We start from the raw sequence: 55,260 nt of genomic DNA, 5'->3' as shown, positions 1-55,260 counted from the left end.
AGGTCGCTCAGCTACACCGAGGCCGCGAGCCTTCCCTTGGCGGGCCTCACCGCGTTGCAGGCACTGCGCGACGAGCTCGAGATCAAGCCCGGGACCAAGCTGTTCATTTCCGGGGGCGCGGGCGGAGTGGGAACCCTTGCCATCCAGTTGGCCAAGTACTTTGGCGCCGAGGTGACCACCACTGCGTCTCCCCGTGGGGAAGAGTTGGTGCGGCGGCTCGGGGCGGACGCCGTCGTCGACTATACGAAGGAGAACCTGGCCGAAGTGCTTCATGGCTTCGACGCCGCGCTGGATCTCGTGGGCGGCGAAACGCTGGACCAGACGTTCAAGATCCTCAAGCCGGGCGCGAAGGTGGTCAGCATCGCGGGGATGCCCGAACCGCAGACGGCCCTGAAGGACCTTGGGGCCCCGGCCTGGATGACCGTGCTGTTCTGGGCGGTCAGCCTCGGAATCCGGAGCCGCGCCCGTGAAGCCAACGTCCGGTACCGCTACCTTTTCATGCACCCCAGTGGCGAAGACTTGAAGTTCCTGTCACGCCTCGTTTCCGACGGAAAACTGAAACCGGTGGTGGATAGCAGCTATCCGCTCGAAAAGATCGCCGACGCTTTCGCCGCGCTGGAGCAGGGACGCGCCAAGGGCAAGATCGTGGTGACCATGGACACTCGCGGCAGTTAGGGGGCGCGGAAGGTGGGCCCATTCTGCCGGGTTCCCTGGCCGAGCTAGCGAGGTTAGTGGGCGGAAGGTGGGCCCATTCTGCCGGGTTCCCTGGCCGAGCTAGCGAGGTTAGGGGGCTGAAGGGATTAGGCTGTCCGGGTGGATGCACAGACGATTGCCCCTGGATTCGAACCGGTAGCCGAACTCTTTGGCCGTTTCCTCAGCGAGGACCCGGAATATTCAGCCCAGCTTGCGGCCTACCACCGCGGCGTCAAGGTATTGGACATCAGCGGCGGCCCGCACCGCCGCCCGGATTCGGTAACCGGTGTTTTCTCCTGTTCCAAGGGAGTGTCCGGGCTGGTCATCGCGCTTTTGGTCCAGGACGGCTTCCTGGACCTTGACGCTGAAGTGGTCAAGTACTGGCCGGAATTCGGCGCCGAAGGAAAGGCCACCGTTACCGTGGCCCAGTTGTTCTCCCACCAGGCCGGTCTTCTGGGAGTCGAAGGCGGACTCACCCTCGAGGAATACAACAACTCCGAGCTGGCCGCCGCCAAGCTCGCGCAGATGCGGCCGCTCTGGAAGCCCGGGACCGCATTCGGGTACCACGCCCTGACCATCGGCGTCTTCATGGAGGAGCTTTGCCGAAGGATCACCGGGTCCACCCTCCAGGAAATCTACGAACAACGCATCCGTTCGGTCACGGGCGCCCACTTCTTCCTGGGACTGCCTGAGTCCGAGGAGCCCCGCTATGCCACCCTCCGTTGGGCCGAGGACCCCTCCCAGCCGTGGATTGATCCCGCGAGCCATTTCGGACTTTCGGCCAACTCGGCGGTGGGGGACATCCTTGACCTGCCCAACATCCGCGAGGTGCGCGCCGCCGGCCTGAGTTCCGCCGCCGGGGTCGCCAGCGCCGAAGGCATGGCCCGCGTCTACGCTGCGGCACTCACCGGACTTGCCGCCGACGGCGACCGGCCCGCCGTCGCGCCCCTCCTCAGCGAAGAGACCATCCAGGCTGTCTCGGCCGAGCAGGTTTTCGGCATCGACCGCGTGTTCGGCGAGACCAGCTGCTTTGGGACCGTGTTCATGAAATCGCATGCACGCTCGCCATACGGGAGCTACCGGGCGTTCGGGCACGACGGCGCCAGCGCATCTTTGGGATTCGCTGACCCCGTGTATGAACTCGCTTTCGGGTACGTGCCGCAACAGGCCGAACCCGGCGGAGCCGGATGCCGCAACCTCGAACTGAGCGCCGCCGTGCGGAAGGCAGTCACCGAACTGGCTCAGTAGGATGAAGCCATGACCGAACCGAGATTCACCGTTGAAACAGCCATGGTCCTTGCCGAAGTGGCGCACAATCGCCAGAAGGACAAGCTGAAGCGGCCTTATCGCGAGCACGTGCTGGCTGTAGGGGATGCGCTCGCCGATTTCGACGACGACATCCGGATCGCTGGCTACCTGCACGACATCGCCAAGGACACACCGATTACCAAGCAGGCGCTGCTCGACATGGGCGTTTCCGAACGTGCCGTGGGCATCATCGAACGCGTAACCCGCCGCTTCCAAGATGACTCGGACAACGATGAAGCCGTGGTCCTGCACATCGCACAGGACCACGATGCCACCCTGGTCAAGATCGCCTGCAACGCCCACAACTCCGTGCCGGAGCGCGTGCGGGCTCTCGCCGAGAAATGGCCGGACAAGGCGCCCACCACTCGCTACGCAGACGCCCGGGAAGTGCTTTACAGGGCTGTGCCCCGTGGCGAAATCCACTTGGTCCTGCAGCGCATCAACCCGGATCTCCTGTCCGAAATGGACCGATTGGCCGACTAGCGGTCCGACTCGGCAGTTCCCCCCTACCTAAGGTTTGGTCGGGTCATCCTGTATCGGGCTGGCTGCGGACGCCGAGCTGCTGGTGGATGCGGTGACTTCCGCCAAGACCCGCTGGTGGATCTGGGCGGTGAGCTCGTGAATCGCACGCGTGAGGTCGGTGTTCTCTTCGAGCAGATGCTCCTGGGCATTGTAGTCATGGTCCGCCTTCACCTGTTGGAAAGCCGCTTGGCGGTTCTGTCCGATCATGACGAAGGTCGAGAGGAAGATCGCTTCGAGCGAGACGATCAGAGTCAACGTCGGCCACGGACTCTGCTCGAACACGAGCATCCACACAGCGAAAAGCAGAATGTGCAGGTAGACGAAATTCATCGATCCGGCGAAGGCCGTAATTGCATCCGCGACTCGAAGCTGAATGCTTGCGGCCCGGCGCTCGGCCTCCGCCAGGACCGATGGGTGGAGCTTTTCCCGCTCGCTTTGAGAGAGCAACCGTGTAGGTCTCAGATACGAGCGTGAATGCGGAAGAGTGCCCGTGGTGGATGTCGATTGGTGTCCGGCCTGCTGTGCCATACGTTCAATCCCTTGGCTCGCGGCGAGCCCATCTCGCCTCTGAGAGCGAGCCTAGCGTCGCCATGCGCTTGAACCTAGGACCGAACGCCCGGTACTTAGGCGCGGGATCTTCCCCGGAGGAAGTGGAAGATCAGGACGATCACGGCAATGACCAAAAGCAGGTGAATGAACCCGCCGCCGATATTGCCGATAAAGCCGAGAAGCCAGAGAACAGCGATAATGATGGCTATCCAAAGCAACATGAGGGTCTCCCTTTTGTGTACGAATGGAAATGCTGACTCCGCGCTCCGCTGGTCTGCGGGCCGCGCAGATACCGTTTGGTGCCCTTACTTTATGCCACGATCGGGTTGGTGTTAACGGGTACGCAATAAGCGATAGTTCGACTGCCGCTTTGACGCCCGGTGCAGGGAAATCTACCCGCCCATCAACCTTCGCCGATGCTTTAGCTCCTTGATCCAGTCCCTCGTCTGCAGCGGCCCGAAAGGCGAGGCGCCGGCGTCGAGCTCTGCGATGAGCGGGCCCGAGGCCGTGAGCGCGAGTCCCAAAATTCCTTCCGCTGCGCGCTCCGTCAGGCCGAGCTTCGCGGCCCAGGCAAGGAAGTGCTTACGGGAGATTCCACTCTTCTTGCCGCCGATGCCCAGAGCGAGCGTCTTGTCCCCGTAGACCACTGTGGAGGGGATGTCGTAGACCGGGGCAACGGTGTATTCGCCCTGCGGCGACTGAAGCATGGACACGTTCTTCGCATGCAGGTCGCCGTTGCCGCTCAGCCAGGCGAAAGCCAGCTGGAGGCCGAGGTTCCGCAAGGCAGGGAGTGGTGCGGAACAGTGTGCCGCCAGCGCCGCGCAAACCTCGCCGAACGGCACGCTGTACTTGTCCGCGGGGTACAGGCCCAGCACTTGGGCTCCGTCCTCGACGGCGAGGCGCACGGGAGCGCCGTCGGCTCCGGTGAGGCGATCGAAACGCTCGACGAGCAGCCCCGCCCGCCCGCCGACGTCGTGCACCAACTGCACGCTGCTCAACGGTATCCGGAGCTTGCGGGCAAAACGGAACATGAGGAACTCGTTTTCCACCACGAACGGGAACTCGGGAGCATTGAGCTTGAGGATGAAGCGCTTGCCAGCTTGCGCTACCGGGAGCGAAATCATCCCGGCCGATAACTTGTCCTGCACCCCCGCCAGCGCCACTGGGTCGATGAGGCCCGAATCGCCGAGCAGCGCATCGAAGTCGAGCGGCAGCTTCGAGTCGAGCACGACGGCGGAGCCTCCTTCCGTGGGCGGCTCGCCGTGGGGGACCGTCTGGACATCGCCCACGGCGTCCCCGCCCGCGCCCATGAGGAGCGCGAGTTCGTCGTCGGCGCTGGCCTTGACCGCCCGGCGCAGGGAATTCAGGCGGCGGCCTTCCGGGAGGAGGCCCGTGAAATAGGGCGGAACCGCGCCGCTCGGGGTGAACACTGCTTCACGCGTCAGCGGGAGCGTCGTGGCAACGGCCGGACCGCCTGAGTCGAGGTACCGCGGCAAGTAGCTGAACTTGGTGCCGCCTTCATGCCGCTCGATGCGCGCGGCCAGGACGCCTTGCTTGTAGACGTCGGCGATGCGGTGGAAGGTCATGGCAGCTTGGATTGCTTGCCCGCGGGTTGCACCTTGAGCTCAAGGCCCAGAGTGCCGAGGACCGCAAGGAGTGGTTCCAATTGGACCGTGGTCTTCCCCTGCTCCACGAACCGGACGAATCGCTCCGAGACTCCTGCGAGGTCTGCGAGGTCGGACTGGCTCAGGCTCAGGGAGCCGCGGCGGGCACGGACCTTGGCGCCAAGGGACTCGGTGAATTCCCTGGAGGACATGTCCATCCTTCCTCGCCTTTTTGTGGGCATGCGCGTTGTCCGCGCTCCGGTACGTTCGTGCCGGTTTCACCATTTTCCGCCTCCATGGGAAGCGAATCAAGGGTCGATCGCTGGGAATCGGTACGTTCGTGCCGATGTGCCGCGCCGCGGCATCGTGGGTGCAGGCCGTTCGCTGCGTTCCGGTACGGCGGTTTGGGGCCAGGACCCACGATTTCGCCTAGGTGGCCGGGTGTGCCCCCAGCCTTTCCAGCGCAGCTTCCCGGCGTGCCGCCCCGCGCCTTTCGTCGATCACGATCGAGAGGGCCAGAGCCGCCACAATGACCATCATGCAGACAGGAACAGAGACGTCCAGGGGGGCCAGGCCCACACTGCCGCAAAGCAACACGACCACGAGGGCCGTGACCCCGAGGAGCGCGCGGTCGAAACCCAGCAGGTAGCCGTAGAGCGAACTCAGGGCTACCTTGAACAGGGCCACCGGGACGGCGATGGTGGCCACTACAACGGTGGCGCTGATGAGGGCAGCATGATCAATGAAGAGCGCGGCCACATGAAGTCCGCCACCAGTAGCGGCGATTGACCCAAAGATGAACATGTGGCCGTATCCGAAGGCGAATGCCCGGTGCCGTTGGTGATGCAGGGCGTGGCCAGCCGGGAGGATGAAGTAGATCCACCACATTCCAAAGGCCAGCCCGGTCCCGCCGAGACCCACGAGGGCTGCGTCAACAGACCAGCCATGAAGGGCCACGATTGCCCGAAGGGATTCGATGGCTCCGATCAGGCACTCGCCCAAGGCGATGATCGCCAGGAGTCCGTAGCGTTCCGCGATGTGGTGCGCGTGCCACGGTGTCTTGGCTTTGCGCTCGGCGATGGTCGGCGTCGCCATTTCCAGCAGGAAGAGCGGGGCAGCCATGAGGAAATTCGTCAGGATGTCGGCGTGGACAATCAGCACCACCACCCAGCCGATCTGTGCCACCACCAGGAACTTCGCGTAGGTGAGGCAAGCGCTTCTGCGCTCCGGATCCTGCTTCGCCGCGCGTAGCCACTGAAAAACCAACGCCAAGCGCATGATGATGTAACCCAGCACCATGGTCGAGTTGTCCACGCGGTGGCCTTCGTCGAGCGATTGGAACATCGGCTCGATGCCCATGGCAAGGATGAGCACACCCACCATCTGCACCATGGTGACAACCCGGAAGACCCAGTCGTCAGTGTCGTAGGCGCTGGCAAACCACGAGAAATTGATCCAGGCCCACATGACGGCGAACATCGCGAAGGTGAAGCCGATCAACCCGGAGCCGAAACGGGCCTCGGCCAGCTCATGAGCGAACTGGCTGCCGGCCACCCCGAAGGCGATGACAAAAGTGAGGTCAAAGAAGAGTTCCAGGGGTGTGGCGGTGCGATTCAGCTCCTGGGGATCGCGCCCGCCCATGCGCGACAATGCATGGCGCAATGGATTCATGGACATGGTTCAGGGTACCGCCGGGAGGCCCCCGGAGTCCCGATCCCTGGAGAGGGCGCCGGGGTTCCTCTTGGCCCACAACAGCAGCCCGATGTACGTCAGGTCGAAAATGCTGCACAGGACGCCAATGCCCAGGATGAACAGTGAATTCTCGAGCACCCCGAAGCTGATCGTTGGCGCGAGGGTTCCGATCCACTTGGCCACAGCGATCACCAGGGACTGGCCCCGCAAGCTGCGTCGGGCAGCGAACATCGCAATAAACAGGCCGGACATCAGGAGATTCTGCAGGAATGCCGCGTACCGGGAGGCCGGATCCCAATCGAACTCGGTGATGAACAGCCACTGCACCGCGAACGACGCCAAGCCCAAGAGAGCCGCCCACCCGATGAACAGCGGCCGTGTGACAAATCCGGGAAGTTCCCGCCTGCCGAACGCGAAGAACGTGTACACAATCGCGACGTCGGCCAACGCCCAGGCAATGTTGATGACGCCCTGCACGGAGAGCCATGTGCTGAGCGAATGCACCGAGTAGATGACTTCCCACGCGAAGTTCAAACCCAGTGCCGCCGCCGGGATCGCGTACGTCTTATCGCGAAACCCGATCCGGATCGCGCAAATGTAAACCGTAGTCCAAGCGACCCCGCTCAGGATGGTCAGAAACAGGTTCACGGTTCCTCCTTCTCCAACGCGGGGTCACTTACGGCCCATCCGGGGCCCCAACATGGGCCGTAAGTGACCCCGCGTTGCTCTAAACCCGGGCGAGAGAGTCGATGTCCTCGAGGAAGTCTTGGTGGACTTCGTCGCTGACGGTGGTGCGGGTGTCGGCGATCGCGTCGAGATAGTCCTGCGTGACTGGTCCCTTGCGGGCGTTCGACGCCGGTGCGGGGCCCCCGGAGGAGGCGCCTTCACCGGGAGCGTCGGCTGTGTAGACGGCTTTTTCCAGGGCACGCTGGGAGGCGCTGCGTGCCGCGTACTCTATGTCCGCGGGGGAGAAGCCCTCCGTCCGCGACACCAGCAAGGCCACGTCCACCGAGTCCACCACGCTGGCCGGGATGAATCGCTGCCACATGGCCTCGCGGGCATGGACGTCCGGCAGCCCGATGGGGATGACGTAGTCGAAGCGGCCGTGGCGCAGGAAGGCGGTGTCCAGTGCGCGGATGAAGTTGGTGGCGCACACCAGGAGGCGGCCCGGCTGTTCGCGGAAGGCCGGGATGATCTTGAGGAGTTCATTGGTGACGCCCTGCAACGGCGACGGCGGCTCACCGGACCGCTGGGACGCGATCTCCTCCACCTCGTCGATGAACACAACCGCGTGCTCCAGTTCGGCGATTTCCAGGAACGTCTCCCGAAGCGCGCCGGCCAGTCCCTTGGGATCGGAGGCCAGGCGGGAGGGGAAGACCTCCACGAACGGCCATTCGAGCCGGGACGCGATCGCTTTCGCAAAGGTCGTCTTGCCGGTCCCGGGAGGGCCGAAGAGCACGACGGCGCGCGGCGGCACCACGCCGAATTGGTCGGCGAGGTCAGCCTCGGCAAGGGGTAGGACCAGACGGCGTTCCAGCAGCTCCTTTTCGCGGCGCATTCCGGCGACGTTTTCCCACAGGTCCCGGGCCAGGATCCGGCCGCCGAGCTGGCTCAACGGCTCGAGTTCCTGGCGCTGCACCGGGATGGTCCGCTCAAAATAGTGCAGGTTTTGCTTGAGCAGGAAGCCGCGGCCCAGGAACGCCTCGACTCGGGTTTCGGACTCGGGCATGAGCGCCGAGAGCTTGTTGAGCCCGTGCGGAGTCATCCGGTTCTCGACGGCGGCCAGCAGCGAAGTGCCGATCCCGCGTCCACGGAATTCGGGCAGCGTGGCCAGGAAAACGATCCAGCCCTGGTCATGGGCCGCACGTCCGACGGCGGCACCAACCACCTGCTCGCCCTGCACCGCCACCACCGCGTGGTCCTTCTCGCATGAAGCAAGGACCTCGGAGAGCGCATAGACAGGGTCCACGTTGTCGGCTTTGAGCGACTCCCAAAGGTGCAGTATCCCGTCCATGTCCGAGGAATGGAAGTCCCTGATGCGCCAATTGCTCATGCCTGCTCCTTGGTGGATCGCCATCGATTGCCTGGTGTTGAGCATAGGCGAACCGGTGGTGGAGAGGGGTTGCGCGGGCGTTGCGTTACGTAGCTATCCCACCGGGCGCAACCGCAGCCCCTGCATGCCGCCGTCGATCGCCAGGGACGTGCCCGACGTCGAGCCGGACAGCGGGCTTGCGAGGTAGGCGACGGCGCCGGCCACCTCGGCGGCCTCCACGAGACGGCCGTGTGGCTGTCGGGCGTTGAGGGCAGTGCGTTCGGCGGCGGGATCGGCGGAGGATTCGAGCAGCCTGCCTACCCATGGCGTGTCCACCGTGCCGGGGTTGACGCAGTTGACGCGGATCCCTTCGCGGACGTGGTCGGCCGCCATGGCCAGCGTGAGGGACAAGACTGCGCCCTTCGACGCCGAATACAAGGCCCGCTGCGGCAGCCCTGCCGTCGCGGCGATGGAGCACGTGTTCACGATCGCGGCCGCGGGCGATTCGCGCAGGTACGGCAGAGCCGCACGGCTGACGCGGGCGATGCCCACCACGTTGATGTCGAGTACGCGGTGCCATTCGGCGTCGTCGTTTGCAGAGATGTCCCCTTGTGCGCCGATCCCTGCGTTGTTGACCACCACGTCGAGCCGGCCGAACTTCCGGACGACGGCGTCGACGGCGGAGCGCACCGAGGCGTCGTCGGCCACGTTGCATTCGACGCCGAAATGCGGGGTCCCGGAGGGGTTGAGGTCGAGCACGGCGACCTGCGCCCCGCCGTCGGCGAGCCGGTCCGCGATCGCCGCGCCGATGCCGGACGCCCCGCCGGTGACCAGCGCTACGAGTCCCTCGAACTCGGTGCTCACCGCGTTGCCTCGTCAGTGCCTACTGAAGCAAGCGAAGCTGCGTGGGCTCTGTAGAACTCCTGGCGCTGGCGGCCGAGCCCTTCCACTTCAAGCTCCACCACGTCGCCGGGCTGGATGTACGGGAAGCGACCAGAGAGCGCCACGCCTTCCGGAGTGCCGGTGAGGATGACGTCGCCGGGCTCCAGGACCATGTACTGGCTGAGGTGGTGGACCACGGTCAGCGCGTCGAAGATCATGTCCGAAGTGTCCGACGATTGGCGGATCTCGCCATTGACCCAGGTGCGCAACGCGAGGTGTCCGGCGTCGAGCCCATCCGCGGGAACCAACCAGGGGCCGAGGGGAGTGGACTGCGGAAGGGACTTGCCCTTGGTCCACTGGCCCGCGGCGCCGGGCAGTTGGTAATCGCGCTCGGAGAGATCATTGGCGACGACGTAGCCCGCGATGCAGTCCGCGGCCTCGTCCGTGCTGGAAAGGTATGACGCTTCGCGACCGATCACGATTCCGAGTTCCACCTCCCAGTCGTACTTTTCCGACGACGGCGGGATGGGCGCGGCGTCGAACGGGCCACTGACCGTGTTGCTTGGCTTCAGGAACACCACGGGTGATTCCGGGGGCGTTGCTCCGGATTCGGCCGCGTGGGCCGTGTAATTGAGGCCGATGCAGACGACGTTGCCGGGCCGGGCGATGGGTGAACCGATCCGGAGTCCTTCGGCAGAAATCTCGGGAAGATTGCCGGCATCAAGGGCTTCGCGGGTGCGTGCGATGCCGTCCGTGGCGAGGAACTCTCCGTTGATGTCCTTCGTCAGCGGGTCAAGGCTGAAGTACTTTTCGGTGCCGTTGGCGTTTTGGGCGATGACAACCGGCTTTTCATTTCCGGCAGTGCCCAGCCGGGCGAATTTCATGTTCATGTATTCCTCCGTGCTCTGGCTCTAACATCCGAGCTCTAGTCTGCTGTTGCTCTCCATAATACGGAAATGTGACCCATTGACAATGCAGACATCGGATGTTTACGCTCTTCCCAGCAAACTACCTGCTGCCAAGCAAGGAGCACAATGAGCGTCATCACCGCGGTGGACACCTTCGATATCCGTTTTCCCACCTCCCTGGAACTGGACGGATCGGATGCCATGAATCCGGATCCGGACTATTCGGCGGCATACCTGGTGATCCGCACCGACGCCGGCGACGGTCACGAGGGCCACGGTTTCGTCTTCACCATCGGGCGCGGCAACGAGGTGGAGGCAGTGGCTATCGAGGCACTCCGCCACCACATCCTGGGCCGCAACGTCGAGGAACTGCTCGGCGACATGGGCGGCACCTGGAAGCTCCTGGTCCACGATTCCCAACTCCGTTGGCTTGGCCCCGAAAAGGGCGTGATGCACATGGCGATCGGCGCCGTCGTCAACGCCCTGTGGGACCTCAAAGCCAAGCGGGCCGGACTGCCTCTCTGGGAGCTGCTTTCCCGGATGAGTCCGGAGGAGATTGTGGCGCTCGTGGACTTCCGGTACCTCAGCGATGCGCTCACGCCGGAGGACGCGCTGGGGATAGTGCGGACGGCGGAGCCGGGGCGCGCCGCCCGCAGGGCAGCACTTCTCGCGGAAGGATACCCCGCATACACCACGACGCCGGGCTGGTTGGGTTACAGCGACGACAAACTTGTGCGGCTGGCCAAGGAAGCCGTTGCAGACGGTTTCGGCCAGATCAAGCTCAAGGTGGGGGCCTCGCTGGAAGACGACATCCGGCGCGTCCGCACGGCCCGCAACGCTGTGGGGCCTGGTATCAAGATCGCCGTGGACGCGAACCAACGCTGGGACGTCCAGGAAGCGATTGACTGGATGGCGCATTTGGCTCCCTATGACATTGCCTGGATTGAGGAACCCACCAGTCCGGATGATGTCCTCGGCCATGCCGCGATTGCCCGGGGCGTGGCGCCGATCCCCGTGGCCACGGGTGAGCATGTCCAAAATCGCGTGATGTTCAAGCAGATGCTGCAGGCCGGATCCTTGCAGGTCTTGCAACTGGATGCGGCGAGGGTGGCGGGAGTGAACGAGAACATCGCCATCCTCCTGCTCGCGGCGAAGTTCGGCGTCCGCGTCTGCCCACATGCAGGTGGAGTCGGCCTCTGCGAGGCCGTCCAGCACTTGTCGATGTTCGATTTCGTGGCGGTATCCGCCGACAAGGATGGTCGGATGATTGAGTTCGTCGACCATCTGCACGAGCACTTTGTCACTCCGGTGGATGTCCACGACGGCTCGTACTGGCCGCCGTCGGCACCCGGTGCCGGCAGTGAAATGGTCGGCGGCACGTTGGCCGGCTACAGCTTTCCCGATGGCCCTGTGTGGGCCGCGGGATCCCCTCCTTTGACTCCCCAGCAATAACCTTTATCGAAATTCCTCGAAAGCACAGTTCCCTACTGAAAGCACGTGGTGAAAGATATGCGCAAAGAAGCGTTGGTGGCAGGTGCCTTGGCACTGGGCCTCATTGGACTCACAGGCTGCGGGGGCAGCTCGTCCGGCAGTACCGCAGACGGCAAGACCGCCATGACGTGGGCCATGTGGGTCGGCGGCACGGAAGACCAGAAGAACTGGGAGAAAGTTGCCGATGACGTCAGCAACACGTTGGGCGATGTGAAGATCACCCTGCAGGGTTCTACCTTCCAGGACTACTTCACCAAGATGAGCACCCAGCTCAGCTCGAACACAGCCCCGTGCCTGGTGGCGGTCCAGAGCCTGCGGACAGCGCAGCTCAAGGATGGCATGCTGCCGCTCGATGACCTGGTGAAAAAGAACAACCTGGATTTGAGCGCCTTCGACTCCTCCATGATCAAGGGGCTCAGCGCCGACAACAATCTGTACGCCCTGCCGTATGACGTGGGCCCCGTGATGATGTTCTACAACAAGGACATGTTCGACGCCGCGGGCGTGCCGGTCCCGAAGGCGGGCTGGACGGCCGACGAGTTCGTGGCAGCCGCGAAGAAGCTGACGGCCAACGGCAAACATGCGATCGCACCGAACACGGCCGATCTCTTCGTTGAATCGCAAGTCCTCGCCTACAACGGCGGACGCGTCTTGAAGGAAGACGGCACCATGGACGCGAGCGATCCGACCTTCGCCAAGGGACTCCAGTGGGTTTCCGACCTGACAAGCAAGGAGAAGGTCTCCCCCGAACTGCCCGGCGGCGACACGGCATTCAGCGCCAATGAATTCATGGCCGGCAATACCGCGATGAGTATCGACGGTCCGTGGTCCCTGCTGGACGTCAAGGCCAAAGCCAAGTTCAAAGTCGGCGTCACCACCCTTCCCGCGGGCCCTGGCGGCGGGAAGACGTTCAGCGCCGGCTCCGGCTGGGGCATCTCCAAGCAATGCGCTACTCCGGACAAGGCCTTTGCCGCCCTCAAGGAAATGACCGGCGACAAGGTCCTGGGGAATCTGGCGGCAGCCGGGCGCGCACTGGCCGCACGCACCGCCCAGCAGACAAAGTGGATTGACAACGCGGGCATTCCCGGAGTCGCGGAGACCCTTAAGAGCGCCGAGGCCACGGCAGTGCCGATGCCAAGCAACACCAACAGCGACCAACTGGGCCAGCTTTTCAACCAGTACCTCGTCAAATCCATCAATGGACAGCAGAGCGCAGCGGATGTCATGAAAGACATTGCGGCCCAGCTGCCCCGATGATCAGTGTGATGCCTGCCTGGCAGTGCCCGACTAACAGCCGGGCAGGCACGCACTCTTCGCAAAGGAATGAGAAATGACACTACTCAAGCCCGCAAAGGCGCCGCTTCCTGAAGCAACGGCTGCCACCGTCAGTGGGAAGGCGAAGGCCGAACCGGATGCCCAGCTCGGCCGGAGGACAATGTGGGGACCGGCCTTTGCCCTGCCGCATGGCCTCGGTCTCGCGATCTTCACGCTGCTGCCGATCGTTGTTTCCCTCGTCATCAGCTTCTTCCGCTGGCCGCTCCTGGGAACCCCGAGTTTCCTCGGCCTGGGCAACTACGAGAAGCTGTTCAGCGATCCGATCTTCGGGCAGGTTGTCGGGAACACCGTGTTGTTCGTGGTCCTCTATGTGCCCCTGAACCTGGTTGTTTCCCTCGGCCTTGCCGCGTGGTTGACTCCGCGCATCAAGGGGCGCCACATCTTCCGGGTCATCTTCTTCATTCCTTCTATCACCCCGGTGGTGGCCAACGTCGTCGTCTGGAGGATGCTGTACCAACCCGGTGGATTCATTGACGGCACCCTGCAAAGCGCCACGGGAATTTCAGCGCCGAACTTCCTCGGAGACGAACACTGGGCAATGATGGCCATTGTCGTCATGAGCGTGTGGCAGGGGTTCGGCTACAACATGCTGGTGTTCTCCGCCGCCTTGGACGCAGTTCCTGAGAACCTCACCGAAGCGGCCGCAATCGATGGCGCCAACGCCTGGACCATCTTCTGGCGCATCAAGCTCAAGCTCATTTCGCCGTCCATCTTCTTTGGCACGATGATGACCCTCATTACCTCGTTGCAGGTCTTCGCCCAGCCGTTCATCCTCACCAAGGGAGGGCCGGGTTCGGCCACCTCGACGATCGTCCTCTATATCTACAACCAGGGTTTCCAGTTCCACCAGCTCGGCCTGGCATCCGCGGCTGCTTGGATCCTGTTCGTCATCATCCTCGGCGTGACGGCAGTCCAGTTCCTCGGACAAAAGAAGTGGGTCCACTACGATGCTTGAGACAACCAGCCGGATACGCCCCCTCACCGCCCGTCCCCGTGGCTCCGGAGAGCCCGGAAGACGATGGACCACGAGGATCCGGCCCGCCATCGGATACGTGATCCTTTGCCTTATCGCGCTGCTCTTCCTGTCGCCGCTCATCTACATGTTTGCGACATCGTTCAAACCCCCTGCTGAGATCTTCAGCGTCCCGCCGAAGTTGTTCGGCTCGGAATTCCGGTGGCAGAACTACCAGGAGGCCCTGAACTACATGCCGTTCCTGCGCTTCATGGGCAACGGACTCTTGGTTTCGGCCGCTGGAACGGCACTCACCCTGGTGGTTTCCGCTTTCTCCGGCTACGCCTTCTCCCGGCAGCGCTGGCGGGGACGGAACCTGGTTTTCATGGTGTTCCTCGCAACGCTGATGATCCCCCAAGAAGTCCTGATTGTCCCGATGTTCGTCATGATGCAGAAGGTGGGCTGGGTGAACACCTTCCAGGCGCTCATTGTGCCCTGGGCGTTCACGGCATTCGGTGCCTTCCTGCTCCGGCAGTTCTTCCTTGGCGTACCCCAAGAACTCGACGACGCGGCCAGGGTGGACGGCGCGGGAACCCTGAGGACCTTCCTGTTGGTCATGCTTCCACTGGCTAGGCCCACCATGGCCGTCCTGGCGGTCTTCAGCTTCATCAGCTACTGGAACTCGTTCCTCTGGCCATTGGTAGTGATCAACGACGTCAACAACCTCGGCACCATCCCGTTGGGGCTCCAGATGTTCTTCGGCCAACAGGGCAATCAGTGGCACCTGGTCATGGCCGCCTCCGTGATCTCAATGGCTCCCACCCTTCTGCTGCTGATCCTCCTGCAGAAACACCTCGTCAAAGGCATCGTCACGAGCGGCTTTGGCGGACGCTGACGCGTTACCTCCAGGGCCGCACAACACTCAACAACCCAAAGACCCGCAACAACCTTGAAGGAGTAACCACCCATGATCGCCCAAGCACCTTGGTTCACGGAGTCCCGGTTCGGTATGTTCGTCCACTGGGGCTTGTACGCCCTGCCGGCCCGGCACGAGTGGGTCATGAATCGCGAACGTATTCCTGCCGAGGAATATGAGAAGTACTTCCAGCACTTCAACCCGGATCTCTACGATCCGCGGGAATGGGCCCGCGCGGCGAAAGACGCCGGCATGAAATACGTGGTGCTGACCACCAAGCACCACGAAGGCTTCTGCCTCTGGGATTCCGCACTCACCGACTACAAATCCACCAAGACTCCGTCCGGGCAGGACCTCGTGGCCCAGTACGTCGAAGCGTTGCGGGAATTCGGCCTGAAGGTCGGTTTCTACCACTCCCTCATTGACTGGCACCACCCGGATTTCACCATCGACGGGTTCCACCCCGAACGCGACAACCCCGAGGCCGAAAAGCTCAACGAGGGCCGCGACATGGCCCGCTACCGCGAATACCTCCATGGCCAGGTGCGCGAGCTGCTGAGCAACTACGGCCAGATCGACTACCTCTTCTTCGACTTTTCCTACACGAGCGAGGACCACAAGCACATCTGGGGCGGAAAGGGCCGCGACGCGTGGGGGTCCGTGGAACTCTTGAAGATGGTCGGGGAACTTCAACCCGGCATCATCGTCAACGACCGCCTGGACATTCCTGGCGACTTCGCCACGCCGGAGCAGTACCAGCCTTCCGGGCCCATGGTGGTGGACGGCGTCGAAGTGCCGTGGGAAGCATGCCAAACCCTCAACGGCAGCTGGGGCTATGACCGGGACAACTTGGACTACAAGTCCGTGGACTTGCTGGTGCGCATGCTTGTGGATGGGGTGTCCAAGGACGGCAACCTGCTCCTCAACGTTGGCCCCACGGCCCGCGGCAATTTCGATCCCCGGGCCGTGGAGTCCCTCCGCGGCATCGGCGACTGGATGAAGCTGCATTCCCGGGCCATCTACGGAGCTGGACCCGCTGCGTGGACCGCGCCTGCCGACGCCCGGTACACACGCCGCGGTGACCGGCTTTACGTCCACTTGTTTGCGTGGCCGTTCGAATACGTCCATCTCCCCGAACTCGCCGGCAAAGTGGAATACGCCCAACTGCTCAACGACGCCTCCGAAGTCGCGATGCTGGAGATCGCACCGGACCGGGCGGCAATCAACACCACTCCTGGCGGACAACCAGCGGGTACCCTGACACTGAAGCTGCCCGTCCAGCGACCGGACGTGGCGGTGCCCGTCGTCGAACTCTTCCTGAAGCCCGGGGTGTAGTGTGCCGGAAACCATTGCCCTGCACACCCGGCTCAAGCCGGGTGCCGAGCAGGACTACGCGGAAGCTCATGCGGGGATCCCCGCCGAACTCGTCGCCGCCTTGAAAGAGGCCGGAGTGGGCAATTGGCGGATCTGGCGCAGCGGCCAGGAGCTCTTCCACCTTGTTGAGGTGGAGGACTACCAAGCCATGCGCCGGGCGCTCGCGGACCATCCGGCGAATGTCCCGTGGCAGGCCCGCATGGCGGAGATGCTGGAAGTCCAGGACGACTATTCCGGCAATGACTCCGGCATCCCCTTGGTATGGGAGCTGGTATGAGCGGCACGTCGTGGGATGGCGCGCTGGGCAAGCTCGGCTTCGGCGCCGCCGGTATCGGCAACCTGTACCGTGCCATGCCGGACGCCCAGGCCGCCGCCACCGTCAAGGCGGCCTGGGACTCGGGGGTCCGCTACTTCGACACCGCGCCGCACTACGGCTTGGGGCTCTCCGAGCGCAGGCTTGGTGCGGTGCTCAGGGAGAAACCACGCGGTGAGTTCACTGTGTCAACCAAGGTGGGCCGGCTGCTGGTGCCGAACGCCGTGGGATTCAGCGCGAAGGACGACGAAGGCTTCGACGTCGCAGCAACGAGCAAACGCCAATGGGACTTCTCAGAAGCGGGGATCCGCCGGAGCATCGAGGAATCGCTCGAACGGCTCGGCCTGGACCACGTGGACATCGCCTACCTGCACGATCCTGATGTCCACGACCTCGCCAAGGGAATCGACGAAGCGCTGCCTGCCTTGGAAAAGCTGCGCGCGGACGGCGTGGTGAAGGCGATCGGCGTCGGGACCAACTCGGCGGAAGCTGCGCTCGAATGCGTCGAAGCGGCCGATCTGGACCTGCTGATGCTCGCCGGCCGATATACCTTGCTAGAGCAGCCCGGCGTTCCGCTCCTGGACCGCTGTGTGGCGCGCGGCACCGGCGTCGTGAACGTGGGCGTCTTCAATTCCGGCCTGCTGGCGAGGCCGGACGTACCCGAGGACTCGCATTACAACTATGCGCGTGCCCCGCGCGCACTGGTGGAGCGCGCACGGGCGCTCGCCGGCTTGTGCCGCGGGTTCGGGGTGGAGCTCCCGACGGCGGCACTCCAGTTCAGCCTGCGACACCCGGCCGTTGTGAACGTGACGGTGGGGGCCAGCAGTCCGGAGCAAGTGTCAGCAAACGCGGCCCGGATGAATGAGGATGTGCCGGAAGAACTGTGGGCGGCTTTGGCGGGTGTGCCGGGTGATTGATTCGCACCTGCACCTGTGGGACCTCGGGCCGGATCCAGCCGGCGGTGGTCCGAGTCCGTACGCGTGGCTTGGGCCGCAGCACGGCGGACTCTTCCGTAGCTACGGCGAGGCTGAGGCACGGAAAACCCTGGATGGCGCTGGCGTCGATGGAGCGGTGCTCGTCCAGGCTGACGACACCGTTTTGGATACTGAGTCCATGCTCGCCGTCGCCGACCGCAACGCTTGGGTACTCGGCGTCGTGGGCTGGATTCCCCTCGATAAGCCGGCCGAAGCGGAGCAGGAGCTGGAACGGTTCCTCCGGAACCCCGCGTTCCGGGGCGTGCGGCACTTGGTCCACGACGATCCGCGGGACGATTTCCTCGAATTGCCCGCGGTCCGCGATTCCTTGCGCATGCTCGCCGGCCACGGATTGGCGTTCGACGTCCCGGACGCCTTTCCGAGGCACCTCGGTAGTGCGGTCCACCTCGCCCGGGAGCTGCCGGAGCTGACCATGGTGCTGGATCATCTCGGGAAGCCGCCGATGGCCGATCCTGCGGCGATGGACGTGTGGCGAGCGGATTTCCGCGCCTTGGCTGAGCTGCCCAACACGGTGGCCAAGGTGTCCGGCCTGCACTTGCCGGGCGTCCCGTACACGGCGGAGGCCTTGCGTCCGCTGTGGGATGAAGCGCTCGAAGCTTTCGGTCCTGGACGGCTCATGGTCGGCGGCGATTGGCCCGTCAGTACCTTGGGTGCGCCGTACGGACGAACCCTCGGAGTTCTTCTGGAACTCGCCGAGGAGCTCACTTCGGGTGAGCGGGCGGAGTTTCTTGAGGGAACCGCCGTGCGGACGTATGGGCTTCAAAAGCGAAGCATCGCGAACTAAAGCGCCTGGCGCAACCAGCTCTCGACGCCGCTGATGTGGACGGTCACAAGTGCCCGGACCAGCTCGGCGTCGCCACGTTCCAAGGCGTCCGCGATGGCCTTGTGCTCCGCAAGGGTGTGCGCCACGGCTTTTTCCTGGGTCAAGCCGCGCCAGATGCGCGCCCGGACGGTGCTGCTGGAGAGGGCTTCGAGTAGGCCGGCGAGGTAGTCGTTTCCGGCGGCCTGGGTGATGATGCCGTGGAATTCGAGGTCGTGGGCCACGAGTTCTTCGACGTCGGTGTTCTCGTCGATCCCGTCCATCGTGGCGCGCAACGCCGTGAGTGCCGTGGGAGTGATCTTGCCTGTGGCGATGAATGCGGTGGCGGGCTCCAGGATTCGTCGGACCTCAAAGAGTTCCAGGATGGAACGGTCCTGGTGGAGATCGACGACGAATGCCACTGCTTCATTGAGCAACTTGGCGTCGAGGCTGGTGACGTAGGTGCCGTCCCCACGCCGCACGTCGAGGACACGGATGAGTTCGAGCGCTTTGACGGCCTCGCGCAGGGAGCTTCGCGAGAGGCCGAGCCGCTCGCTCAGTTCCTTCTCCGGCGGAAGGCGGTCCCCGGCCTTGAGTTCGCCGCGGATCAGCATGTCCTTGATCTTGCCGATCGCTTCATCTGTGACAGCCATGGCTACATCCTAACGGCGAATGATCCGATGTCTGGCACCCAACTACCTCGCAGTTGTTGCCGTTATGAGGCTCCAAAATGACAACAAATGCGTGGGCCCACGCCGCCAGGGTTCCCTGGCCGTGGGGCCACACCGGCGAGGGCCCCGGCCTGAGCTTGCGAAGGCTGGGAGCCGGTGGGGACTTGCGAGGCGAGGGTGGCGGTGGGGATCAGTTGGGGGGGCACGACGGCGGCACCCGGGTTCCGCGCGAACGGAACCGCGGGTGCCGCCGTCGGGCACTCAGTACTGGGGGCTAGATCCTGTCCTCGGCACCGGCAACCGGCAGGTTGGCGATGACCGGCGAGCTGCCCGTGAAGCCGTCCCGGGCTGCGGCGATCTCGTGGATTTGCTTGCGGCACATGTACCAACCAACCACAATGAGCGCGCAGGCGATGGCCGTAACCAGCATGGTGAGCGGAGAGTCGATGAACACCATCACCAGCACGCCCACCAGGAACAGCAGCGAAAGGTAGCCAGTGTAGGGGGCGCCGAACATCCGGAAAGACGGACGCTTCAGCCAGCCCTTGTCGGCCCAGCGCTTGAGCTGCATCTGGCACAAGACGATGGTGGCCCACGTGACGATGATGCCCACGGAGGCGACGTTGAGGACGATCTCGAAGGCGTCGGACGGTACGAGGTAGTTCAGCGGAACACCGAGCAGGGAGACGCCGGCCGTGATGGCGATGCCGCCGTAGGGGACGCCGGCTTTGTTCATGCGCTGGGCGAACTTGGGAGCGGAACCGGCCACGGACATGGAGCGCAGGATGCGGCCCGTGGAGTACAACCCGGCATTCAGGGAGGACAGGGCGGCGGTCAGGACCACGAGGTTCATGATCACGTCCACGCCTTGTACGCCGATGTGGCCGAAGAAGGTCACAAACGGGCTGACACCCTTGACGTAGGAGGTGTACGGCAGCAGCAACGCCAGCAGGATGACGGAACCGACGTAGAAGACGGCGATGCGGAAGACCACTGAGTTGATGGCCTTGGGCATGATCTTCTCGGGGTTCTCTGTTTCGCCCGCTGCCGTGCCCACAAGCTCAATCGAGGCGTAGGCGAACAGAACGCCCTGCATGAGCATGATCATGGGCAGCATGCCGGTGGGGAAGATACCGCCGTGGTCCGTGAGGAGGCTGAAGCCCACTTCCTGGCCCGGTACCGGCGTGCCGAAGATGACGAAGTACGTGCCGATCACCAGGAACGCCGCCAGCGCGGCCACCTTGATCAGGGCGAAGTAGAACTCCATTTCGCCGAAGACCTTGACCGAGACCAAGTTCAGGCAAAGCACCACCAGAAGCGCGATCAGTGCCCAGGCCCACTGCGGGACGACTCCGATCCAAGGGACGTATTTGCCGAAGAAGTTCATGTAGAGGGCCGCGGCCGTGGTGTCCACGATGGTGGTGGTTGCCCAGTTGATCCAGTAGAACCAGCCGGACACAAACGCAGCCTTCTCGCCGAAGAACTCGCGGGCGTAGGAGACGAAGGAGCCCGAGGACGGGCGGTGCAGCACGAGTTCGCCAAGCGCGCGCAGGATCAGGAAGGCAAAGAAGCCGCAGACCGCGTACGCGATGACAAGGGAAGGGCCCGCAGCGTTGAGGCGGCCGCCGGCACCCAGGAACAGGCCGGTGCCGATGGCGCCGCCGATTGCGATCATCTGGATCTGACGCGGCTTCAAGCTCTTGTGATAGCCCTTGTCCTCGGCGTGGAGGAGCTTTTCAGTGGAGTGCGCCTGCGGAGGGACCGTGTGGTCCGTGATGGGTGCATTGGTCATGGGAATCCTTAGGGGGTGTCCTGTTGGGGGTCCGGATCTTGCCGTCCGGCCTGTTTCTTCGCGTGTTCAGGCCCGACGGCGGCTGGTGAGTGGCGCCGTCGTCGGACGCTCTGCGCGGCTCAGCCTAGTTGCTGAGGTTGGCCAGGCGTTCGGGGCGGAGGAGCTCATCGAGCTGCTCCGAGGTCAGCAAGCCGTGTTCGAGAACGAGCTCGGCGACGCCCTTGCCGCTTGCCAGCGCTTCCTGGGCGATGGCGGTGGCGGAGGCGTAGCCGATGTGCGGATTGAGTGCCGTGACGAGTCCGATCGACTGCTCTACGGTGAGGCGCAGGTGTTCGGTATTCGCGGTGATGCCCCGAATGCAGCGCGACGTGAGTGTGCGGCACGCGGCTTCCAGGTGGGAGATGCTCTTGTGGAGGCTGTGGACGATAATCGGTTCGAAGGCGTTCAGCTGGAGCTGTCCGGCTTCGGCTGCCATGGTGACTGTGACATCGTTGCCGATGACTTCATACGCCACTTGGCTGACCACTTCCGGGATCACCGGATTGATCTTGCCTGGCATGATGGACGATCCCGACTGCACAGCCGGGAGGTTGATCTCGCCCAGTCCCGCACGCGGTCCGGAGGACAGCAAGCGGAGATCGTTGCAAATCTTGGAAAGCTTGACGGCGACGCGCTTGAGCACACCGGAGAGGTGGACGAACGCGCCTACGTCCTGGGTGGCCTCGATGAGGTCCACCGAGGTGACCAGCGGCAGGCCGGTGATCTCGGCCAAGTGCCTGCAGGCCGCTGCGGCGTATCCAACGGGAGCGTTCAGGCCGGTCCCGATGGCGGTTGCGCCGAGGTTGATCTCGTGGATGAGCAGCTGGGACTCGGCCAGTCGAGCCCGGTCCTCGCCCACGGTCACTGCGTAGCCGCCGAATTCCTGGCCGAGGGTCATGGGGACGGCGTCCTGCAACTGCGTGCGGCCCATCTTGACCACCGTGCGGAATTCCTGGCCCTTCTCCGCGAAGGCGACCTGGAGTTCCTGAAGAGCCTCGAGAAGGCCCTGGACCGAGAAAATGGTGGCCAGGTTGACGGCGGTGGGGTAGACGTCGTTGGTGGACTGGCTCAGGTTGACGTGGTCGTTCGGGTGCAGCCTGGCGTACTCGCCTTTGGGGTGGCCAAGTATTTCAAGGGCCCGGTTGGCAATGACCTCGTTGGCGTTCATGTTGGAGCTGGTGCCGGCACCGCCTTGGATAACGTCCACCATGAACTGCTCGTGGAGCTTGCCGTCCAGGATGTCCTGGCAGGCTTGTTCGATGGCGTCGGCCCGTTCGTCGTCGAGGAGACCGAGTTCGCGGTTGGTGCGGGCAGCGGCGAGCTTGACCGCGGCGAGGCCCTTGACGAGGTTGGCGTTGCTGGCCAAGGGGTGGCCGGTGATGGGGAAGTTCTCGATGGCACGCAGCGTGTGCACGCCCCAGTAGGCATCAGCAGGGACGTCGCGGTCACCGAGGAGATCGTGTTCCGAGCGGAACCCTGGAATTGTCGTGGTGGGCACGGCAGAAGTCATTGCTGTCCTTTGGTCTTTGTGCTTGTTTGGCTGCGTCAGTTGGATGCAAGGAAGTTCGCGGCACGGAGCACGCCAACAGGGTGGCCGCCGCCCAACACAGGCGGGCTGGCGAGCGTGGCGAGCTGGCCGCCGTCGAGCCCTAGTTCCTCAAGGACGCGGACGGTGACGGGCATGCGGGCGCGGTCGGCGCCGTCGGAAATCTTGATGGCGATGCCTGTGCCGTTCCGCAGGCCGATGAGCTGGAGGCCTTCGAAGCCGTCCTTGGCGAGCAACCCGGGTACTGTACGCATGATCGCTGTGACGTCGCGCCCCTCGCCGGCCACCATCTCCGGGAAGGCGCGCATCGCGTGGGCTACTTGGCCTTCCGCTTCCGTGCTGTCCGCCGCCGCCATGCGGCCATAGGCCCGGGCCATGCCGTGCAGGCTGTGGGCGAAGAGCGGGGTGCCGCAACCGTCGGTGCTGACTGCCAACGCGTCTTCCCCCGTGAGTTCGGTGATGGTGTCCTTCACGAGCACTTGGAGGGGATGCTCGGGGTGCAGGTAACCCTGGACCGGCCAGCCGTTGATGACGCACGTGGCGGCCATGGATGCGTGCTTGCCGGAACAGTTCTGTGCGAGCTGGGTGGGCTCGCCGCCGCTGCGGAGCCATGCTTCGCGCTCGGCGATGCCGTAGGGAAGGTCGGTGCTGTTTTCCAACGCGCTTTTGTCCAGGCCGTGCATTTCGAGGATGCGTGCGGCACCGTCGAGGTGCATCGCGGCGCCGGAGTGGCTTGCGGCGGTGAGGGCGAGGAGGTTCTCCGGAAGCTTGAGTCCCGCACGGACCATGGCGACCGCCTGCAGCGGTTTGAGGGAGGACCGCGGGTAGAACGCGGCGTCGGGATCGCCCGCTTGGAGGAGTGTTTCACCGTCAGGCCCTACTGCGATCAGGGAGCCGTAGTGGACGCTCTCGACCAGGCCGTCGCGGGTCTGTTCCGCGAGGGGGACGTGGCGCGGGGTTGGCGGAATCGTCCCTGCCGGGGTGGTTGCGGGCATAGCGGTGCGCGTTGCATGCGGGGTGGGCATGACTTCCTTCAGTTGGTGGATCATTTGCTGAGGATGGTGTCCAACGCAACGCTGACGGCGCTGAGATGGTCGGCCATGGCGGCTTCGGCGGCTGGGGAGTCGCCGGCTTCAATGGCTTCGACGATGCGGAGGTGTTCATCGTCTGAAACATGCTGGCGGTCGGCCACCATGTTCAAGGTTTCGGATTGATGGGCTAGGGCTTCGCGGATGTCTGCGACAACGCTTTCGAAGACCTTGTTGCCGCTTGCGCGGGCGATGGCAGAATGGAAACTGGCGTCGAGGCTGACCCAGGTCTCAGGGTCGGTCTCGGCTGCCATTGAATCGACAATTTCCTTGAGGTGCTCAAGTTCTTCCGGGCTGCGGCGTTTCGCAGCCAGGCCGGCTGCCGGTACTTCGATATGGGGGCGGGCCTCGTTGAGGTCCCGTGCCGAGTACTGGCCGAGTGTGAGGTCGTTGGCCACCCTGTCCGCGACGACGAACGTGCCTCTGCCGGTCTTGGTGACCGTCAGTCCCAGCGCAGTGCAGGAGCGGAGCGCCTCACGGATGACCGAGCGGCTCACCCCGTATTGCGTTGCCAGGGTGGCTTCGGAGCTGAGTTTGGCCCCCACTTGCACGGCTCCGTTTTCAATGTCCTGGCGGATGGCGCTGAACACAGCTTCCGCTGCACTGAAGCGGGCGAGGGGCCGGGGGCTGGCTGGCTGGGCCCCTTGGGCTCCTTGGGCCGGCCGGGGGACGGCGCCGCTTGTGGCGGTGCGCTGGCCAGCTGCAGCTTTCTGGCTGACAGCTGGCTGTCCAGTGGCGGCCTGTCCGGCTGTCCGGCTGTCTGACAGGTTCACTCTACGAATATGGCACGGGTCACAGGGCGGTGTCAATGTTGGGAGCATAATTACTCCCATGGCCAACCGTCCGCGCGGGGGATGGGATTCAACGACACAGACAGCACCGCCCATCACAGTGGAGGTGCCGGTCCTCGGTGTCGGGGCAGGGCCTGCGGACTATGAGGAGTTGTCGCGGTACGTGTTTGCCTTGCGCAGGCAGCGGGGATTGCACATGACGCTATTGCACTTGGGCGTCCTGGATGACTTCTGCCGGGACGTGGCTGATTGGACCAAAGGCAACACCCGCGCCGATTCGGCCATGCTCAGGACCGTCGCGTGGCTTGAGGCACTGCCCGTACTGGAGGCCTTCTCCGGCAGCGCCGAAAGCCTGATCGTCCTGGGCAGCGGCGGAGTGTGCGGACTGGAAGTAGATGTGCCCGCCTCGGTGCATGACTTTCAGGTCTCCCTTGTACACGCGCTTCATGAACTCCTGGATGAACTGCTTGTCGACAACATCGACGACTTCATCCTCAGCTCCCCTGCCCTTGGATTCCGCTCGCCTCGATGGGTACCCCATGTGGCTGTGGGCAGGCCATTGCACAGGGGCCGCGGACCGTGGGAGATTGGCCAGGTGGGAGTTGACTTCGGCGAATCGCGGATCAGGAACCGCCAGCATTTCCCTCAATTGCCGTAGTGGTACCTGTAAGCGGCGATAAGCACTTCGACGCCATCGTCAGTTTCGACGAACTTGTACACCAGGCGATGTTCGTCCGTGATGCGCCGTGACCAATACCCGTGGAAACCATGTTTCAGGGGTTCAGGCTTGCCGATGCCCTCATTGCCGTGCCGGGCTATGTCCTGTAGCAACCCGTTGATTCTCTTTAGCGTCTTGCGATCTTGGGATTGCCACCAAACGTAGTCGTCCCACGCCGCTGAGGACCAGATCAGCCTCATTCAACGATATCCCGGGTCACGCCTCGGCCAGCTTCCAGTTCCTCGATGGACGATAGGATCCTTTGCGCGTTGGCTGGACTGCGCAGTAAGTAAGCGGTCTCACGGAGGGACTCGTAGTCATCACGCGAAACCATGACGACGTCTTCCTTGCCTGGCCGGGTAATGATTACTTCTTCGCGGTCATTCGTGACGGCGTCGAGAGTTTCCTTGTAGTGGGCTCGAGATTCCGAGTAGCTGAGTGTGCGCATGGTGATCTCCCTGAGTTGCGTACAGAATATTGTACGCCGCATCTTTGTCGGCGCCCACGGCGGATTCTTATCCGTGACTTCTCAGCCGGATCGTGCGGGCCTGGTGGATGGCGGCCAGGGCAACCGCGCTGGCCGTGAGCCTGAGGGCGTGGACCCTGTACCAGCGCTTCAACAGGGGCCTGCGGCGAGTCTCTTCGAGCGGATAGGGGCTGAAGAAAAGCTTGGGGTTGACTGACCGAAGCAGGTACGCCGTAGCTGCTGCCCCCGTGGCGGAGCTGGCTGCGCCCACCATCAGCCAAGCCCGATTGTCGGAATGCTTCCACCCCGCGACGAGGGCAGCGACGGCGGCAGGGGCGCTGAGAGGCGCGATCGGCGCGTAGTAGCGCCCGGGGCTTCCCGCTCCAAAGGGGGTTCGGGGGAGTTCGCTGCTCGCTGCCGAGGCCGCGACCCGGTCCGGGATTTTGACGATGGCCTCATAGAGGTTGCCGAAGAACCAGTGTGCGTGGGTGAACTCCGCGACACTCAAGATCCAATCAGCGAACACGTCCCGGCGGTCTGAAGAAGTCTGTCCCATGCCCACAATCTACCGCCGATGCCCCGCGCCGGATGTGCAGTTCACCTACCACACCACCCGCCCGGGTTATATGGTCAGCACCATGGTCTGAGGACTGCGAGGCCAAACAACCGGCTCTATGGAGGGGAGTAGCCCTTGGTCAAGATCCGCATGATTTTGCCCGCGAATGTGCGCCATCGTTCCGGGGGAAACATCTACAACGCGAAGCTGGCTGAAGCCCTCCGGGGCCTGGGCACGGAGGTCTCGGTCTGCACGCTCGACGGCGGCTGGCCTTTGGGGAGTGCAGCAGACCGGAACCGCTTTGCAGCTGCACTTACCGGAGGGGAACAGGCCATCTACATTGTCGACGGCCTGATTGCCTCGGGTGCACCCGCGGAAATTGAGAGCGCAGCCGCTGCCGGGCGCCGTGTCTGGGTGCTGCTCCACATGCCCCCTTCCGGGGAGAATCCAGTAGAAACGAGCGCGCTGCGCGCTGCAACAGGTCTTCTCTGCACTGGTTCCCGGACTGCCGAAACGGCCAGAACCCTAGGCCTGGGCAACGTGCACTTGGCGATCCCCGGGGTAGATCTCCCATCGAAAACACGCCCGAGTTCGCGAGACGCTGGGGCGGCACCGCATTTCATCATGGTGGGCGTGCTGCTCCCCAATAAGGACCAGATCCTATTCGTCGACGCGTTGGCACGGATCAAGGACCTGGCGTGGACAGCGGCGCTTGTTGGCTCCACAAAAGCAGACCCTTCGTACGCCGCAGCCGTGCAGGAACGCATCCTCCGGAATGGACTGGAAAAACGGGTGGAAACAACAGGCGAGCTCTCCGGCCCGGCCCTGGAGGACCAGTGGAACCGGGCTGACCTCAGTCTGTTGATCTCACACTCGGAGTCCTTCGGCATGGTGGTCCAGGAGTCCCTGGCGCACGGCATACCGGTAGTGGTCCGAAAGGGAACCGGAGCCGTCGGAGCGCTCGGAGCCCAGGGTGCCGGTGGAGCCATCGATCTCACCGCGGGAATCGGATCGTTGGAGAACATCCTTCGGAGATGGCTGGGCGACGCTGCCCTACGGAAGCGATGGCAGTCAGCGGCCGAGGCAGCCAGCGGGGAGTTGCCGCGATGGGAAGATACCGCAGGGGAAGTCCTTCGCGCCGTCGTGGGGTCCTAAGCGCTTCCCTACAGGTGCTGGATGCCCGCCCTCTGCATGGCGTCCCGGTAGGTTTCGATGTTCTTTGCCAGGAGTTCCTGCTGCTTCGCCTCGGACAAGGCAAACGCCCGTCCACCGAGCGCGCTTGCCTTGTAGACCTTGATCCCGTGCTGCCGGAGCGGCGAGTGGTACGTCTTCTCGAACAGTGCCAGGAAAGCGGCGGCCTCCGCGCCGTGAGCGACGACGGCGGAGACTCTCTTGTTGATCTTGAGGAACTGGCGGAACGGACGGAGACCGTCGGTCTTCTCCTGTGCGCTCAGTGCCGGCGGCAGTTCGGGGTCGCGGACCCAGGGGTAGCAGTTCCACGGCATGACGTAGCGGACGTCCAAGTCGGCCGAGTCATAGATCAGCTGCGCACGTCGGGCGGCGTCGTCGTCGTTGAGGTGCGATACGAAACCCGAGGTGGGGGCCCGCCCGGGGCTGGTCTGGAGGGTGACGATCCGGCACTCATCTTCGTCATGCACCGGATCGATGTAAGGCACGGTGGAACCGGGCCGTTTGGCCATCAGTTCGTCGCACAGCTGCGTCACGGCAGCAATGTTGGGCTCCTGTAGCAAGGCCCGTTTTTCGTCCCAGTCAATGGTCACGTTCTCTCCTTCGGCAGCGCGGCGTCCAGAATCGGCGTCCCTTGCCACTTTACGCCGTCGCTTTACGCGGCGCTCACGCTCCTGCAGAGCCGAGGGACAAAACTGCCCGACGCCGGTCCGAGCGGCGAGCTTCCCGACCCGCCTTTGGCCCGGTCTTCTACTGACCTTTGAGCTTCTGCATGTCGCGCCGGTCCTTCTTGGTGGGCCGTCCCGCGCCGCGATCGCGCTGCGGCAGCCCGAGGGCGGGCGCGGCGGGACGCTCCGGTGTGTGGTCGGTGAAGCAATGGGACGCTGCTTCGGCCCCTACCCTTTTCGCAATGAGCCTGCGGACCTCAAGGATGCGCTCGAAGCCGGGCTGCCGTACGCGGATTGTGTCGCCGATAATCACGGACTGTGAAGCCTTGACCGGGTTCCCGTTGATTCGCACATGCCCCGCCCGGCAAGCGGTTGTGGCAGCGGAACGGGTCTTGTAAGCGCGGATCGCCCAGAGCCAGGCATCAATGCGCACATTGCCGGTTTTTGATGTTTGGGCGGAAGTCGGAAGGCTAGTCATGATTGCGAACGAGTATAGTCGGCGCGCGAACCGGCGGCTCCAACGCGAAGCCGGTTACCGGCGTCGAAGTTCCGCATATTCAAGGTGGGGGACAACGGTACCTGCGTCGCGCTCCAGGAAGTTGGTACCGGGCGCCACGATCTCGTCTATGGCATCCAGCACGGCTTCGTTGAGGACAACATCCGCGGCCTTGAGGTAGTCGACCAGATGGTCCTCCGTGCGCGGACCGATAACCACGCTGCTGACGGCCGGATGGTTCAGGGCAAAGCCGACAGCAAGCTGGATGAGGGTGAGCCCATGCCGTTCGGCGACACGGCCCAAGGCATCGGCCGCCAGGAGTTTGTTCCTGTTGAAAGGTGCCGAGACGTCGAAGCGCCCGGGAACGGCCGACGCGCGGGAGCTTGCGGGCTGGGGGACTCCCACGCGGTAGTTCCCGGAGAGCCAGCCGCCGTCGAGCGGTCCATAGCTGAGCACGCCAAGGTTGTACTGCTGCGTGATTGCAAAGACGTCGCGCTCATTCGCGCGGACCAACAAGGAATAGGGCACCTGATCCACCACTGGCGGTATGAGGTGGTTGGTGGTGGCGATCCACTGTGCCTCCACAAGCTGCGACGGCGTGAACACCGACGTTCCGTAGTAGAGAATCTTGCCCTGCCGGATGAGGTCGTTGAGGGCCGTGATGGTTTCCAGGACGTCGGTGTTGTAGTCCGGACGGTGTGCCTGGTAAAGGTCGATCCTGTCCGTCTGCAAGCGGTGCAGGCTGCCTTCCACGGCCTTCATGATCCAGCGCCGGGAATTGCCTGCATGCGCGGGATTCGGCCCCATTTGTCCGTGGAACTTGGTGGAAAGGAAAACATCATCCCGCCTGCCGTGGAGGGCCCGGCCCACAATGGCTTCCGCCTCGCCCTGCGAATAGATGTCCGCGGTATCGACGCTGGTGATGCCGGCGTCGAGGGCCGAATGGATGATGCGGACGCTTTCCTCTGCGCCCGTGGGCGCCGAACCCGTCCCAAGGTTGAGGGTTCCCAGGGTAAGGGGGCTGATCAGGGCACCCGTGCGTCCCAGGGTTCGAAGCTCGCTGAGGCTCATCTCCGGCTTCCTCCGTGAAGAATCAAGGCTGTGCAATGGATTGACACGACGCTACACATGTCGTGCCCCGGGGCACTCGAAAAACGTACAAATTCTTCGCTTTTCGTATTGCGGGGTAATGAAACAAGGAATGACGAATTATGAATTGACTTCATTCGACACGCGAATACACAAATATTGCCGTTATCGGCCCCGAGTGAATTAGTAGAAAGGCAGGCACGAAACTACAGAGAAAGGAACCCGCCATGACCCAGGCAACGGTGGATGGAGCCGCATCGATCAAGCAGGCGTTCGCGCAATTTCCCTCAGGCGTGGCGGCCTTCAGTGCCATGGTCGGATTCGTGCCGGAGGCCCTGGTGGCATCGAGTTTCACAGTGGGAGTCTCGCTCGAACCACCGCTGGTCATGTTCGCGGTGCAGAACTCCTCCACCACATGGCCCAAGCTCCGGCGCGCCCCGCGACTGGGTGTTTCCATCTTGGCCCAGGGCCAGGAAGCCGTGTGCCTGCAGCTCTCCTCGCGGACCCAGGACCGATTCGCTGGCCTGGCGACCTCAACGAGCGACGCCGGGGCGGTGTTGATCGACGGCGCAGCGCTGGTGCTTGAATGCGAAGTGGTCTCAGAAACCCCGGCGGGTGACCACGCGATCGTCGTCCTCGAAGTGAAGTCCGTGGAGATCAACCACGACGCCGAGCCCCTCATCTACCACGGGGCCGGGTTCAGGCAATTGGCCGCGTGAGCTTGGTCGCGGCCCCAACTGACCCGCAGTTGTTGTCGTTATGAGCCTCCAAAACGACAACAAATGCTAGTCAGTTGGGTCGGCCGGGCACTGAGGATTGGGTCAGGCGGGCACTGCGGGGCGCTAGGCCCGGGGGCGGGACCCTGCTGAGGCCGTCACACGGCCGGAAGATACGGGTTTGCCGCCATGTGGTTCTCCCCGGTGTTCGCGGACCGGCGTGCCAGTCCCCGACGATTCCGCCACGTTCGCTTCAGCGGGTTCCCCGGAAGCCGGCGGTTCCGGGTCCGAAGCTGACGCTTCCCCGGCCCGTTCAGCGTCGCGTGCCGCAGCCCGGGCATCGGCCTCGGCGACGGCGGCAGCCCACTGGCTGTTCAGGACCGGAGGATCCTGCTTTATCGCGACCACAAAAGGATGTTCCTTCGCCTGGGTTGTGGCTGTGGCTGCGATACCGTCCTTGATCTGGGCAGGCTTGGGCCACGTCCGTGGGTTGACCAGCGACTTCCAAGGGACGTTCCGGACGGCTGACCACGACGCCGACCACAGTAGCTTGGTGGTCCCAGCAAACCCAGGACGCGGCTTCCGGGGAACGGACGGCCCTGCGCCCAGCAAGCCGTCGTCCGCCGAGGTCGGTTCCTCGGAATCCGACGGCGGGACGGGGGCACGTCGAGGCCTTGGTGGCAAGTGCACAACCGGTACGGCATCGCGTTTCGGGAAGATCCCGACCATCGCGAGCAGGATGATCCAAACCAGCTTCGCGACGCCGGCCAGCACCAAAGTGACAACCATCAGGAAGCCCAAACCAATGGACATCAACAAAGCCAGCCCGAGCGTTCCAAAAAAAGTCAGATTGAGGCCAAGTGTTGTTGGATCCTCCACGTAGCCTCCTCGAGCCAGAGTTGTGGGGTGGACGCCGCAACCGAAGGTCTGCGGGCATGTCATCTAGCCTAAGGGCGAAATCTTAAGGAATCATCCGCCAAACTCCGGCTCGCCGAGGTTGTTTCGAAGCTGTTATCTGCTGTGACAGAATTTGTTGCCTAGCTCTCACCTTCTCTTCAAGATAGGGCTTCAATGCCACTCGATCCGGCCCGCCTACGACTAGGCGCTTGCCCCTGTTTGTCCGGAGAGCAGTACACCGAGTGCTGCGGACGCTTCCATCGCGGAGACGCTGACGCGCCCACGGCGGAACAGCTCATGCGTTCGCGCTACTCCGCCTTTGTTGTCCTTGACACCGATTACCTTTTGCGCACGTGGCACCCGGACACCAGGCCTGCCGCGCTGGACCTGGACCCGGACATTGAATGGCGCAGGCTGGACATCCTGGCCACGCGCCAAGGCGGCCCCTTGGACACCGAAGGGACGGTCGAGTTCGCAGCACATTACCGTTCCGACGGCGAACGCGGAGTCCAGCGCGAGAACAGCCGCTTCCTGCGGATCGACCGGCGCTGGTACTACCTCGACGGCGACGTCGGCTAGCCGCGTCGATCGGCAGCAGGCCTCAGCGGTACTTCCGGTGCAGGCTCTCCTTCGACGAGGCGCCCGGGGTGGCATCGGCGATCCACGGACCCGTTCCTTCGGATTGGTCAAGGATTCCGGCCTCAAGCCATGCATAGTCGCCGGCGAGGACGTTCGAGGACAACTCATGATCGACGTCGTCGGTGTTCCGCCACAACTGATCGAAGTATCCGTCCACGCGAATCCGGGCCTGCTCGCAGTAGGCCTCGGCGAGCTCGTACGCCGCCGCGCCTTGCTCCGGTGCGGTCTGCAGCAGCATCTCGGCCCGTGAGCAGCACGCTGCCATGGCAAACAACTCGGCCCCGATATCCACGATCCTGCCGAGGAACGCTTGTTTGTATTCGAGCCTTGCCTGCCAGCGGCCCATGCCGTAGAAAGTCTGCCGGGCGAGCCGGCGCGAAGCCCGTTCCACATACCTCAGTTGCTTCGCGAGGCGCCCGAACTCGCTGTAGGACCGGGGGTCCATGCCGGCTCCGGCCACCAGCTTAGGGAGCCATTTGGCGTAGAAACCTGAGGCGCCGACGGCGGCACGCGCCTTCTCCTGCAGGGTTGCGTCCGCGGAGGCGAGCTCGCCCGCGGCCGAAAGGTGGGCATCGACGGCTTCGCGGGCGATGAGCAGGCGCATGATTTCGGACGAGCCTTCGAAGATCCGGTTGATGCGCATGTCCCTCAGCAACTGCTCGGCGGCCACCGCGCGTTCTCCACGGGCCTCCAGGGAATCTGCCGTCTCAAACCCGCGGCCACCCCGGATTTGGACCAACTCATCAGCCACCGTGTAGCTCAGTTCAGTGGACCAAAGTTTGGCCAGCGCAGCCTCGATCCGCACATCCTTCTGGCCGGCGTCGGCCATCTCGGCGGACAGTTCGAAAACGGCTTCAAGGGCAAAGGTGGTGGCGGCGATGAACGCGATCTTCTTGCCGACGGCCTCATGTTTTCCGACCGGACGGCCCCATTGGGTGCGGGCGTTGGACCATTCGCGGGCGATCTTCAACGACCACTTACCCGCCGCCACGCAAAGGCCGGGGATGGAAAGCCGGCCAGTGTTGAGTGTGGTGAGCGCGATCTTGAGTCCCTGGCCTTCGCGGCCCAGCCGGTTGGCTGCAGGTACGCGGACTTGGTGGAACCGTGTCACGCCGTTCTCGATGCCGCGCAGGCCCATGAAGGCGTTGCGGTTCTCCACCGTGATGCCGGGTGAGTCCATTTCCACGACGAACGCCGTGATCCCGCCTTTGAGTGCCGTCCCGTCGGGGGCTGTGCGGGCAGGGACAACCGCCATGACCACTACCAATTCGGCGATCACGCCGTTGGTGGTCCAAAGTTTGACGCCGTCCAAAAGGTAGGACTCGCCGTCGTCGCTTGGCACTGCGGTGCAGCCCATCCGGGCGGGGTCGCTGCCGACGTCGGGCTCGGTCAGCAGGAACGCCGTGATGGCGCCAGCGGCGCAACGCGGCAAGTACTCCTGTTTTTGTTCGGGCGTGCCGAAGACTTTGACCGGCTCCGGGACGCCGATGGACTGGTGGGCCGAGAGCAACGCGCCGAGGCTCGGATGGACTGATCCCAACAGCGCCAACGCCCTGCCGTAGTAGACCAGCGAGAGGCCCAAGCCGCCGTACTCGCGCGGAATCTTCATGCCGAAAACGCCCAACCCGATGAGGCCAGCGAGGTATTCGTCCGGGATCTTGGCATCGCGTTCGATGGCTCGGCCGGACATGGTGCCGCAGAACTCCGTCAGCTTCGCCATGAACTCTTCGCCGCGCTCGACGTCGTCGGCTCTTGCCTGGGGCCAAGGATGGATCAGCCCCAGATCGAAGTCTCCCAAATACAGCCCCTTGGCGAAACTGGGGCGGTTCCATTCGGTGTCGCGGGCGGCCTCGGCGACTGCGCGGGCTTCTGCGGCCGTGACGCCGTTGCTCTTGTTGTCAGTGGCGGAGGTCATGGGAGGACTCCTCTTGCCGGTTGTGCCGGTTTCGAGCCCAGGATCCGCCTCGGGTGGTGGACCCTTCAGCTGTCCCTCAATGCTACTCGCGGGTAGGTACCTGTGCTAGGGGCGGTCTGGGACGGGAATTCCACTGGCAGTTCCACTTTTCCGGCCTGGTGGACCAGCTGGTCCCACGCAAAATTGATGCCGTGGACCAGCCCGCCCAGCACGTTCTTCACGGTGTACCAGGCGAGGCTTCCGGCGCCGAGCAACGCAAGTGCGGCCATTGCGGCTACCGCGATGAAGGCTGCCAGAACCAGGCCAAGGATTAGTGTTCCCGCGAAGACATAAGTGCTGGTGTCTAAGGTCGTCAAGTCGAACTGCATTGGGTCCCCTCCGCAACGCTGCCAAAGCCGACGTCGGAGCGTCGACGTCGTTGGTGTCGACATTAGGGGCGGCGTCATCGGTTCAGCTAGCAACGACACCGGCGTCGGGACTGTTGATACGCGATCGAAACCCTACCGGGAGGTAGATCACGGAAGGGTTGCGGCGCACCCTGCGTTAACCTTGTACGGGGCAGTTTTCGGGATTTCCGCTGCCAGAAGGTTCCGCGGCAGCTGAAGGAGAGTAAGTGTCCCGCTCAGCAATGTCCTCAGCCGACGCCATCAGTGCGCGGCTCAGGGATCTCGAACTCCTGACCAAAGGCCCCGCCTGGGCCCTCACGCGCTCGGCGCCCTGGGTCATCGCGGTGCTCCAGGCATCCTTCACCCGAACGAAACCGCAGCTGCCGCTCGAAGAGTTCCATGCCGACGTCGACGCTTTCCTCGAGCAGCTCCGCAGGCAGGATCCCGGGCTGGGCGGCCAGGGGAGCGGCAAGGCCTTTGCGGACGAATGGACCCGAAAGCAGTTCCTGACCCGACGCAGCCAGTCCGGCCAGATCGTCTACGAAATCACCGAGGCCGCCGCAAGAGTCCTGGCATTCCTGGACAGCCTCTCCAGCGAACGTTCCACGCTCAACGGTTCCAGGCTCGGGACGTTGCTGGGCGACGTCGAAAAGCTCGCCAACGAGACGAACCCGGACCAGAGCGCCCGTTTGGAATCCCTTGAAGAGGAGATCCAGGAGCGGCAGCAGCTGATCGAAGACATCAGTTCCGGCGACTTCGACGGTCTTTTGGATGATGAGGAAGCCGTCGAAGCAGCCGGGAACATCCTGGACCTTGCGGCAAGCCTGCCTGCCGATTACAAGAAGATGCGTGACCGCATCGAAGAACTGGTAGGCGAGCTCCGCAACCAGATCATCGAGGAGTCGCTCAGCAAGGGTGCAACGATGGCGCAGGTCCTGGAGGCGGACAAACGCTTGCGGCAGAGCCCCGAAGGCCGTACCTTCCGTTCCTTCACGGCGTTCCTTGAGGACCCGCAGCAACAGTTGCGCTTCCGTTCGGCGATCGGCGACGTGCTGAGCCGCCAATTCGCGGATGACCTCAGCCATGAGGACAGGGAAACCCTCAAGAACCTCGTGGCGGAACTGCGCACGCAGCACAGCCAGATCCAGCGCATCTACGGCCGGCTTTCGGAGAGCCTCAACAACTACATCCAGAGCGACGATATCCGCCAGTCCGTCCGGCTCCGGCAGGTCTTGCGCGAAGCCGAACAGGCTATCCGCTCGATGCCGTACGAGCGCGACCGTCCCGGCCTGGTCCGCGGCCCGGTGTTGTTCAATGCGGGATTCGAATCCCTCGCCATGGTCAAGCTCTTTGACCCGGATGAGTTCGCGGCGCCGCCAAAGCTCGCCGACCCCATCGCCTTCAGCGATTCGGACCGCGTGCGTTCACTTCGCTCCGCGAAGGCAAGGCCCGACGTCGTCCGCTCCGCCATGGCGGGCGCAGCCACACTGGCAGAGGCCTGGGCGAACCTCCCGGAGGGTGAACGGCACATCAACACCGTCCGGGCCCTCCTGTCCGAAGCGCTGCACGGTGGTGCGGCGTTCGACCGGGCCGCCTGGGAAAACATCGACTTCGAACAAATCGATGGCAGCACACGCACCGCGTACCTGCCGCTCGTGACCCTGACTAAGGATTCCGATGACTGACGCCCACCCCACCGAGCATGCCCCCTCTTCGGAACAAAGAGTGGACATAGCGCAGCATGTCCACTCCGATCCCTTCCGCGTCACGCCGCGCGACACATTCGTAGACGGCGCGGCGTTGTTCCCGGGCGACACCGGCGTGCTGCCTATGAAGGTCCGCCAGGCTCTCGTGCGGCTGCTCAAGGGTCCGTATGTCGACGGCGGCCGCGACGAAAAGCTCTGGACCACCCTTCTGGACAACCAAGTGATCCTCCGCAGCCGGCTTTCCGAGCTTTTCCTGAACCTGCAACTGGACCACGAACGCAAGATCGCGGTGCTCCGTCCCGTCGATCCAGAAGCCATCGGAGGAAGCACCCGCTCGAGCATCCTTCGTCAGCAACGTGCGTTGAGCCGGGTCGAAACCATCGTGCTTCTGCGCCTGAGGCTCCTTCTCGACCGCCACGTCACTGCCCAGACCGAGCCTGTGATCACCCGCGAAGAAATCGCCGAACTCGTGGCGCACTACCAGCCATCCGGCCAACAAGACGCCCTCCGCGACACCGACGTCGTGAACCGCACCATCACGAAGCTCCTGGCCCGCCAACTCCTCCTGCCCACGGGCATCGAGGACACGTTCGCGATCTCCAAGGCCCTCCCCCTGGCGCTCCCCTTCGAAAACATCGGCGACATCCCGGCCCAAATCGAAGCACTGATCGCGGTAGCAGCCGACGAATCAGGCACTGAACCCCTCATCGAACTAACGGAAACGGACGACCCCAACTCCAACGACGACGCTGAGTCCGACACCGGGGAAGAGGACGACGTGGTGACCGACAGCAGTGGTGACGCATCCACCGCGGAGGCAAAGGCGACCACAACTGACGCAACGACACTTGACGCAACTGACGAAACCAAGGAGGCAGCCAAGTGACCATTGCGACGATGCTTCCGATCGGCGAACTCACCAACCCGGGCCAGATGCGCCTCGCCTTGGTCCAGGTGGTCAACTGGGGCACGTTCCACGGCGCCCACACGATGCACGTGGACCGCAACGGCACCCTGCTCACAGGCAACTCAGGCGTCGGCAAGTCCACGTTGTTCGATGCCATGCTGCGTGTCTTCGATGCCCGTCCGCGCTCCAATGAGGCTGCGGCGCAGCGGGCCGGCGGGGCTGTGGAGGACAAGAGGACCACGTTCACGTACATGCGTGGAAAAGTGGGCGACAAGGCCGTGGGCGAGGGTTCGGCGAGTGCCTTCCAGCGCCCCGGTGCCACGTGGTCCGCCGTCGCGCTGACGTTCGACAACGCTGCCGGCACCCAGGTGACGATCTCGGCCCTCTTCGACCTGCCCAAGAACGGCACGGAGTCCAGCGTCGGCCGGTTCTATGTGATTGACAACAAGCCCCTGGATCTCGGCGCGATTGAGGGCATCGCGGAGAAGCGCTTCACCAAGGGCGCGCTGGAGACAATCTTCCCGGACGCCCAGATCTTCGATGTGCACAAGGCCTTTGCGGAGCGTTTCCGGCGGCTTCTCGGCATCAACTCGGACCAGGCGCTTCCGCTTTTGCGGGTGATCCAGGCCGGCAAGGGGCTCGGCGGCAGCGTCAACACGTTCTTCCGCGACCAGGTGCTCGACGCGCCCGCGACGCTCACTGCTGCGGACGACGTCGTCGAGGAATTCAGCAACCTCATGTCCATCAGGCAGCGGCTGGAGGACGTGCGCCAGCAGCGCGACCAGCTCGCCCCCGTCCCTGGGATGAACAAGGAGTATGCCCAGTCGTTGCTGGAAGCCAACCGGCTCCGGGAGCTCAGCGGCGAGGAATTCGACGCCTACAAGCAGCAGCTCTCGGTCACGGTCCATGTCAAGACTTTGGCCCGTTTCAAGGACCTTGCCCAGGCGAAAGCCAAGGAGCTCAGCGCCGAGCGGGGCGTCCGGGACGCGCTCGCCAAGGAGCTTCGCCAGCTCGAGTCGGATTACAACAACCAGGGCGGTAACGCGATTTCGGCGATCGAGCAGTCGCTCGAAAATGCCCGGGTCGGCCTCAAGCTTCGCCAGCAGGTGGAGGAGGCGGCACGCCAAGCATTGGCCGACGCCGGACTCAACCTTGAGTGGACGGCTGAGGGTTGGGAGCAGGCCCACGAGCAGGCAGCGAGCCGCTCCGCCGAACTCAAGGACGATTCGGAAGCGCTGCGGGAACTCCGCTTCGAAGCTTTCGACGGCCACGCCACCAAGAAACGCGAACTCGCCGCAGCCCAGCAGGAGCTCGTCTCGTTGAAGACGCGCAAGTCCCTCCTGCCGCCGTCGAGCATTGAAAACCGCGCCGCAATCGCGGCAGCCACTGGCGTTCCCGAGGACCGGATGCCCTTTGGAGGCGAGCTGATAGACCTCGCCGAGGGGGAGGAACAGTGGCGGCCCGCGGCCGAGCGTGCTTTACGGAACCTCGCCACGACGCTGCTTGTTCCCGGAGAGCACTTCGCCGCCGTCACGCGCTACCTGAACGACAACACGGTCCGCGGCGCGCTGCGGGCAGTGGACGTCTCCAAACCGCTCGCGGGCGGGGCCTTGGCTGTGGAGGACGTGTCCGACGGCGATTTGCTCACGAAGCTGAACATCCTCACCTTGGGGGCGAACGCCGACGCCGGAGAGTGGATCCGCGAGCGGATCGCCCTCGATTTCGCGTACCCGTGCGTGGAAGACCCGGACGAGCTAGCGAAGTTGGACAAAGGCCTGAGCCTGGGCGGAGTGGTCAAGCGCAACAGGCACACGGTGGAGAAGGACGATCGCTTCACGAGCCGGCAAGACTATGTTCTCGGTTTCGACAACGCTTCCAAGCTGGAGCTCGTGGCCGCGAAGGTCGGCGAGCTCGAAAACGAGCTTCTGAAGGCCGCCGAACTCGCCCAAAGCCGCGAGGATTCGCACCAAGGCATGACCCGCCAGCTCGATGCCTTGCGTCGCATCGCCGACGACGAGCGTGGCTGGGAACAGGTCTCTGCAGCGGTGGCGGCCGAGGAACTCGCGAAGATCGAGCAGCGGCTCAAGGATGCCTTGGCCGCGCAGGCCGACTTGGAGCCCTTGCGGGCAAACATCGAGGCCGTGCGCGAAAAGCACCAGTCCTCCACAGGGTCGGCGGCGGTGTTGCAGAGCGAATACAAGACGCTCGACCAGCAGATGACCACGGCTGACGCCCTCCTGGATGCCGCACGCAACCGCCTGGACCAGGCGCCGCCGTCGGGCACTACCGTTGCCGCCCTCGAGCCGTACTTCAGCGCATTCGGCGAGGTGGGCGAGCTCCATGAACTCGACACCCTGGCTGCCGAAGTCCGGAGCAAGCTCTTGGCGGAACTGCATGCCACTGAGTCGCGCGGGCAGGCGTTGGCCGAGCGGCTGACGCGCATGTTCGAAGGATTCGTGCGCGAATGGGGTACCGCCATTTCCGCGGACCACGGGACCTCGATCGGCGCCGCGGGGGAGTTCGAGTCCCGCTACCACCAGATCGTCAGCGAAGGGTTGCCCGCGCAGGAGGCCGAATTCCGGCAGTTCTTCAACCAGCGCACGCACGAATCGTTCAGCACGCTTCTCCACCTGCTAGACGAGGAACGCCGTGCCATCACGAGCCGCATCCTTCCCCTCAACGGCATCCTGTCCGAGGTCAACTTCCACGAGGGCAGCTTCCTGGAACTCGATATCAAACAGACGCTGCCCGCCACTGCGAAGCAGTTCAAGGACGCCATCCACAACGCGTTGAAGACGCGCCACTCGCGGCCGTCCCGCGCGGCCGGCGCCGCTTCGGGGGCCGCGGGCTCACCCGAGGCGGACGACGACGTCGAACTCACCAACCGTTACAAGTCGCTCGAAACCCTGGTCAAGCGGCTCGGTTCGCAGACCCCCGAGGACCGGCGCTGGCGAGCCGAGGTGCTGGATGTCCGCGGGCACCTCTTCATCCAGTGCAAGGAGCACCGCTCCGTCCAAGGCCCGCGGGGTGGCAAGAAGACCGAGGTGTACATGCACGCAGACACCGGATCGATGTCCGGTGGCGAGCGGCAGCGATTCACTGCGTTCATCATGGCGGCGGCCCTGAGCTACCAATTGGGCATCGCCGAGCAGGGTTTCACAACGTACGGAACGGTGATGATGGACGAGGCGTTCGTCCTCGCGTCGGAGGAGTTCGCCGGCGCAGGCATCAAGGCCCTGCACGAGTTCGGCTTCCAGTTGTTGCTGGCCGCCCCCGAAAACGTCATCGACCTGTCCCGGCATCTTGGTTCGGTCACGGAAATCCTGCGCGACAAGCGGACCAACCGCTCCGGCGTGCTCACGGCCCCCGTCATCGGCGCCCCGGGCGCGCCCGGCGAATGGCGTTCCGAAGCCAACCCCGTGGACATCGTGCTCCGCTAGCCCCGACGCTCGCTCACGTATGTGGCACTTTCTGCGGACGCTCGCTCACGTATGTCGGGTTTCCGGCGGACGCTCGCTCACTTATGTCGGGTTTCCGGCGGACGCTCGCTCACTAGAGATAGAGCGAGCGTCCGCCGCAGGCGGCTACTTCCCTTGGACCCGCCCCAGGAACTGGGCGGTCCGGGACTGCAGCCCGGCGATTTGGCGAACGACGACGTCGGCCGGGTCCGGATTGATCTCATTCGCCGGGGGTTCCTTCCGGACGTTGGCGCAGCAGCCGAATTCTGCGCAGATCAACGTCCCCACAGTGTTGCCGTCGCGGCCCGATTGGCCCGCGCGTTTGGCAACCCAAAGATACACATCGTCCTTGGAAAACACGTCGCGGCACAGTTCGCAAAGGACCGAACGCTTCTTGCCGGAGCCTCCCTCGGGCGCGCGCAGCATGATGCCGGTAAGGGAACCGTCGTTCGGGAGAACGAGGTAGCCTCGCATCGGCATCTTCTCGTCGCGCCAGCCAAGGAATTCGAGGTTGTCCCAGTCGAGGGAATCGAAGTCCTTCGGGAGGTTGAGTTTGGCGGCCTCCGAGCGGCTCGCGTTGATGAATGAGGAACGGATTTGTTGGGCGGTGATTTTCTGCACGGCAAAGTTCTTTCAGATCGATTGGGCTCCGAAGAGGAAGGACGCATGGCGTCTGGCGATCCGAGGGCACCGCAAAGGAACCTTAGAGTGCTTCTAGTGCAGGGGCGGTGGGTTTAGTTTCCCTGGCCGCCGAGCGGGATGGCCGACGCAGAGGGGGCTGCAAAGCAGGCCAAAACGGCCACCTCGCCAACCATCGCAGCGCCAACGTGTGTAGTGCGCATGCTCATCCTCTCGATCTTCGCCGCTTTCACGGCCCTGGCCAGTTCGTTGAATCAACCGGCTCTGTCATCTTTGCAAAAGTCGTCGTTGGTGTCCAAAAATTCCCGTGCCGTTTGTTCCCATAGGTGAGCGAGCGTTCGCCGTTTTGTCGCTATAGGTGAGCGAGCGATCGCCGTTTTGTCGCTATAGGTGAGCGGGCGATGGGGTTTTGGCCGTGATAGGTGAGCGGGCGTTTGAGGGCACGCAAAGCGTGAATTAATTACGCGACGCAAACGTTTCGTAATTATCAGAAGGGTAGGCTAGCCTTACTTAGGTTTGCATCACTTACCTAAGGAGTCCCGTGGCTTCCCTCCCCTCACGCCGAGCCCTGCTGAAGACCGCAGGTGCAGCGACCGCAGCCGTTGCCGCCGTCGCGCTGTCCCTCACCGCTTGCTCGACCGGCTCAACTACCGCCAGTTCAGCGACGACGCCGGCCTCAAGCGGTCAGTTCCCAATCACCATCAAGAACGTCTTCGGTGAGACCACCATCAAGGCGCAACCGCAACGCGTGGTAACCGTCTCGTGGGTCAACGACGATGTTGCCTTGGCTCTCGGCGTCGTGCCCGTCGGGGTCCCGAAAAACGAATGGGGCAACAACGGCAAGGGTTCCACCCCCTGGAAGGACGCCGCGCTCGAGAAGTTGGGTGCCGGCTTTGGCACCGCGAAGGCGCCAGCCCAGTTCTCCGAGGCCGACGGCATCAACTTCACGGAGATCGCCAAGCTGGCACCGGACGTCATCCTTGCCGCCTATTCCGGCCTGACCGAGGCGGACTACAAGAAGCTCTCCGAAATTGCCCCCGTGGTGGCGCAGCCCGAACTCGCGTACGGCACGCCATGGCAGGAAGCCACCACGATCATCGGCCAGGCCTTGGGTAAGAGCTCAGAGGCCACCAAGCTCGTCTCGGACACCGAGGCCACCATCAAGACCAAGGTCGCCGCGTTTCCGCAGCTCGCCGGCAAGTCCTTCATCTACGGCAACCTTGAGCCTGCCAAGGGCGACGGCGTCAACGTCTACACAGCCAACGACAACCGACCGCGTTTCCTGTCCGAAATCGGCATGACGCTCGCCCCCGTGGTGCAGAACGCCAGCAAGGGCTCCAAGGAATTTTTCGTTCCGTGGTCCGCCGAAAAGGCCAACGAGCTTTCCTCGGACGTCTTCGTGACCTGGGTGCCGGATTCCAAGACCACGGACCAAATCAAGCAGGACCCCCTGCTGGGGCAGATCCCCGCGATCAAGAAGGGCGCCCTGGTTGCAGACTCCGACAACACCCTCACCCTGGCGATCTCCGCATCCTCGCCGCTGAGCTTGCCGTGGGCACTGGACATGTTCCTGCCGCAGCTGGCCAAGGGCGCCGACGCGGCCACCAAGTAGCGAAACGCCTGACATGACACAAAGCACGACGACGGCGGGCCCACCTTCCGCGGGCGGAACGGCGCGCGAGCTGGCAGCTCATGACCCTCACATCGCTTCCACAGGGCAACACCTGCCAGTTCGCGCGAAGGCCGGGCCCGACGTCGGGGGCCGGGGACGCGGCAACCGCGCCGCCTGGCTGCTGGCCGCCGTCGTCGTGCTTGCGCTTGCCTGTGCGGCCTCGCTCGCGATCGGCGCACGGGGCTTGTCCCTCGAAACCGTGTGGCAAGCACTCACGCAGTTCAGCCCCGACGACGGGAACCATGCGGTGGTCCACACCCGCATTCCACGCACTGTGCTCGGTTTGGTGGCAGGGGCTGCCCTTGGCCTTGCGGGCGCCGCGATGCAGGGCGTCTCCCGCAACCCCCTTGCGGACCCGGGCATCATGGGCGTCAACGCCGGGGCGGCACTGGCTGTGGTCGCCGGGATCTACCTTTTCGGTATCTCGGGGGCGAGCGGCTACATCTGGTTCGCCTTCGTCGGTGCCGCGGCGGCCGCCGTCGTCGTCTATCTGATTGCGTCGATCGGGCGTGACGGTGCGACGCCGGTGAAGCTCGCTTTGGCGGGGGCGGCGCTGAGTGCGGGGCTTTACTCGATAATGAACGTCATCCTGGTTTCGAGCCAGGACACCCTGGACCGCTTCCGTTTCTGGCAGGTGGGTGGAATTGCCGGCAGCGACTGGTCCGTGGTGTTGACCGGATTGCCCTTCCTGCTGATTGGCGCGTTGATCGTGCTGGGCAGCGGGCGGATCCTCAACAGCCTGGCCCTCGGCGATGACGTTGCCCGCGGGCTCGGCCAGAATGTGACCCTGGCCAGGGGCGTCACCGCGCTTGGAATCGTGCTGCTCTGCGGATCGGCCACGGCGTTGGCTGGTCCCATCGGATTCGTCGGACTCGTGGTTCCACATGCCGTGCGTTTCTTTACGGGTCCGGACTACCGCTGGATCCTGCCGTTCTCCATGGTTCTCGCGCCGGCACTCCTCCTGGTTTCGGACGTGATCGGCCGAGTAGCGCTGCTGCCGGGCGAAGTTCCCGCGGGCATCATGACGGCCATCGTCGGTGCCCCCGTCTTCGTGTGGCTCGTCCGCCGGGGCGAGGGGGCGTCGCTGTGAACCTCCGCAGCAGGACCGCACTCCTGGGCACCGGCGTCGTGGTCCTCTTTGCAGTGACTGTGCTCCTTGGCAGCTACACGGTCACCATCCCCGATTTCTTCAGGATCCTCACTGCCCACTTGACGGGCGGGGAGAAGATCCCGGGCGCAAGCTTCATCGTCATGGAAAACAAACTGCCCCGGGCCGTGCTGGCAATCCTGATTGGTGTGGCGTTCGGCCTCTCGGGCGGGCTCTTCCAGACCATGCTGCGCAACCCCCTTGCCAGCCCCGACGTCATCGGCATCAGTTACGGTGCGAGTGCCGCTGCAGTCCTGGCCATTGTGGTGTTCGGCGCGTCCGGTGCCGCCGTGTCCGCGGCCGCGCTCGCTGGTGCGATCGGCGTCGCGCTTGTCATCTACGCCATTTCGCGCGGCGGCTCGGGTTCAGGGGGCGGGTCGGGCGGCCGTCGCGGGAATGCGGCAGGCAACCGGCTTATCCTCGCCGGCGTTGGTGTCGCCGCCTCATTGGGGGCGGTGGTGAACTTCCTCATGACCCAGGCGGATATCCGAACAGCCTCCGAGGCCCTCATATGGCTCAACGGTTCCTTGAATTCGGCCAATTGGGAGCGCGTGGGCGTACTCATGGCCTCGCTCGCCGTGCTTGTTCCGGCGCTGGCCCTCCTCGCCGTACCGCTGCGTATGCTCGAACTCGGGGACGACGCCGCGGCCGGACTAGGAATCCGCGTAAACGCCGTACGTTTCGGCCTGGTGATCACCGCCGTCGCGCTCGCAGCAATGGCGACGGCGGCTGCCGGTCCGGTTGCCTTCGTCGCCTTCCTCGCCGGGCCGATCGCCCGGCGGGTGGTCGGCCGACCCAGCCTCCCGGCGTCGGCGTTCACCGGCACCTTGATCGTCCTCGCGGCCGACTACTTCGCGTACAACGTGGCACCCCTGGTTCTGGCCGGCACCGTCCTGCCGGTCGGCGTCATTACCGGCGCCCTCGGCGCTCCATTCCTGTTGTGGCTTCTGGTCACCTCCAACCGAAAGGAAGCCTGACATGGCACAACTGAGCGCACGCGGCTTGACGCTCCAATACGAGCAACGACGGGTGGTCGAAGGACTCTCGACGGAGGTTCCCGAAGGCAAAGTGACCATGATCGTGGGTGCCAACGCCTGCGGGAAATCCACGCTGCTCCGAGGGCTGTCCAGGCTCCTGAAGCCGAGCGCCGRCGTCGTCACACTGGATGGCAAGGACATCTACTCCCGCCCGGCCCGCGAACTCGCCCGCACGCTCGGCCTTCTTCCGCAGCACCCCCTTGCCCCGGACGGCATCACCGTCCGCGAACTGGTGGGCCGCGGACGGTATCCGCACCAAGGGTTCTTCCGCCACTGGAGGACTGGCGACCGGTCGGTGCATGATCTCGCCGTGCAACGCGCACTCGAGACCACGTCAACGCTTGAGCTTGCTGAACGGAACGTCGACGAATTGTCCGGTGGGCAGCGCCAGAGGGTGTGGATCGCCATGGCCCTTGCGCAGGAGACCGAGGTCCTGCTCCTTGACGAACCCACCACCTACCTTGACCTGGCACACCAAGTGGAGGTGCTGGACCTGGTGACCGACCTCAACCGCAGCCGGGGGACCACCGTGGCAATCGTGTTGCATGACCTCAACCTGGCAGCGCGTTACGCCGACCACGTCATCGCCATGAAGACCGGGGCGATCGTCGCCGAGGGGCCCGCGATTGAAGTGGTCACCGAGGACTTGGTGCGCGACGTTTTTGGCTTGGATTCCCGGGTGGTTCCGGATCCAATTTCCGGCACCCCGCTCGTTCTCCCGATCGGCCGGCATCGCACCGCCGCTCACTCAACGTCCATCGAATTGGAGTTCGCCTCATGAACGCAGACGCCGTTGTGCGAAACGCAACCACGGAGCCGATGACCCTGGCCTTCGATGTCACGGTCACCGCCGTCGAGGATCTCGGCCCCCACTTCCGCCGCATCACGTTCGGGGGATATTGCCTGCGCGGATTCGGGGTTTCGGGGAACACCCTGGACCTGCGCATCAAACTCATGATTCCCTCGCTCGACGCCGGCGGGCACCCCCTGCCGTTGCCCGCCTTCCACACGGGCGACGCCGGTTGGTACCAAGAGTGGTTGGCGATGGATCCCGCGGTCCGCGGATCGATGCGGACCTACACTGTGCGGAACGAGAGGCTTGACGCTGTCTACCCGGAGATCGACGTCGACTTCGTGATGCACTTCGACGGCGGCGGTCACGGCGGTCGGGCCGGCGGCGCTAGCGGCGGTGCGGTGGGGCCCGGCGTCGACGGCGGTGCGGCTCACCCGACGGGCGGGCCCGCTGCAAACTGGGCGCTCGCCGCGAAGCCGGGGGATTCGATCACCATCATCGGCCCGAACAACCGGGCAGCCCATTGCGTCACCGCCGAAACATACTCCGGCATCGAATGGCGTCCCGGCCTGGCGCAGCGGATCCTTCTAGCTGGGGACGAAACGGCGGTCCCCGCTATCAGCGCGATCCTTGAATCGTTGCCCGCGGGAATCACAGGGCATGCCTTCCTTGAGGTACCCGAGGCCGGGGATTTCCAAGACCTCGACACAGACGCCGACATCGAAATCACGTGGCTCGCGCGGGGCACGGCCCTCGGCCGGTCCCGGCCTCACGGGGAGTTGCTGAAGGAAGCCGTACGCGGAGCTGTACCCGTCCCCGGTTGGGTGGGGATCATCTCGCTCGATGGCGCCGCCGGACCCGAGCCGGAAGATGTCAACGTGGACCGGGACATCTTGTGGGAAACCCCGCTGCGCATGGACACGGCCGCGATCGAAGCGAGCCGCAACCCTGGCCTTCCCGCGGGCGCTTTGCCGTTCTACGCCTGGATCGCAGGCGAGGCAGGAGTCATTAAAGAGTTGCGCCGGTACCTGGTCCGGGATGTGGGGATCGACCGGAAGCAGGTGGCGTTCATGGGCTACTGGCGCAAAGGGAAAGCCGAACTCTAACCCGCCCCCTCCGACGCCGGCTCACATATATCGTCCTTTTCGCCGACGCTCGCTCACATATGCGGCCAAAACCGGGAACGCTCGCTCACGTCAGGTGAGCGGGCGTCTGGCCGAATGGGGCTATAGGTGAGCGGGGGTTCGCCCGAAACGCGCCATAGGTGAGCGGGCGTTCGGCCAGAATGCCCTATAGGTGAGCGAGCGTCGAATTAACCTGGGCTTTGCCGGCGGGCAACCGGGCGGGGCTACGCTGGCGTGGTGGCTGGGAACGTGCTTGATGCTGACCAGAACGGACGACGGCGGTTTGTTGCCTTGGGCGATTCCTTCACCGAGGGCGTGGGGGACCGGAACGAGGCCCTGCCGAACGGCGTCCGGGGCTGGGCCGACCGCGTCGCCGAGAAACTGGCCAAGGCCGAACCTGGCTGGGAGTATGCCAATCTTGCGGTGCGGAGCAAGCGGCTCCGTCACATCGTCGACGAGCAATTGGACCGTGCCCTGGCCATGGAACCCACGCTCATCACGCTCTACACCGGCGGAAACGACATCCTGGACTTCGGCACGGACATGGACATCCTCATGGCCGAGTACGAAAGGCTCGTGGCCCGCCTCGCAGCCACGGGGGCCACCTTGGTCTTGTTCACGGGGTACGACGTCAAGGTCTCGGCCGTGCTGGAACCCTTCAAGAAGCGGAATGCCCTCTACAACGAGCGCGTCCGCGAGCTGGCCGCCAAGTACGGGGCCGTGCTGGTGGATTATTGGTGCCTTGACGCTTACCACGACCGCCGGATGTGGGCTTCGGACCGCCTTCACATGTCCAAAGCCGGGCACAAATATATGGCGTCGCAGGTCCTGGATCACCTCGGTGTCCCGCATAAGTTCTCGCCCAAAGACTGGGAACCGCCGCAGCGCCTCAAGTTGCGCGACTGGGAACGCCGTCAGCGCCGCTGGGTGAACGACTGGGTGCTGCCGTTGTTTGGCCGGAAGCTTCGCGGCGTCACGCTCGGGGACGCCCTTGGCCCGCGCTGGCCCGAGCCCGTGAAGGTGCCGCGGAAGGCCGGGCTGCGAAAACTCGCGGAACGCCAGGCCGCCGCGGCGGGCGCCGCCGCTGCTGGAAGTGACGCGCAAGGCAAAGCTCAAAACAACGGGGGGACATGACCATGGCCATGGAGACGCCGATGCGATTCGTCGCCGTCGGAGATTCCTTCACTGAAGGCGTCGGCGACGTAGACCTTCGCCTTCCCAACGATTGCAGGGGCTGGGCCGATCGCGTGGCAGAGGAACTGGCAAGGCACCAGCCGCAGACGCAGTACGCCAACCTTGCCCTCCGCGGCCGTCGGCTCAGGCAGATCGTGGTTGAACAACTCGAGCCCGCGCTCGCGATGGCCCCCACCCTGGTCAGTTTCCACGCTGGCGGCAACGATCTGCTCGGCGCACGACTGGACATGCGCATGCTGGTCCGTGGATTCGAGAATGCCGTTGCCCGGATCGCGGACAGTGGCGCCCACGTCCTGCTTTTCACTGAGTACAACGTGCCGCTTTCGCCGGTGTTGGAGCCGCTCAAGCTGCGCACGGCAGTCTTCAATAAACACATCCGGCGCATTTCCGCAGCCTACGGAACGCTTCTGGTGGACCATTGGTGCTTCGAAAAATATCAGGACCGCCGGATGTGGGCTCCGGACCGGCTGCACATGTCCGGTATCGGGCACGAATACATGGCCAAGAAGGTCTTGGAGGTCTTGGGTGCCACGCACTCGCTCGCCGCACCGGTGCTTGGGGCGCTGCAACCGCGGAGCCGCGCCGAGATCATGACCGACGACGCCGCGTGGCTCAGGCGCGATGTGGCACCCTGGCTTTCGCGTCGTTTCAGGGGAGTTTCGAGCGGCGATCACCTGAGCGCCCGCTGGCCGGCCCTTATGCCGGTGGTCTTGCCGGAGCGGTTGGGGACGTCCCCAGAGCCGGCCCGGATTTAAGGGGGTGGCGTCACGCCTGACAAATTTTTGGCGGCGGTGTGCCCCGCGTGACGCCCAAGCTAACTAGTCCAGCAGGTTTTCGAAGCCCGCGGATGCCGTGGTGACCGTGAATTCGATGATCTCGAAGTCGGCTACGCCGTTGACGTAGAACGGATCCGTCGCCAGGGAAGCGTCCAGTGTTGCACGGTCGACGTTGGACAACAGGACACCTCCGATGGCTGGAACGCGACGTCCGGACGCAACGAAAGTGCCGGCGTCGAACGCTTCTTTGACCCAATCCATGTGTGCGGGGCGGTGGAAATCGACGATCTCGTCGGGAACTTTATAAGTCAGCGAAACCACGAACATGCCGCCCAGCCTACAACGCGGAGGGCGGCCACAAGCGGCCGCCCTCCGAAAGTGAACTACGGCAGGAGCTTGACTGCAGAGTTCCAGTCGTAGTCGGGGTGGGCTTCGCTGATCTGGAGAGTCATGACGAGCAGTTGGAAGGCTTCGAGCTCACGCGAGCGGCGCAGCGGTCCGACGTTCACCGGACGCAGCCCGGCACCTTTGACGAAGTCGACGACGGCGGCCGTCGCCTCGGCGTCGTCGCCCGCCACGAGTACATCGAGGGTCTGGCCGTCCACTTCGCCCTCCGCGATCGTGGCGGCGAAGACGGTGTTGAAGGCCTTCACGACCGATGCGCCGGGGACCAAGGCCTGCAGTTCTTCGGCGGCCGAGGTCCCGGCGGGAACGGTGAGGGAATCGAAAGTCTCGAAGTTCACGGGGTTGGAGATGTCCACGATCGTCTTGCCGTTGAGCGCTGAGCCATAGGAAGAAAGGACTTCTTTGGAGGCCTCGAACGGGGTGGCCAGCACCACGATGCTGCCTTCCACCGGGGATCCCGTGATGCCGGAGGTTCCGTTGACCGTCGCCGCAAGGGCAGCAGCGGAGCCGGCGTCGCGGCTGAGTACCTGGACGCTCTTGCCTGCGGTGGCCGCGCGGGCCACGATGCCGGACGCCATGTTGCCGGTACCGATGATGGTGATGTCAGCCATTGTTGTTTCCTTTGCTTGAGTGCTCACGATTGGTTCACGATCAGTTACTTGAAGCTTCAACTAAAACAATAATGACCTTAAGTTGAAGTGTCAAGCATTGATTTCCTTCTAAGATGAATCCATGACCGAACCGCGCTGGCTCAACGCCGACGAACGCCGAGCCTGGCTGGCCCTCCTGAGCATCAACACCCTGCTGCCCGCAGCCCTGGACACCCAACTGCAAGCGGCCGGCAAGTTGTCGCTTTTCGACTACAACGTGCTCGCCATGTTGTCCGAAGCGGAGGGGCGTTTCCTGCCGATGAGTGAACTCGCCGCACGCACCAGCGCTTCCTTGTCGAGGCTGTCGCACGTCGTCACCAAGCTGCAGAGGCGTGGTTGGGTGGAGCGCGAGGCTCACCCGGGCGATGCCCGTGTCACCGTGGCGCACCTGACCGAGGCCGGCATGGATACCATCGTGTCCCTCGCCCCGGGTCATGTGGATGCCGTCCGCGCCTTGATGTTGGACGCCATGACCGACGACGACGTTGCGGACCTCGCGCGGATCGGCGAGAAAATCGTGGCCCGGTTGGACGACGATCACTGGATCCTGCGCGAACGCTAAGCCGCCGGCGCCACGCCAGCGGCCTCGCTGCCGGCGGCAACTGCCGCCCGCTGCCCGCGGCCGGTGCCGGAGCCGCCGCGCCCTGAGCAGCGGCCCCACGTGACGGCCGCCCCGCACTGATGAAAGACTGGCGCCATGGATTTTTCTGCCCGGTACGTGGCATTGGGTGACTCGTTCACCGAAGGACTTGGCGACGCCGACCCCTCGCGCCCCAACGGGGTCAGGGGATGGGCAGACCTTGTTGCCCAGCAATTGGCCCAAAGCAACGACGATTTCGGCTACGCCAACCTGGCCATCCGGGGCAAGAAACTCCGGCAAGTCATGGCAGAGCAGGTGGACGCCGCCGTCGCGCTTCAACCGACGCTGGTGACCTTATACGCGGGCGCGAACGACATCTTCCGCCCCAAAGTCGATATCGACAGGCTCATGGAAGACTACGAGGCCGGCATCGGGAAGCTCAGTGCCACCGGCGCCACGTTGCTTCTCTTCACGGGCTTCGATGCCCGCAGCTCCAAGGTTTTCGGCACCATGCGCGGACGCACCGCGATCTACAACGAATTGCTCCGGGAAATCGCCGAAAACCACGGTGCGCTGGTGGTGGACTACTGGCGCTTCAGCGAATACCACGACTGGCACATGTGGGCGCAGGACCGGATGCACATGTCCACTGCGGGCCACATCAACATGGCCAACCGGGTGCTGGCCGTCCTGGAGCACGAAGGTTCCCTCGAGGTTCCGCCGCCGGTCCCGCAACCCCAGCCTGCGCGCGTGGAAGCGTTGCGGGCCAATGCGCGTTGGGCCCGTGAACACGCAGCCCCGTGGGTGGTCCGCCGCGTGACGGGCAAGTCCTCAGGTGACGGTCTCAGCCCGAAGTACCCGCAGCTCACCCGGCCGTAGCAAGTTTCCGGAAGCCCGGCGTGGCGAGCAGTTCGCCGTCGTTCTTCACCGCGAGCACGTCCACGTCCCAGTGGGAGGTGGCCAGCGCGAAGGTCCCGGCGCCGCCCGCCATGATGGCGGTGGCCAGGACGTCGGCCGTGATGATATCGGCCGCTGCCACTGAAACCTGGCGGAACCCCTCGTCCCGCGCCGATTTGAGGCCCGCGGACCAAATGTGGTGGCCGCGTTCGCTCGTTCCCGAGGTCGCCAGCGCGTGCCTGCCCTTGCTGCCGAGGGGAAACGCGGTCAGGAGCGTCGTCCGATCCTCCGGGTCAATAATCCCCGCCAGCCACGGCCGCGCAGTGCCCGGCGTCGGCGAACCGGCCACAAGGACATCCCCGCCCGCGTTGAGGCACCAATTGTGCAGCCCCAGCGCGAGCAGCGACGTTCCGGCTTCCCGTATCGCATGTCCCTTGACGATCCCCGCCAAGTCCACGACGCCGTCGGGCCGTTCCGCCGTAAACGCACCTGCCGTGAGGCTGCGCCAGTCGACAGCCTCGACATACAGCCGGCGCATGTCCACGGAGGCGTCCCTCAGGGCCAGCTCGCCCCGCGCCATCGCGCTCGCCTCCGAGTCGGGACGGTAGAGGCTAAACGTCCGGTCCAACCCCGTGAACAACTGCTCGACGACGGCGGTGGCCGCCTCGAGTTCTTCCACCGCGGCTTGGGGGGCCATCCCTGGAGCAGTCGGGATGGCGAGGCTCACCACGGTGCCCATGCTGGTGAACGTTCGGGAACGAAGGCTGGGCTCCGAACTGCCCCCTCCGGTCTCGCGTGGCTTAGAAGTGGGCTGCATCGAGGGCTGCCTGGAGCGACGTCAAATATGCCTCGCTGGTATAGGTGGCCCCGCCGATGGTCTGCACGTTCGCCGACTGGGCGCTCAGTACTTCGGAGCGGAGCAGGGGTGCAGCCCTGGCGCTGATCTGGACGGATCGTTGCTCTTGGTCGGTCAGGTGCAGGGCTGTGACATCCGTGATCACGCCGGCCTTGATGGTTACCTGGACCTGTACCGTTCCAAAGCGCGTCTCCACTGCCGTGCCGGCGTAGGTGCCTCCTGCCTTGGCCGATGCCCCCAGACTGGAACTGGAACTCGAACTGGAGCCCGTGCTGGAACTGGAGCCGGCTCCGGTTCCCGAGGACGATCCGGACGCACTGCTCCCGGTGGTTCCGTGCGCCGTCGAGCCCGTTCCTGAAGCGGTATCGCCCGTGGTTCCGGCCGCGTTTCCGGTTGCGGAGGTGGTGACCGCCGATGCGTTCGAGTCAGCCACGTGTGCACCCGACTGCCACCCGACCACAAGGATTGCCGCCGACGCCAGCGCCGCTGATATTCCTGCCCTGAGTCTCACCAGTCAAACCTTTCGTAGTGGAGCTGCTCCTCCCGGACGCCGGAGCTTTTTGCCTCAGCCAGCACCTGGCGGGCCCAAGCCGATGGACCACAGATGTAGACATCCGCGTCGGTGATGGCCGGTACGAAGTCCCGCAGCCGCGAGGTGCCGGCAGAGGCAGGCAACCACGCGCTTTGGGGATTCGCCGACCGCGGGCCGGTCAGATGGAAGAGCGTGGCACCGCGCTTCCGGCACAATTCCAGGATCTCGTCGCCAAGGAATAGCTCGTCAGTGGTGCTGCCGCGCAACAGGACGGTCGCCTGGCCGGGCGCGAAGGGGGTGGATTCCAGGAGCGCACGGAGGGGCGTGATTCCGATTCCTGCGCCGATCATCACAACGTGTTCCCGGCTCCGGGCCGCCGTGCTGAAGACACCGTAGGGACCTTCGATGGCTACTTTCGTTCCCGGCTTGAGCGAAGCCAGCCGGGCCGAGCCCGCACCCAGGTTCCGGACACTGATCCGCAAGGTGGGCTGTTGGGCGGACCGCCCGTATGACGTGCCCGACGGCGGCATGATCGGTTCCGCGGAGAGGCTGAACGGATGTGCCTGCCACCACATGCCTGGGGCAAGGAAGCGCCAGACGAAGAACCGGCCGCCGTTTCCCGACAATTCGTTCAATCGCAGGCCGCTCATTTCGATGCTGAAGACGCCGGGCGCAAGGGGAACCACGCGCCGCACGGTCAACTGGTGCCGGTAGGTGGCTATCACCGGCTGGGCGACACGGAACCACGCCAGCGCCGAGCCTGTTCCGATGTAGAGCAGCAGCCAGTACCAACGCTGCCAGGTGCCTTCGGCGAATAATCCGCCCACGCTGAACTGGTGAGGCAGGGCGACCGCTACGGCCAAATACGTGAGCAGGTGGACGAAGTACCAGAATTCATAGGGAAAGCGGCGGCGAACAGCTACCAGCGAGGTGACCACCACGGCAATGAAGAGCGCCATGGAGACGAACGCCAACCACATGTCGGGTACCAGCACCCAGAGCGAAACGGCTTCGCTGACGGGGTTCAGGCCCTCGGCCATGCCGTAACCGGTCGCGACGAGAAGTCCGTGCGCCAGCAATAGGTAGAGCGCCGGTTTGCCTAGCTTCCGGTGGAACTCCAACGCCCTGTCATGGCCGACCGCGCCGTCCACGAAAGGCAGTCGTGCCGCGAGCAGAAGCATCAGGAAAACCAGATCCATACCGGCAAGCCCGGCGAGGATCCCGGCGGCGGTGACCGCTTGGGTGAGGTTCCCGACCGACGACATCCCGCCGTCGGCGAGCCACAACGCCAGCGCCGCCGCGAGGGAAGCCCACAGCGCAACGGTGAGCATGTCCGTCCGGAACATGCGTCGGCGATGCTGCGCAGCGAACCTTCCCTTGGCGGGATTGCGCCGCTCGGGCGCTGGCGGCCGGCCCGGGGGCATACCCACACGTTGGCCTGGGGAGGCGAGGAGTTGTGACTTCATGCCTCAAGATTGAACTCTCAACCTTTCGATCTCCTGTGAAGGGCCTAGCCTCCGCTTATGAGTTGGGAACTTCGTTCTTATACACCCGATTGGTCTTAATTTCCCCCAGCCCCTAGACTTATTAGGCGCTAGGTGGCGCGGAGCGTGTGCAATTGCTCCGGTTGGCGGTGACTGTTGGTAACAACGGGATATCCGCGGGCCGGTAGTTAGGGGCTCAAGTTGCGTGCATTCCAGTATTCGCCCAGTATTCCGGCCTGTTGTCCGGACCCACTACCTTCGCCGCAGCGGTGATCTTTGGCTGGTTTCAGTCAAGGGATCCAGCCCGCGGGAACTACCGAAAACGGTGTGGACTGGTTGCGGACGTCGCCTATTGCACGGGAAGCAGGAACTCTGCTGGCCGTTTCATTTTATTTTTTAGGAGAGTCGTCATGGCAGCAAACTGCCAGGTGACCGGAGCCGAGCCGGGCTTTGGACACAGCATTTCGCACTCGCACCGCCGCAACAAGCGTCGGTTCGACCCCAACATCCAGAAGAAGCGCTACTGGGTTCCGTCCCTGCGCCGTAATGTCACGCTGACCCTGTCGGCCAAGGGCATCAAGACCATCGACGTTCGCGGCATCGACGCAGTCGTCGCCGAAGTTCTGGCTCGCGGGGTGAAGCTCTAGTGGCAAAAGACAAGGACGTACGTCCGATCATCAAGCTGAAGTCGACTGCGGGAACCGGTTACACCTACGTAACCCGCAAGAACCGTCGTAACGACCCGGACCGCCTGGTCCTGAAGAAGTACGACCCCAAGATCCGCCAGCACGTCGAATTCCGAGAGGAGCGCTAAACATGGCTAAGAAGTCCAAGATTGCTCGCAACGAGCAGCGCAAGGTCATCGTTGAGCGTTACGCTGCAAAGCGTCTCGAACTGAAGAAGACCCTGGTTGACGCCAACGCGACTGACGAAGCACGCGAAGAGGCTCGCCTCGGCCTGCAGAAGCTGCCCCGCAACGCCTCCCCGATCCGTCTGCGTAACCGCGACATCATCGACGGCCGCCCGCGCGGTACCTTCCAGAAGTTCGGTATCTCCCGTGTTCGCTTCCGCGACATGGCTCACCGTGGTGAGCTCCCGGGCATCACCAAGTCTTCCTGGTAATCCAGAAGTACTAGAAGGGCCGGCAACCGCTTGGTTGCCGGCCCTTCTTGCGTTTAAGGCGCAGGGGGCCGGGCTTTGATGCTTCGCGTGTCCGACTTTGGGTTATAGGACAAAACGTGTGTAAATCCCGCGCGTGTCACGTGCGTCCTGCCCAACCTTTGCGGGCCCAGAGGCCTTCCTCTGCGGTGGCTGTGTTGCCGTATTCCTCGGGTCCGTGTGGCTGCTCGACGGCGGTTTGGGCCGCCGGGCGCCGGG

General features: G+C 64.1%; 59 protein-coding genes (1 of these 59 only partly in view). 30 read left to right on the top strand and 29 right to left on the bottom strand.

Features of this window, described 5'->3' with window-relative positions; genetic code table 11:
- The 3 genes from AB4068_RS13120 to AB4068_RS13110 all read left to right on the top strand — a co-directional run.
- Positions 1–675, top strand: the 3' portion of a protein-coding gene (locus AB4068_RS13120) for an NADP-dependent oxidoreductase (RefSeq protein WP_441433609.1). Its footprint begins 342 nt before the window's first position; 675 of the gene's 1,017 nt are visible here — the last part of the coding sequence; its start codon lies off the left edge, out of view; the stop codon is at positions 673–675.
- Positions 676–813: 138 nt separating this feature from the next.
- Positions 814–1,941, top strand: a complete 1,128-nt coding sequence (locus AB4068_RS13115) for a serine hydrolase domain-containing protein (RefSeq protein WP_441433608.1) — start codon at positions 814–816, stop codon at positions 1,939–1,941.
- 9 nt (positions 1,942–1,950) lie between these two features.
- Positions 1,951–2,484 carry an HD domain-containing protein gene (locus AB4068_RS13110; protein ID WP_441433607.1) on the top strand — a complete coding sequence of 178 codons (534 nt, stop codon included), beginning with the start codon at positions 1,951–1,953 and terminating at the stop codon, positions 2,482–2,484.
- Positions 2,485–2,511: 27 nt separating this feature from the next.
- On the opposite strand, the gene AB4068_RS13105 is transcribed toward AB4068_RS13110, so the two are convergent.
- The 9 genes from AB4068_RS13105 to AB4068_RS13065 form a co-directional block, all read right to left on the bottom strand.
- Positions 2,512–2,970, bottom strand: a complete 459-nt coding sequence (locus AB4068_RS13105) for a DUF1003 domain-containing protein (protein ID WP_059388701.1) — start codon at positions 2,968–2,970, stop codon at positions 2,512–2,514.
- Positions 2,971–3,146: 176 nt separating this feature from the next.
- Positions 3,147–3,293 carry a lmo0937 family membrane protein gene (locus AB4068_RS13100; RefSeq protein WP_113990647.1) on the bottom strand — a complete coding sequence of 49 codons (147 nt, stop codon included), beginning with the start codon at positions 3,291–3,293 and terminating at the stop codon, positions 3,147–3,149.
- A 171-nt stretch (positions 3,294–3,464) separates the two neighbouring features.
- Entirely contained in the window at positions 3,465–4,658 is a 1,194-nt protein-coding gene (locus AB4068_RS13095) for a type II toxin-antitoxin system HipA family toxin (RefSeq protein ID WP_441433606.1), read from the bottom strand.
- A complete protein-coding gene (locus AB4068_RS13090; protein ID WP_284991962.1) occupies positions 4,655–4,888 on the bottom strand; it encodes a helix-turn-helix transcriptional regulator in 234 nt (77 codons plus the stop codon). The genes AB4068_RS13095 and AB4068_RS13090 overlap by 4 nt, the downstream gene beginning before the upstream one ends.
- Positions 4,889–5,105: 217 nt before the next feature.
- Positions 5,106–6,353: a low temperature requirement protein A gene (locus AB4068_RS13085; RefSeq protein ID WP_441433605.1), complete on the bottom strand. Its 1,248-nt coding sequence runs from the start codon at positions 6,351–6,353 to the stop codon at positions 5,106–5,108.
- A 3-nt stretch (positions 6,354–6,356) separates the two neighbouring features.
- Positions 6,357–7,016, bottom strand: a complete 660-nt coding sequence (locus AB4068_RS13080; RefSeq protein ID WP_441433604.1) for a transmembrane-type terpene cyclase — start codon at positions 7,014–7,016, stop codon at positions 6,357–6,359.
- A gap of 79 nt (positions 7,017–7,095) precedes the next feature.
- A complete protein-coding gene (locus tag AB4068_RS13075) occupies positions 7,096–8,421 on the bottom strand; it encodes an ATP-binding protein (protein ID WP_332602890.1) in 1,326 nt (441 codons plus the stop codon).
- A gap of 93 nt (positions 8,422–8,514) precedes the next feature.
- Complete coding sequence (locus tag AB4068_RS13070; protein WP_441433603.1) at positions 8,515–9,264, bottom strand: SDR family NAD(P)-dependent oxidoreductase; 750 nt, start codon at positions 9,262–9,264, stop codon at positions 8,515–8,517.
- A complete protein-coding gene (locus AB4068_RS13065; protein WP_441433602.1) occupies positions 9,261–10,172 on the bottom strand; it encodes a fumarylacetoacetate hydrolase family protein in 912 nt (303 codons plus the stop codon). Before AB4068_RS13065 ends, AB4068_RS13070 begins: the two co-directional genes overlap by 4 nt.
- 144 nt (positions 10,173–10,316) lie before the next feature.
- On the opposite strand from AB4068_RS13065, the gene AB4068_RS13060 reads away from it, so the two are divergent.
- From AB4068_RS13060 to AB4068_RS13025, 8 genes are all read left to right on the top strand, one after another.
- On the top strand, positions 10,317–11,642 hold the full coding sequence (locus AB4068_RS13060; protein WP_441433601.1) for an L-fuconate dehydratase: 1,326 nt from the start codon (positions 10,317–10,319) through the stop codon (positions 11,640–11,642).
- 57 nt (positions 11,643–11,699) lie between these two features.
- The gene (locus tag AB4068_RS13055) at positions 11,700–12,938 is read left to right on the top strand and encodes an ABC transporter substrate-binding protein (protein ID WP_306973098.1); all 1,239 of its coding nucleotides are present in this window, start codon (positions 11,700–11,702) and stop codon (positions 12,936–12,938) included.
- Between the two features lie 73 nt (positions 12,939–13,011).
- The gene (locus AB4068_RS13050; protein WP_441433600.1) at positions 13,012–13,971 is read left to right on the top strand and encodes a carbohydrate ABC transporter permease; all 960 of its coding nucleotides are present in this window, start codon (positions 13,012–13,014) and stop codon (positions 13,969–13,971) included.
- The gene (locus AB4068_RS13045; protein WP_441433599.1) at positions 13,964–14,863 is read left to right on the top strand and encodes a carbohydrate ABC transporter permease; all 900 of its coding nucleotides are present in this window, start codon (positions 13,964–13,966) and stop codon (positions 14,861–14,863) included. The genes AB4068_RS13050 and AB4068_RS13045 overlap by 8 nt, the downstream gene beginning before the upstream one ends.
- Positions 14,864–14,935: 72 nt before the next feature.
- Positions 14,936–16,219: an alpha-L-fucosidase gene (locus AB4068_RS13040; RefSeq protein WP_441433598.1), complete on the top strand. Its 1,284-nt coding sequence runs from the start codon at positions 14,936–14,938 to the stop codon at positions 16,217–16,219.
- Position 16,220: 1 nt separating this feature from the next.
- Entirely contained in the window at positions 16,221–16,535 is a 315-nt protein-coding gene (locus AB4068_RS13035) for an L-rhamnose mutarotase (protein ID WP_441433597.1), read from the top strand.
- Complete coding sequence (locus tag AB4068_RS13030; RefSeq protein ID WP_441433596.1) at positions 16,532–17,488, top strand: aldo/keto reductase; 957 nt, start codon at positions 16,532–16,534, stop codon at positions 17,486–17,488. Before AB4068_RS13035 ends, AB4068_RS13030 begins: the two co-directional genes overlap by 4 nt.
- The gene (locus AB4068_RS13025) at positions 17,481–18,350 is read left to right on the top strand and encodes an amidohydrolase family protein (RefSeq protein WP_441433595.1); all 870 of its coding nucleotides are present in this window, start codon (positions 17,481–17,483) and stop codon (positions 18,348–18,350) included. Before AB4068_RS13030 ends, AB4068_RS13025 begins: the two co-directional genes overlap by 8 nt.
- Here the strand turns inward: AB4068_RS13025 and AB4068_RS13020 are convergent.
- From AB4068_RS13020 to AB4068_RS13000, 5 genes are all read right to left on the bottom strand, one after another.
- Positions 18,347–19,018, bottom strand: coding sequence for a FadR/GntR family transcriptional regulator (locus tag AB4068_RS13020; RefSeq protein ID WP_284991975.1), 672 nt, complete (start codon positions 19,016–19,018; stop codon positions 18,347–18,349). The two genes, AB4068_RS13025 and AB4068_RS13020, sit on opposite strands and share 4 nt — an antisense overlap.
- Positions 19,019–19,310: 292 nt before the next feature.
- Positions 19,311–20,828: an amino acid permease gene (locus AB4068_RS13015; RefSeq protein WP_059388690.1), complete on the bottom strand. Its 1,518-nt coding sequence runs from the start codon at positions 20,826–20,828 to the stop codon at positions 19,311–19,313.
- A gap of 124 nt (positions 20,829–20,952) precedes the next feature.
- Entirely contained in the window at positions 20,953–22,377 is a 1,425-nt protein-coding gene (gene aspA / locus AB4068_RS13010) for an aspartate ammonia-lyase (RefSeq protein ID WP_441433594.1), read from the bottom strand.
- A 35-nt stretch (positions 22,378–22,412) separates the two neighbouring features.
- Positions 22,413–23,438 (bottom strand): asparaginase, encoded by a 1,026-nt coding sequence (locus tag AB4068_RS13005; protein WP_370872242.1) that lies wholly within the window; start codon positions 23,436–23,438, stop codon positions 22,413–22,415.
- Positions 23,439–23,458: 20 nt separating this feature from the next.
- Positions 23,459–24,274 carry a FadR/GntR family transcriptional regulator gene (locus AB4068_RS13000; RefSeq protein ID WP_284991977.1) on the bottom strand — a complete coding sequence of 272 codons (816 nt, stop codon included), beginning with the start codon at positions 24,272–24,274 and terminating at the stop codon, positions 23,459–23,461.
- A 58-nt stretch (positions 24,275–24,332) separates the two neighbouring features.
- On the opposite strand from AB4068_RS13000, the gene AB4068_RS12995 reads away from it, so the two are divergent.
- Positions 24,333–24,950 (top strand): hypothetical protein, encoded by a 618-nt coding sequence (locus AB4068_RS12995; RefSeq protein WP_332602900.1) that lies wholly within the window; start codon positions 24,333–24,335, stop codon positions 24,948–24,950.
- Here AB4068_RS12995 and AB4068_RS12990 read toward each other — a convergent pair.
- The 3 genes from AB4068_RS12990 to AB4068_RS12980 form a co-directional block, all read right to left on the bottom strand.
- Entirely contained in the window at positions 24,938–25,210 is a 273-nt protein-coding gene (locus tag AB4068_RS12990) for a Txe/YoeB family addiction module toxin (protein WP_306963537.1), read from the bottom strand. The two genes, AB4068_RS12995 and AB4068_RS12990, sit on opposite strands and share 13 nt — an antisense overlap.
- Positions 25,207–25,458, bottom strand: coding sequence for a type II toxin-antitoxin system Phd/YefM family antitoxin (locus AB4068_RS12985; RefSeq protein WP_306963534.1), 252 nt, complete (start codon positions 25,456–25,458; stop codon positions 25,207–25,209). Before AB4068_RS12985 ends, AB4068_RS12990 begins: the two co-directional genes overlap by 4 nt.
- A 67-nt stretch (positions 25,459–25,525) precedes the next feature.
- Entirely contained in the window at positions 25,526–26,032 is a 507-nt protein-coding gene (locus AB4068_RS12980; protein ID WP_332602901.1) for a hypothetical protein, read from the bottom strand.
- Positions 26,033–26,167: 135 nt separating this feature from the next.
- Here AB4068_RS12980 and AB4068_RS12975 point away from each other — a divergent pair, with 135 nt between their 5' ends.
- Complete coding sequence (locus AB4068_RS12975) at positions 26,168–27,187, top strand: glycosyltransferase family 4 protein (protein WP_441433593.1); 1,020 nt, start codon at positions 26,168–26,170, stop codon at positions 27,185–27,187.
- 8 nt (positions 27,188–27,195) lie between these two features.
- On the opposite strand, the gene AB4068_RS12970 is transcribed toward AB4068_RS12975, so the two are convergent.
- The 3 genes from AB4068_RS12970 to AB4068_RS12960 all read right to left on the bottom strand — a co-directional run bounded on the left by AB4068_RS12970 (position 27,196) and on the right by AB4068_RS12960 (position 29,455).
- Positions 27,196–27,813 carry a uracil-DNA glycosylase gene (locus AB4068_RS12970; RefSeq protein ID WP_059388685.1) on the bottom strand — a complete coding sequence of 206 codons (618 nt, stop codon included), beginning with the start codon at positions 27,811–27,813 and terminating at the stop codon, positions 27,196–27,198.
- 157 nt (positions 27,814–27,970) lie between these two features.
- Positions 27,971–28,366: an RNA-binding S4 domain-containing protein gene (locus AB4068_RS12965; RefSeq protein WP_236813437.1), complete on the bottom strand. Its 396-nt coding sequence runs from the start codon at positions 28,364–28,366 to the stop codon at positions 27,971–27,973.
- 54 nt (positions 28,367–28,420) lie between these two features.
- A complete protein-coding gene (locus AB4068_RS12960; RefSeq protein ID WP_307053259.1) occupies positions 28,421–29,455 on the bottom strand; it encodes an aldo/keto reductase in 1,035 nt (344 codons plus the stop codon).
- A gap of 245 nt (positions 29,456–29,700) precedes the next feature.
- On the opposite strand from AB4068_RS12960, the gene AB4068_RS12955 reads away from it, so the two are divergent.
- On the top strand, positions 29,701–30,192 hold the full coding sequence (locus AB4068_RS12955; protein WP_307053260.1) for a flavin reductase family protein: 492 nt from the start codon (positions 29,701–29,703) through the stop codon (positions 30,190–30,192).
- A gap of 123 nt (positions 30,193–30,315) precedes the next feature.
- On the opposite strand, the gene AB4068_RS12950 is transcribed toward AB4068_RS12955, so the two are convergent.
- Complete coding sequence (locus AB4068_RS12950) at positions 30,316–31,068, bottom strand: hypothetical protein (RefSeq protein ID WP_441433592.1); 753 nt, start codon at positions 31,066–31,068, stop codon at positions 30,316–30,318.
- 192 nt (positions 31,069–31,260) lie between these two features.
- Between AB4068_RS12950 and AB4068_RS12945 the strand changes: the two genes are divergently transcribed.
- A complete protein-coding gene (locus tag AB4068_RS12945; RefSeq protein WP_441433591.1) occupies positions 31,261–31,665 on the top strand; it encodes a YchJ family protein in 405 nt (134 codons plus the stop codon).
- Positions 31,666–31,687: 22 nt separating this feature from the next.
- On the opposite strand, the gene AB4068_RS12940 is transcribed toward AB4068_RS12945, so the two are convergent.
- Together AB4068_RS12940 and AB4068_RS12935 are read right to left on the bottom strand one after the other, a co-directional pair.
- Positions 31,688–33,640, bottom strand: coding sequence for an acyl-CoA dehydrogenase family protein (locus tag AB4068_RS12940; RefSeq protein WP_441433590.1), 1,953 nt, complete (start codon positions 33,638–33,640; stop codon positions 31,688–31,690).
- A 65-nt stretch (positions 33,641–33,705) separates the two neighbouring features.
- Positions 33,706–34,008 (bottom strand): hypothetical protein, encoded by a 303-nt coding sequence (locus AB4068_RS12935; RefSeq protein WP_059388681.1) that lies wholly within the window; start codon positions 34,006–34,008, stop codon positions 33,706–33,708.
- Positions 34,009–34,253: 245 nt separating this feature from the next.
- Between AB4068_RS12935 and AB4068_RS12930 the strand changes: the two genes are divergently transcribed.
- Genes AB4068_RS12930 through AB4068_RS12920 form a run of 3 tightly spaced genes read left to right on the top strand, consistent with a single transcriptional unit; the run spans position 34,254 to position 40,079 of the window.
- The gene (locus AB4068_RS12930) at positions 34,254–35,711 is read left to right on the top strand and encodes a DUF3375 family protein (protein ID WP_441433589.1); all 1,458 of its coding nucleotides are present in this window, start codon (positions 34,254–34,256) and stop codon (positions 35,709–35,711) included.
- On the top strand, positions 35,704–36,618 hold the full coding sequence (locus tag AB4068_RS12925; protein ID WP_084784478.1) for a DUF4194 domain-containing protein: 915 nt from the start codon (positions 35,704–35,706) through the stop codon (positions 36,616–36,618). The genes AB4068_RS12930 and AB4068_RS12925 overlap by 8 nt, the downstream gene beginning before the upstream one ends.
- Positions 36,615–40,079 (top strand): ATP-binding protein, encoded by a 3,465-nt coding sequence (locus tag AB4068_RS12920; protein WP_441433588.1) that lies wholly within the window; start codon positions 36,615–36,617, stop codon positions 40,077–40,079. The genes AB4068_RS12925 and AB4068_RS12920 overlap by 4 nt, the downstream gene beginning before the upstream one ends.
- A gap of 144 nt (positions 40,080–40,223) precedes the next feature.
- On the opposite strand, the gene AB4068_RS12915 is transcribed toward AB4068_RS12920, so the two are convergent.
- A complete protein-coding gene (locus AB4068_RS12915; protein ID WP_306963518.1) occupies positions 40,224–40,718 on the bottom strand; it encodes an FBP domain-containing protein in 495 nt (164 codons plus the stop codon).
- 559 nt (positions 40,719–41,277) lie between these two features.
- On the opposite strand from AB4068_RS12915, the gene AB4068_RS12910 reads away from it, so the two are divergent.
- From AB4068_RS12910 to AB4068_RS12880, 7 genes are all read left to right on the top strand, one after another.
- Complete coding sequence (locus AB4068_RS12910; protein ID WP_441433587.1) at positions 41,278–42,348, top strand: iron-siderophore ABC transporter substrate-binding protein; 1,071 nt, start codon at positions 41,278–41,280, stop codon at positions 42,346–42,348.
- Positions 42,349–42,361: 13 nt separating this feature from the next.
- Complete coding sequence (locus tag AB4068_RS12905; RefSeq protein ID WP_441433586.1) at positions 42,362–43,498, top strand: FecCD family ABC transporter permease; 1,137 nt, start codon at positions 42,362–42,364, stop codon at positions 43,496–43,498.
- A complete protein-coding gene (locus tag AB4068_RS12900) occupies positions 43,495–44,532 on the top strand; it encodes a FecCD family ABC transporter permease (RefSeq protein ID WP_441433585.1) in 1,038 nt (345 codons plus the stop codon). Before AB4068_RS12905 ends, AB4068_RS12900 begins: the two co-directional genes overlap by 4 nt.
- Before the next feature lies 1 nt (position 44,533).
- Positions 44,534–45,373 (top strand): ABC transporter ATP-binding protein, encoded by an 840-nt coding sequence (locus AB4068_RS12895; protein WP_441433584.1) that lies wholly within the window; start codon positions 44,534–44,536, stop codon positions 45,371–45,373.
- Positions 45,370–46,491, top strand: a complete 1,122-nt coding sequence (locus AB4068_RS12890; RefSeq protein WP_441433583.1) for a siderophore-interacting protein — start codon at positions 45,370–45,372, stop codon at positions 46,489–46,491. Before AB4068_RS12895 ends, AB4068_RS12890 begins: the two co-directional genes overlap by 4 nt.
- A gap of 255 nt (positions 46,492–46,746) precedes the next feature.
- Entirely contained in the window at positions 46,747–47,643 is an 897-nt protein-coding gene (locus AB4068_RS12885; protein WP_441433582.1) for an SGNH/GDSL hydrolase family protein, read from the top strand.
- An 8-nt stretch (positions 47,644–47,651) separates the two neighbouring features.
- Positions 47,652–48,458 (top strand): SGNH/GDSL hydrolase family protein, encoded by an 807-nt coding sequence (locus tag AB4068_RS12880; RefSeq protein ID WP_441433619.1) that lies wholly within the window; start codon positions 47,652–47,654, stop codon positions 48,456–48,458.
- Between the two features lie 63 nt (positions 48,459–48,521).
- Here the strand turns inward: AB4068_RS12880 and AB4068_RS12875 are convergent, their stop codons facing one another.
- Both AB4068_RS12875 and AB4068_RS12870 read right to left on the bottom strand, forming a co-directional pair.
- Positions 48,522–48,806, bottom strand: a complete 285-nt coding sequence (locus AB4068_RS12875) for a YciI family protein (RefSeq protein WP_059388678.1) — start codon at positions 48,804–48,806, stop codon at positions 48,522–48,524.
- 56 nt (positions 48,807–48,862) lie between these two features.
- Positions 48,863–49,495, bottom strand: a complete 633-nt coding sequence (locus tag AB4068_RS12870; RefSeq protein WP_441433581.1) for an NADPH-dependent F420 reductase — start codon at positions 49,493–49,495, stop codon at positions 48,863–48,865.
- 121 nt (positions 49,496–49,616) lie between these two features.
- On the opposite strand from AB4068_RS12870, the gene AB4068_RS12865 reads away from it, so the two are divergent.
- On the top strand, positions 49,617–50,096 hold the full coding sequence (locus AB4068_RS12865) for a MarR family winged helix-turn-helix transcriptional regulator (protein WP_234754501.1): 480 nt from the start codon (positions 49,617–49,619) through the stop codon (positions 50,094–50,096).
- A 135-nt stretch (positions 50,097–50,231) separates the two neighbouring features.
- Complete coding sequence (locus AB4068_RS12860) at positions 50,232–50,993, top strand: SGNH/GDSL hydrolase family protein (RefSeq protein ID WP_441433580.1); 762 nt, start codon at positions 50,232–50,234, stop codon at positions 50,991–50,993.
- Here the strand turns inward: AB4068_RS12860 and AB4068_RS12855 are convergent.
- From AB4068_RS12855 to AB4068_RS12845, 3 genes are all read right to left on the bottom strand, one after another.
- Positions 50,980–51,750, bottom strand: a complete 771-nt coding sequence (locus AB4068_RS12855; protein ID WP_441433579.1) for an FAD:protein FMN transferase — start codon at positions 51,748–51,750, stop codon at positions 50,980–50,982. The genes AB4068_RS12860 and AB4068_RS12855 overlap by 14 nt on opposite strands.
- 61 nt (positions 51,751–51,811) lie before the next feature.
- Positions 51,812–52,378 carry an FMN-binding protein gene (locus AB4068_RS12850; RefSeq protein ID WP_441433578.1) on the bottom strand — a complete coding sequence of 189 codons (567 nt, stop codon included), beginning with the start codon at positions 52,376–52,378 and terminating at the stop codon, positions 51,812–51,814.
- The gene (locus AB4068_RS12845; RefSeq protein ID WP_441433577.1) at positions 52,375–53,865 is read right to left on the bottom strand and encodes a ferredoxin reductase family protein; all 1,491 of its coding nucleotides are present in this window, start codon (positions 53,863–53,865) and stop codon (positions 52,375–52,377) included. Before AB4068_RS12845 ends, AB4068_RS12850 begins: the two co-directional genes overlap by 4 nt.
- A 428-nt stretch (positions 53,866–54,293) precedes the next feature.
- Here AB4068_RS12845 and rpmB point away from each other — a divergent pair, with 428 nt between their 5' ends.
- From rpmB to rpsN, 3 genes are read left to right on the top strand one after another with little or no spacing between them, the layout of a single operon-like run.
- Positions 54,294–54,530, top strand: a complete 237-nt coding sequence (gene rpmB, locus AB4068_RS12840; protein ID WP_078107326.1) for a 50S ribosomal protein L28 — start codon at positions 54,294–54,296, stop codon at positions 54,528–54,530.
- Positions 54,530–54,697 carry a 50S ribosomal protein L33 gene (gene rpmG, locus AB4068_RS12835; protein WP_003798558.1) on the top strand — a complete coding sequence of 56 codons (168 nt, stop codon included), beginning with the start codon at positions 54,530–54,532 and terminating at the stop codon, positions 54,695–54,697. The genes rpmB and rpmG overlap by 1 nt, the downstream gene beginning before the upstream one ends.
- 2 nt (positions 54,698–54,699) lie before the next feature.
- Positions 54,700–55,005, top strand: a complete 306-nt coding sequence (gene rpsN / locus AB4068_RS12830) for a 30S ribosomal protein S14 (RefSeq protein WP_028267656.1) — start codon at positions 54,700–54,702, stop codon at positions 55,003–55,005.
- Positions 55,006–55,260: the final 255 nt, after the last annotated feature.

The sequence above is a fragment of the Arthrobacter sp. 2RAF22 genome (genome assembly GCF_052115325.1).
Lineage (GTDB): Bacteria > Actinomycetota > Actinomycetes > Actinomycetales > Micrococcaceae > Arthrobacter.
The sequence above is the reverse complement of the archived record's forward strand: the minus strand, read 5'-3'. Positions and strand labels throughout refer to the sequence as shown.

Coding starts and splice junctions, on each gene's coding strand:
- AB4068_RS12905 (WP_441433586.1), top strand. CDS start 42,362: ATGACACAAAGCACGACGACGGCGGGCCCACCTTCCGCGGGCGGAACG.
- AB4068_RS13095 (WP_441433606.1), bottom strand. CDS start 4,658: ATGACCTTCCACCGCATCGCCGACGTCTACAAGCAAGGCGTCCTGGCC.
- AB4068_RS12935 (WP_059388681.1), bottom strand. CDS start 34,008: ATGCAGTTCGACTTGACGACCTTAGACACCAGCACTTATGTCTTCGCG.
- rpsN (WP_028267656.1), top strand. CDS start 54,700: ATGGCTAAGAAGTCCAAGATTGCTCGCAACGAGCAGCGCAAGGTCATC.
- AB4068_RS12985 (WP_306963534.1), bottom strand. CDS start 25,458: ATGCGCACACTCAGCTACTCGGAATCTCGAGCCCACTACAAGGAAACT.
- AB4068_RS13090 (WP_284991962.1), bottom strand. CDS start 4,888: ATGTCCTCCAGGGAATTCACCGAGTCCCTTGGCGCCAAGGTCCGTGCC.
- AB4068_RS13040 (WP_441433598.1), top strand. CDS start 14,936: ATGATCGCCCAAGCACCTTGGTTCACGGAGTCCCGGTTCGGTATGTTC.
- AB4068_RS13100 (WP_113990647.1), bottom strand. CDS start 3,293: ATGTTGCTTTGGATAGCCATCATTATCGCTGTTCTCTGGCTTCTCGGC.
- AB4068_RS13060 (WP_441433601.1), top strand. CDS start 10,317: ATGAGCGTCATCACCGCGGTGGACACCTTCGATATCCGTTTTCCCACC.
- AB4068_RS13045 (WP_441433599.1), top strand. CDS start 13,964: ATGCTTGAGACAACCAGCCGGATACGCCCCCTCACCGCCCGTCCCCGT.
- AB4068_RS13030 (WP_441433596.1), top strand. CDS start 16,532: ATGAGCGGCACGTCGTGGGATGGCGCGCTGGGCAAGCTCGGCTTCGGC.
- AB4068_RS12860 (WP_441433580.1), top strand. CDS start 50,232: ATGGATTTTTCTGCCCGGTACGTGGCATTGGGTGACTCGTTCACCGAA.
- AB4068_RS12980 (WP_332602901.1), bottom strand. CDS start 26,032: ATGGGACAGACTTCTTCAGACCGCCGGGACGTGTTCGCTGATTGGATC.
- AB4068_RS12875 (WP_059388678.1), bottom strand. CDS start 48,806: ATGTTCGTGGTTTCGCTGACTTATAAAGTTCCCGACGAGATCGTCGAT.
- AB4068_RS12965 (WP_236813437.1), bottom strand. CDS start 28,366: ATGACTAGCCTTCCGACTTCCGCCCAAACATCAAAAACCGGCAATGTG.
- AB4068_RS13005 (WP_370872242.1), bottom strand. CDS start 23,438: ATGCCCACCCCGCATGCAACGCGCACCGCTATGCCCGCAACCACCCCG.
- AB4068_RS12955 (WP_307053260.1), top strand. CDS start 29,701: ATGACCCAGGCAACGGTGGATGGAGCCGCATCGATCAAGCAGGCGTTC.
- AB4068_RS13020 (WP_284991975.1), bottom strand. CDS start 19,018: ATGGCTGTCACAGATGAAGCGATCGGCAAGATCAAGGACATGCTGATC.
- AB4068_RS12940 (WP_441433590.1), bottom strand. CDS start 33,640: ATGACCTCCGCCACTGACAACAAGAGCAACGGCGTCACGGCCGCAGAA.
- AB4068_RS12870 (WP_441433581.1), bottom strand. CDS start 49,495: ATGGCTGACATCACCATCATCGGTACCGGCAACATGGCGTCCGGCATC.
- AB4068_RS13065 (WP_441433602.1), bottom strand. CDS start 10,172: ATGAACATGAAATTCGCCCGGCTGGGCACTGCCGGAAATGAAAAGCCG.
- AB4068_RS12890 (WP_441433583.1), top strand. CDS start 45,370: ATGAACGCAGACGCCGTTGTGCGAAACGCAACCACGGAGCCGATGACC.
- AB4068_RS13050 (WP_441433600.1), top strand. CDS start 13,012: ATGACACTACTCAAGCCCGCAAAGGCGCCGCTTCCTGAAGCAACGGCT.
- AB4068_RS12990 (WP_306963537.1), bottom strand. CDS start 25,210: ATGAGGCTGATCTGGTCCTCAGCGGCGTGGGACGACTACGTTTGGTGG.
- AB4068_RS12865 (WP_234754501.1), top strand. CDS start 49,617: ATGACCGAACCGCGCTGGCTCAACGCCGACGAACGCCGAGCCTGGCTG.
- AB4068_RS13085 (WP_441433605.1), bottom strand. CDS start 6,353: ATGTCCATGAATCCATTGCGCCATGCATTGTCGCGCATGGGCGGGCGC.
- AB4068_RS12880 (WP_441433619.1), top strand. CDS start 47,652: ATGGAGACGCCGATGCGATTCGTCGCCGTCGGAGATTCCTTCACTGAA.
- rpmB (WP_078107326.1), top strand. CDS start 54,294: ATGGCAGCAAACTGCCAGGTGACCGGAGCCGAGCCGGGCTTTGGACAC.
- AB4068_RS13015 (WP_059388690.1), bottom strand. CDS start 20,828: ATGACCAATGCACCCATCACGGACCACACGGTCCCTCCGCAGGCGCAC.
- AB4068_RS13075 (WP_332602890.1), bottom strand. CDS start 8,421: ATGAGCAATTGGCGCATCAGGGACTTCCATTCCTCGGACATGGACGGG.
- AB4068_RS12945 (WP_441433591.1), top strand. CDS start 31,261: ATGCCACTCGATCCGGCCCGCCTACGACTAGGCGCTTGCCCCTGTTTG.
- AB4068_RS12960 (WP_307053259.1), bottom strand. CDS start 29,455: ATGAGCCTCAGCGAGCTTCGAACCCTGGGACGCACGGGTGCCCTGATC.
- AB4068_RS12925 (WP_084784478.1), top strand. CDS start 35,704: ATGACTGACGCCCACCCCACCGAGCATGCCCCCTCTTCGGAACAAAGA.
- AB4068_RS12855 (WP_441433579.1), bottom strand. CDS start 51,750: ATGGGCACCGTGGTGAGCCTCGCCATCCCGACTGCTCCAGGGATGGCC.
- AB4068_RS12995 (WP_332602900.1), top strand. CDS start 24,333: ATGGCCAACCGTCCGCGCGGGGGATGGGATTCAACGACACAGACAGCA.
- AB4068_RS12845 (WP_441433577.1), bottom strand. CDS start 53,865: ATGAAGTCACAACTCCTCGCCTCCCCAGGCCAACGTGTGGGTATGCCC.
- aspA (WP_441433594.1), bottom strand. CDS start 22,377: ATGACTTCTGCCGTGCCCACCACGACAATTCCAGGGTTCCGCTCGGAA.
- AB4068_RS13110 (WP_441433607.1), top strand. CDS start 1,951: ATGACCGAACCGAGATTCACCGTTGAAACAGCCATGGTCCTTGCCGAA.
- AB4068_RS13055 (WP_306973098.1), top strand. CDS start 11,700: ATGCGCAAAGAAGCGTTGGTGGCAGGTGCCTTGGCACTGGGCCTCATT.